This window comes from Pseudomonas sp. BAY1663 (assembly GCF_000582595.1).
GTDB classification, from domain to species: domain Bacteria; phylum Pseudomonadota; class Gammaproteobacteria; order Pseudomonadales; family Pseudomonadaceae; genus Stutzerimonas; species Stutzerimonas stutzeri_AF.
The window spans coordinates 1-56510 of the sequence record NZ_AZSV01000017.1 but is presented as its reverse complement, the minus strand read 5'-3'; the positions used below and the strand labels follow the sequence as shown (position 1 = coordinate 56510).

At 65.4% G+C, this 56510-nt stretch carries 47 protein-coding genes, 8 pseudogenes and 1 riboswitch (1 of these 56 running past the window's edge); of the genes and pseudogenes, 23 read left to right on the top strand and 32 right to left on the bottom strand.

Features of this window, described 5'->3' with window-relative positions; all coding sequences use genetic code 11:
- Positions 1-354, top strand: partial view of a helix-turn-helix transcriptional regulator gene (locus BAY1663_RS07550; protein WP_037039095.1) — the 3' end only. Its footprint begins 537 nt before the window's first position; 354 of the gene's 891 nt are visible here — the last part of the coding sequence; its start codon lies off the left edge, out of view; its stop codon occupies positions 352-354.
- Between the two features lie 52 nt (positions 355-406).
- Here the strand turns inward: BAY1663_RS07550 and BAY1663_RS07545 are convergent, their stop codons facing one another.
- The 3 genes from BAY1663_RS07545 to BAY1663_RS07535 all read right to left on the bottom strand — a co-directional run bounded on the left by BAY1663_RS07545 (position 407) and on the right by BAY1663_RS07535 (position 2431).
- Positions 407-670 carry an EexN family lipoprotein gene (locus BAY1663_RS07545; protein WP_037039094.1) on the bottom strand — a complete coding sequence of 88 codons (264 nt, stop codon included), beginning with the start codon at positions 668-670 and terminating at the stop codon, positions 407-409.
- A complete protein-coding gene (locus BAY1663_RS07540; RefSeq protein WP_037039093.1) occupies positions 667-1611 on the bottom strand; it encodes a LysR family transcriptional regulator in 945 nt (314 codons plus the stop codon). The genes BAY1663_RS07545 and BAY1663_RS07540 overlap by 4 nt, the downstream gene beginning before the upstream one ends.
- Before the next feature lie 61 nt (positions 1612-1672).
- On the bottom strand, positions 1673-2431 hold the full coding sequence (locus tag BAY1663_RS07535; RefSeq protein WP_037039090.1) for an SDR family NAD(P)-dependent oxidoreductase: 759 nt from the start codon (positions 2429-2431) through the stop codon (positions 1673-1675).
- Between the two features lie 151 nt (positions 2432-2582).
- Between BAY1663_RS07535 and BAY1663_RS07530 the strand changes: the two genes are divergently transcribed.
- A complete protein-coding gene (locus BAY1663_RS07530) occupies positions 2583-3476 on the top strand; it encodes a LysR family transcriptional regulator (protein ID WP_037039087.1) in 894 nt (297 codons plus the stop codon).
- A 17-nt stretch (positions 3477-3493) separates the two neighbouring features.
- On the opposite strand, the gene BAY1663_RS07525 is transcribed toward BAY1663_RS07530, so the two are convergent.
- The 9 genes and pseudogenes from BAY1663_RS07525 to BAY1663_RS24755 all read right to left on the bottom strand — a co-directional run bounded on the left by BAY1663_RS07525 (position 3494) and on the right by BAY1663_RS24755 (position 11014).
- The gene (locus tag BAY1663_RS07525; RefSeq protein WP_037039084.1) at positions 3494-5488 is read right to left on the bottom strand and encodes a relaxase/mobilization nuclease and DUF3363 domain-containing protein; all 1995 of its coding nucleotides are present in this window, start codon (positions 5486-5488) and stop codon (positions 3494-3496) included.
- A 451-nt stretch (positions 5489-5939) separates the two neighbouring features.
- Positions 5940-6539, bottom strand: coding sequence for a S26 family signal peptidase (locus BAY1663_RS07520; protein WP_037039081.1), 600 nt, complete (start codon positions 6537-6539; stop codon positions 5940-5942).
- Positions 6536-7093: a DUF2840 domain-containing protein gene (locus tag BAY1663_RS07515; RefSeq protein WP_037039079.1), complete on the bottom strand. Its 558-nt coding sequence runs from the start codon at positions 7091-7093 to the stop codon at positions 6536-6538. Before BAY1663_RS07515 ends, BAY1663_RS07520 begins: the two co-directional genes overlap by 4 nt.
- Complete coding sequence (locus BAY1663_RS07510) at positions 7090-7353, bottom strand: hypothetical protein (protein ID WP_037039142.1); 264 nt, start codon at positions 7351-7353, stop codon at positions 7090-7092. The genes BAY1663_RS07515 and BAY1663_RS07510 overlap by 4 nt, the downstream gene beginning before the upstream one ends.
- Positions 7350-7987 (bottom strand): annotated as a pseudogene (parA, locus tag BAY1663_RS07505) (ParA family partition ATPase). Before parA ends, BAY1663_RS07510 begins: the two are co-directional and overlap by 4 nt.
- 265 nt (positions 7988-8252) lie before the next feature.
- Positions 8253-9098 carry a replication initiator protein A gene (locus BAY1663_RS07500; protein ID WP_037039140.1) on the bottom strand — a complete coding sequence of 282 codons (846 nt, stop codon included), beginning with the start codon at positions 9096-9098 and terminating at the stop codon, positions 8253-8255.
- A gap of 26 nt (positions 9099-9124) precedes the next feature.
- On the bottom strand, positions 9125-9409 hold the full coding sequence (locus BAY1663_RS07495; protein ID WP_023083109.1) for an AlpA family transcriptional regulator: 285 nt from the start codon (positions 9407-9409) through the stop codon (positions 9125-9127).
- A 113-nt stretch (positions 9410-9522) separates the two neighbouring features.
- Positions 9523-10293 carry a DUF2285 domain-containing protein gene (locus BAY1663_RS07490; protein ID WP_037039077.1) on the bottom strand — a complete coding sequence of 257 codons (771 nt, stop codon included), beginning with the start codon at positions 10291-10293 and terminating at the stop codon, positions 9523-9525.
- A 370-nt stretch (positions 10294-10663) separates the two neighbouring features.
- Positions 10664-11014, bottom strand: a complete 351-nt coding sequence (locus BAY1663_RS24755) for a DUF2958 domain-containing protein (RefSeq protein WP_037039138.1) — start codon at positions 11012-11014, stop codon at positions 10664-10666.
- 319 nt (positions 11015-11333) lie between these two features.
- Between BAY1663_RS24755 and BAY1663_RS07480 the strand changes: the two genes are divergently transcribed.
- On the top strand, positions 11334-11627 hold the full coding sequence (locus BAY1663_RS07480; RefSeq protein WP_128576136.1) for a helix-turn-helix domain-containing protein: 294 nt from the start codon (positions 11334-11336) through the stop codon (positions 11625-11627).
- A gap of 70 nt (positions 11628-11697) precedes the next feature.
- On the opposite strand, the gene BAY1663_RS07475 is transcribed toward BAY1663_RS07480, so the two are convergent.
- The 4 genes from BAY1663_RS07475 to BAY1663_RS07460 all read right to left on the bottom strand — a co-directional run bounded on the left by BAY1663_RS07475 (position 11698) and on the right by BAY1663_RS07460 (position 15959).
- Positions 11698-12012, bottom strand: coding sequence for a DUF736 domain-containing protein (locus BAY1663_RS07475; RefSeq protein WP_014859397.1), 315 nt, complete (start codon positions 12010-12012; stop codon positions 11698-11700).
- 758 nt (positions 12013-12770) lie between these two features.
- Positions 12771-12980 carry a hypothetical protein gene (locus BAY1663_RS07470; protein WP_037039073.1) on the bottom strand — a complete coding sequence of 70 codons (210 nt, stop codon included), beginning with the start codon at positions 12978-12980 and terminating at the stop codon, positions 12771-12773.
- Between the two features lie 13 nt (positions 12981-12993).
- Positions 12994-15066 (bottom strand): ParB/Srx family N-terminal domain-containing protein, encoded by a 2073-nt coding sequence (locus BAY1663_RS07465; protein WP_256206594.1) that lies wholly within the window; start codon positions 15064-15066, stop codon positions 12994-12996.
- Between the two features lie 65 nt (positions 15067-15131).
- Positions 15132-15959: a DUF932 domain-containing protein gene (locus BAY1663_RS07460; RefSeq protein WP_037039071.1), complete on the bottom strand. Its 828-nt coding sequence runs from the start codon at positions 15957-15959 to the stop codon at positions 15132-15134.
- 541 nt (positions 15960-16500) lie between these two features.
- Between BAY1663_RS07460 and BAY1663_RS07455 the strand changes: the two genes are divergently transcribed.
- The 8 genes and pseudogenes from BAY1663_RS07455 (at position 16501) to arsH (ending at position 22266) form a co-directional block, all read left to right on the top strand.
- Positions 16501-16830 (top strand): helix-turn-helix transcriptional regulator, encoded by a 330-nt coding sequence (locus tag BAY1663_RS07455; RefSeq protein ID WP_037039069.1) that lies wholly within the window; start codon positions 16501-16503, stop codon positions 16828-16830.
- Between the two features lie 12 nt (positions 16831-16842).
- Positions 16843-17288 (top strand): annotated as a pseudogene (locus tag BAY1663_RS23440) (ArsI/CadI family heavy metal resistance metalloenzyme).
- An 11-nt stretch (positions 17289-17299) separates the two neighbouring features.
- On the top strand, positions 17300-17797 hold the full coding sequence (locus tag BAY1663_RS07445; protein WP_037039133.1) for an arsenate reductase ArsC: 498 nt from the start codon (positions 17300-17302) through the stop codon (positions 17795-17797).
- Between the two features lie 42 nt (positions 17798-17839).
- A complete protein-coding gene (gene arsD / locus BAY1663_RS07440) occupies positions 17840-18199 on the top strand; it encodes an arsenite efflux transporter metallochaperone ArsD (RefSeq protein ID WP_037039064.1) in 360 nt (119 codons plus the stop codon).
- 13 nt (positions 18200-18212) lie between these two features.
- Positions 18213-19979, top strand: a complete 1767-nt coding sequence (gene arsA, locus BAY1663_RS07435; RefSeq protein ID WP_037039062.1) for an arsenical pump-driving ATPase — start codon at positions 18213-18215, stop codon at positions 19977-19979.
- Entirely contained in the window at positions 19976-21019 is a 1044-nt protein-coding gene (arsB, locus tag BAY1663_RS07430; protein ID WP_051497092.1) for an ACR3 family arsenite efflux transporter, read from the top strand. The genes arsA and arsB overlap by 4 nt, the downstream gene beginning before the upstream one ends.
- A 109-nt stretch (positions 21020-21128) precedes the next feature.
- Complete coding sequence (arsC, locus tag BAY1663_RS07425) at positions 21129-21551, top strand: arsenate reductase (glutaredoxin) (RefSeq protein ID WP_037039059.1); 423 nt, start codon at positions 21129-21131, stop codon at positions 21549-21551.
- Positions 21544-22266, top strand: a complete 723-nt coding sequence (gene arsH / locus BAY1663_RS07420; protein WP_037039128.1) for an arsenical resistance protein ArsH — start codon at positions 21544-21546, stop codon at positions 22264-22266. Before arsC ends, arsH begins: the two co-directional genes overlap by 8 nt.
- A 41-nt stretch (positions 22267-22307) precedes the next feature.
- Here arsH and radC read toward each other — a convergent pair whose 3' ends face one another.
- From radC to BAY1663_RS07400, 4 genes are all read right to left on the bottom strand, one after another.
- Complete coding sequence (gene radC, locus BAY1663_RS07415) at positions 22308-22817, bottom strand: DNA repair protein RadC (RefSeq protein WP_037039057.1); 510 nt, start codon at positions 22815-22817, stop codon at positions 22308-22310.
- A 351-nt stretch (positions 22818-23168) separates the two neighbouring features.
- Positions 23169-24233, bottom strand: a complete 1065-nt coding sequence (locus tag BAY1663_RS07410; protein WP_037039054.1) for a YhcG family protein — start codon at positions 24231-24233, stop codon at positions 23169-23171.
- The gene (locus BAY1663_RS07405) at positions 24230-25453 is read right to left on the bottom strand and encodes a site-specific integrase (RefSeq protein ID WP_037039051.1); all 1224 of its coding nucleotides are present in this window, start codon (positions 25451-25453) and stop codon (positions 24230-24232) included. The genes BAY1663_RS07410 and BAY1663_RS07405 overlap by 4 nt, the downstream gene beginning before the upstream one ends.
- A 249-nt stretch (positions 25454-25702) precedes the next feature.
- On the bottom strand, positions 25703-26188 hold the full coding sequence (locus tag BAY1663_RS07400) for a peptidylprolyl isomerase (RefSeq protein WP_037039049.1): 486 nt from the start codon (positions 26186-26188) through the stop codon (positions 25703-25705).
- A 238-nt stretch (positions 26189-26426) separates the two neighbouring features.
- On the opposite strand from BAY1663_RS07400, the pseudogene BAY1663_RS07395 reads away from it, so the two are divergent.
- From BAY1663_RS07395 to BAY1663_RS07385, 3 genes and pseudogenes are all read left to right on the top strand, one after another.
- Positions 26427-27613: pseudogene (locus tag BAY1663_RS07395) on the top strand (acetate kinase).
- Positions 27614-27778: 165 nt separating this feature from the next.
- On the top strand, positions 27779-29875 hold the full coding sequence (gene pta, locus BAY1663_RS07390) for a phosphate acetyltransferase (RefSeq protein ID WP_037039046.1): 2097 nt from the start codon (positions 27779-27781) through the stop codon (positions 29873-29875).
- A 265-nt stretch (positions 29876-30140) separates the two neighbouring features.
- Positions 30141-31049 (top strand): acyltransferase, encoded by a 909-nt coding sequence (locus BAY1663_RS07385; RefSeq protein WP_037039043.1) that lies wholly within the window; start codon positions 30141-30143, stop codon positions 31047-31049.
- A 15-nt stretch (positions 31050-31064) separates the two neighbouring features.
- On the opposite strand, the gene BAY1663_RS07380 is transcribed toward BAY1663_RS07385, so the two are convergent.
- From BAY1663_RS07380 to BAY1663_RS07365, 4 genes and pseudogenes are all read right to left on the bottom strand, one after another.
- On the bottom strand, positions 31065-33188 hold the full coding sequence (locus BAY1663_RS07380) for an EAL domain-containing protein (RefSeq protein WP_037039040.1): 2124 nt from the start codon (positions 33186-33188) through the stop codon (positions 31065-31067).
- 113 nt (positions 33189-33301) lie between these two features.
- Positions 33302-36702 (bottom strand): annotated as a pseudogene (locus BAY1663_RS07375) (CHASE domain-containing protein).
- A gap of 151 nt (positions 36703-36853) precedes the next feature.
- Positions 36854-37507, bottom strand: coding sequence for an OmpA family protein (locus BAY1663_RS07370; RefSeq protein WP_037039038.1), 654 nt, complete (start codon positions 37505-37507; stop codon positions 36854-36856).
- A 119-nt stretch (positions 37508-37626) separates the two neighbouring features.
- Positions 37627-38259, bottom strand: a complete 633-nt coding sequence (locus BAY1663_RS07365; RefSeq protein WP_371257592.1) for an MBL fold metallo-hydrolase — start codon at positions 38257-38259, stop codon at positions 37627-37629.
- Between the two features lie 66 nt (positions 38260-38325).
- On the opposite strand from BAY1663_RS07365, the gene BAY1663_RS07360 reads away from it, so the two are divergent.
- Positions 38326-40383, top strand: coding sequence for an ATP-binding protein (locus tag BAY1663_RS07360; RefSeq protein ID WP_051497091.1), 2058 nt, complete (start codon positions 38326-38328; stop codon positions 40381-40383).
- A gap of 8 nt (positions 40384-40391) precedes the next feature.
- Here the strand turns inward: BAY1663_RS07360 and BAY1663_RS07355 are convergent.
- Both BAY1663_RS07355 and BAY1663_RS07350 read right to left on the bottom strand, forming a co-directional pair.
- Positions 40392-42072, bottom strand: a pseudogene (locus BAY1663_RS07355) (fatty acid--CoA ligase).
- A gap of 105 nt (positions 42073-42177) precedes the next feature.
- Positions 42178-42912 (bottom strand): LysE family transporter, encoded by a 735-nt coding sequence (locus BAY1663_RS07350; protein WP_256206593.1) that lies wholly within the window; start codon positions 42910-42912, stop codon positions 42178-42180.
- Between the two features lie 231 nt (positions 42913-43143).
- Here BAY1663_RS07350 and BAY1663_RS07345 point away from each other — a divergent pair.
- From BAY1663_RS07345 to BAY1663_RS07330, 4 genes and pseudogenes are all read left to right on the top strand, one after another.
- Positions 43144-44102: pseudogene (locus tag BAY1663_RS07345) on the top strand (2-hydroxyacid dehydrogenase).
- Positions 44103-44499: 397 nt separating this feature from the next.
- On the top strand, positions 44500-45498 hold the full coding sequence (locus BAY1663_RS07340; RefSeq protein WP_037039034.1) for a class I SAM-dependent methyltransferase: 999 nt from the start codon (positions 44500-44502) through the stop codon (positions 45496-45498).
- A gap of 57 nt (positions 45499-45555) precedes the next feature.
- A riboswitch (yybP-ykoY riboswitch) is annotated at positions 45556-45673 on the top strand.
- Positions 45674-45762: 89 nt separating this feature from the next.
- Complete coding sequence (locus tag BAY1663_RS07335) at positions 45763-46350, top strand: TMEM165/GDT1 family protein (RefSeq protein WP_037039032.1); 588 nt, start codon at positions 45763-45765, stop codon at positions 46348-46350.
- Between the two features lie 85 nt (positions 46351-46435).
- Positions 46436-46878: pseudogene (locus BAY1663_RS07330) on the top strand (ester cyclase).
- A gap of 24 nt (positions 46879-46902) precedes the next feature.
- Here the strand turns inward: BAY1663_RS07330 and BAY1663_RS07325 are convergent.
- Positions 46903-47721: a M48 family metallopeptidase gene (locus BAY1663_RS07325; protein WP_037039029.1), complete on the bottom strand. Its 819-nt coding sequence runs from the start codon at positions 47719-47721 to the stop codon at positions 46903-46905.
- A 293-nt stretch (positions 47722-48014) separates the two neighbouring features.
- Between BAY1663_RS07325 and BAY1663_RS07320 the strand changes: the two are divergent.
- A pseudogene (locus tag BAY1663_RS07320) lies at positions 48015-50143 on the top strand (methyl-accepting chemotaxis protein).
- A gap of 301 nt (positions 50144-50444) precedes the next feature.
- On the opposite strand, the gene BAY1663_RS07315 reads toward BAY1663_RS07320, so the two are convergent.
- Genes BAY1663_RS07315 through BAY1663_RS07305 form a run of 3 tightly spaced genes read right to left on the bottom strand, consistent with a single transcriptional unit; the run spans position 50445 to position 51516 of the window.
- Positions 50445-51062 carry an SOS response-associated peptidase gene (locus tag BAY1663_RS07315; RefSeq protein WP_037039027.1) on the bottom strand — a complete coding sequence of 206 codons (618 nt, stop codon included), beginning with the start codon at positions 51060-51062 and terminating at the stop codon, positions 50445-50447.
- A gap of 11 nt (positions 51063-51073) precedes the next feature.
- Entirely contained in the window at positions 51074-51334 is a 261-nt protein-coding gene (locus tag BAY1663_RS07310) for a DUF2007 domain-containing protein (RefSeq protein ID WP_037039024.1), read from the bottom strand.
- Positions 51334-51516: a CPXCG motif-containing cysteine-rich protein gene (locus BAY1663_RS07305; RefSeq protein WP_037039022.1), complete on the bottom strand. Its 183-nt coding sequence runs from the start codon at positions 51514-51516 to the stop codon at positions 51334-51336. Before BAY1663_RS07305 ends, BAY1663_RS07310 begins: the two co-directional genes overlap by 1 nt.
- Before the next feature lie 268 nt (positions 51517-51784).
- Between BAY1663_RS07305 and BAY1663_RS07300 the strand changes: the two genes are divergently transcribed.
- The gene (locus tag BAY1663_RS07300) at positions 51785-52951 is read left to right on the top strand and encodes a 1-acyl-sn-glycerol-3-phosphate acyltransferase (RefSeq protein WP_037039019.1); all 1167 of its coding nucleotides are present in this window, start codon (positions 51785-51787) and stop codon (positions 52949-52951) included.
- A 90-nt stretch (positions 52952-53041) separates the two neighbouring features.
- Here BAY1663_RS07300 and BAY1663_RS07295 read toward each other — a convergent pair whose 3' ends face one another.
- The gene (locus BAY1663_RS07295; RefSeq protein ID WP_256206591.1) at positions 53042-53263 is read right to left on the bottom strand and encodes a hypothetical protein; all 222 of its coding nucleotides are present in this window, start codon (positions 53261-53263) and stop codon (positions 53042-53044) included.
- 340 nt (positions 53264-53603) lie between these two features.
- Here BAY1663_RS07295 and BAY1663_RS07290 point away from each other — a divergent pair, with 340 nt between their 5' ends.
- Complete coding sequence (locus BAY1663_RS07290) at positions 53604-54965, top strand: DUF1329 domain-containing protein (protein ID WP_037039017.1); 1362 nt, start codon at positions 53604-53606, stop codon at positions 54963-54965.
- Positions 54966-55347: 382 nt separating this feature from the next.
- On the opposite strand, the gene BAY1663_RS07285 is transcribed toward BAY1663_RS07290, so the two are convergent.
- Positions 55348-55932, bottom strand: a complete 585-nt coding sequence (locus tag BAY1663_RS07285; protein WP_037039014.1) for a YajG family lipoprotein — start codon at positions 55930-55932, stop codon at positions 55348-55350.
- A gap of 171 nt (positions 55933-56103) precedes the next feature.
- Here BAY1663_RS07285 and BAY1663_RS07280 point away from each other — a divergent pair, with 171 nt between their 5' ends.
- Positions 56104-56295, top strand: coding sequence for a hypothetical protein (locus BAY1663_RS07280; RefSeq protein WP_037039012.1), 192 nt, complete (start codon positions 56104-56106; stop codon positions 56293-56295).
- Positions 56296-56510 lie beyond the last annotated feature (215 nt).

Below are 56510 nucleotides of genomic sequence, written 5' to 3'. Positions count from 1 at the left end.
TTCGTCCTGGCCCTCGCTGAACGAGGCCATGCCTTCAAGGACGCCAAGCAGAGCGGCACGGCCGGGCGCTTGCGCACATTGATTGGCGAAGCACCGGATCAGCACTGGACAGCGCACGAGGCGGGACGTGTATTGGCGATGAGCGAAGCCACACTGCGACGCCGCCTGGCAGGCGAAAGCGTGCGCTTCGAGGACTTGCTGGTCGACATCCGCATGCACCGTGCCATGATGCTGCTCCAAACGACATCCTGGAGCATTCCCCGTATTGCGCAGGCCTGCGGATACCAGTCCCGCGCGCGTTTCGCCGACCGATTCCGCGCACGCTTTGGCCACCTGCCTTCTGCCGTTCGTTGACAGAAGATCGGCCCTGTCGGCATACGCCACCAACGGTGGATGGAAACTGCGGTCAGAACTTTGGCGGCTGCTCCGGTGGCGTATAGGGCACCTTGCCATCGCCGTAAAACCGCTTGCGCGTAGCCTCAGCCACGCGGTTGCATAACACGTCGCCAAGCCCGGCGCGATCGGTCTTGCACTGCTGGCGCAGCTCCTTCAACCGTGCCGGATTGGCGGCCAGTTCCTCCACGGTTGGCACGTCGGCTTGCTTGGGCGTCTCCGATTGACCGCAAGCGGTCAATGCCACGGCCAGCAAGAGCGGAATGGACTTCTTCATGGCTCAGGTTCCTCAGGGGTGTCGGCATCAAGGCCCGATGTCGGCCTGTTGTCTTCGGGTGATTCGATGGCCTGCACGCGCTCGATCAAGCGGGCCAGCGTTTCCGAAGGCTCGCCATCCAGGCGCAGCAGATAGGTCGTGAGCAGCGGCGAGCGTCCCGCCAGCGGCCGTGCCACCACGCCTTGCTCCCGGCTGGCGGTGATGTGCGCGGCGCCAGTCAAGCTCAGGGCGAAGCCTGCGGAGACCAGCGCCATCATCAGGTCACAGGACGCCACCCGCTCGGCCACCACGGGTTCCATGTCCACCCGGCGCAGCACACGATCCACCTGCCGGGCATGCCCCTCGCACGCCTGCGGATCGCACAGCACCAGCGGGTAGCGCAGCAGTTCTTCCAGCGGGATGCGCTTGTGGGTCAGCAGTGGATGCCGCGCTGGCACAGCCACCATCAGCGGATCGCTCCAGACGGGCAAGGCGACGATGCCATCGCCGACTTCATCGGCGCGGGCGAACCCTACGTCATACAGGTCGTCGTGCAGCCCCTTGATCTGCTGTGACAACGGCACTTCGAAGAAACGAATTTCGACTTCCGGTTCCTCCTGTCGGCACAGTGCCAGCAAGGCAGGTAGCCGCGAAGGCGTGATGCCATCGGACAAAGCGATACGCAACTGGCCGTGAAAGCCATTGGCGGCCGCCTTCACGCTCTCCCGTGCCTGCTGCAAGGCGGAGAAGATGCGTGGCACATGATCCAGGAACAGCTTGCCCGCACGGGTCAATCGGGTGCTGCGCGTGGTGCGGGCGAACAGCACCACGCCCAGTTCTTCTTCCAGCTCCTTGATGGCGCGCGACAGCGGCGATTGTTCGATGTGCAGCTTCTCCGCTGCGCGGGCGAAGTGGAGTTCTTCGGCTACGGCCAGGAAACAACGCAGATGGCGCAATTCCATCACGCCACCTCTTTATGCTGGGAAGCGAAAGGGTTTCGAGACAGCCGTACCATAAGGCGTCCTAATGAGCGAAAAAGTGCATTCCTCCATCGACGGGAATCACAGCGCCGGTGATGTAACGAGCCAAAGGTGAAGCAAGAAACGCCACTAAATGGCCTATATCTTCCGGTTCACCGAAATACCCAATGGGAATATTGCGAGTAATGAAGTCCCGTCTGCTTTCCTCGGTTGGATGGAGCCTGCTCAACACTTGGGCGCTGTTGATCCGTCCAGGAGCAATCGTATTGACCGTGACTCCCTGCGCGGCCACGTCGCAGGAAAGTCCTTTGGCCCAAAGATGCAGGGCGGCTTTGGCAGCCGTGGCAGCATTCAGCGAGCGAGGCTCCATCGAGCCGCTGATACTGATGATGCGACCCCACTGACGTACACGCATCGTTGGAAGGATGGCTTGGGTCAACCGCCGCGCAGCGGTGAAGTTGAGCGCAAACGCTTCTTCCCAGTCCTCATCAGATGCTGACAATTCCGTTGGGCGTGAACCGCCAGCGCAGTTGACCAGGATGTCGATGTGACCAAGGGCTGTCGCCGCTTCGGCGGCAATGCGCGCGACATCGGCTGCGTCTGTCACATCACCGCTGACGACAATGGGAACTTGCTCACTGGACGCTTCGATTTGTGAAGCAACCCGTTCCAACTGATCGTCCCTGCGCGCGGTGACGGCTATGCGGGTGCCTTCATCGGCGAGCAGGCGTGCAACACCCGCACCTATGCCACTGCTTGCGCCGGTGATAAGCGCCGTTCGTCCTCTTAAGTTCAATTCCACCGTGTCCTCCTATGAAATGGCAGGAGTCCGGCCTACGGGATGTGGCTGTGTGCCTTGCAACCTGCGCGCCGAACTGTTCCATGTATTTTATTGAGAACCATTGCTTGATAAACTACCTTTAAGTTTCATAACTTAAAACTGTGGGTTCACAATGGATCTGTTGGACAGCATGAAGGTGTACGTCCTTACGGTGGAGAAAGGCAGTCTGAGCGGGGCTGCCGCTACGTTGGGCGTCTCCGCAACAATGGCAGGCAAGCATCTGCGGTCACTGGAAGCGCGCCTGGGAATGCAGTTGCTTAACCGAACGACGCGGCGGCAGCATCTAACCTCGTTCGGTGAGGACTACTACACGAGATGCAAAGAGATTCTGCGCTTGGTAGCGGAGACGGATGCGCAGGCCCAGCACCAGAAATTAGCACCTGCTGGCAAGCTGCGCATCACGGCGCCCGTTATCTTCGGGACACACGCATTGATGCCTGCCTTGGCGATCTATATGGCGCGTTATCCAGAAATCGCACTCGATGTAGTCCTTTCTGATCGCGTGGTGGATTTAGCCGAAGAGGGGTTCGAGGCCGCCATTCGCATTGGAGAGTTACCGGAGAATGCGCCTCTGGTCGCAAGGCCGCTTACTCCATACAGCCTGACGATGTGCGCTTCCCCGGGATACTTGGCGCATCAGGGCATACCGGAAACAGTGGAAGACCTGCCGCATCACGAATGCCTATCGTTCAGCCCGACAGCCTTGTCCTATTGGCTTGGCACTGGTGAGGACGTGCGTCGTCGATCAGTGTCGGGAAGATTGCAGATAAACAACGGCCAGGCACTCCGCATTGCTGCACTCAATGGCATGGGCATCGTCTTGCAATCCACCCTTCTGTTGGAAGAGGACATTCAAGCTGGCCGTTTGATTCAATTGTTTCCCGAGCAAGGTCTGCCGAGCCGACCGATGAGCGTTGTTTACCTTCCTGACCGCTACCATTCGACCAAGCTACGTAGTTTTGTGGCGTTTCTCATGGAGCACTTCCCGCCAATGGCCCGCGTGTAGTGCCTGCACCTAACAACTCAGCTTATTGAGAGATTGCGCTGCCGCCCGATTTCCCATGACACTCCACCGCCGCGCACCGTCGCTGCAAGCTGCTGCCCCAGCCGCTGTTCAATCACCGGACGCCACGGCACAAGCGAGAAGCCCATGCCGTCGTCCAGCATCGCGTACCGCCCGCTGGCGAGCATGACCGAGCGCCGGTAGATGCCGGCTACGCGCTGTCCGTCCGCCACTGGGCGATGTGACAGTCCGGTTTCGGCGGCAATGTTCTTTCCAACTTGCGCCAGCTCCCGGTTGCGCAGCGTCGCCAGCAGGTTGCGGGCGAGGATCACGCGCTGGCCGCGCCGCTCGGCCAGCCCCTGTTCTTCGAGGAAGTCGGCGCGCTGCTGCATGGCCTGCTTCGCATCGCCGCCAAAGCCCAGCTCGCCCAGCCCCCTGCCGCCACCGATCAATTGCTGGTCAAGCCAGGTCGCGCCGATCACCCGCGCCTGCCGCTCGATGGGCAGGTGCGATTTCAGTTCCACCGCCACGCCGCCCAGGCGCTGGGCGTCGTACTGGCGGCCACGCTCGGCCAGGTCGTCCGGCACCTTCCATAGTCCATCCGCCACACGTTCCACGATGCCGGCCCGGCGCAGGGCTTCCAGCCGGCGGATATGGGCCGCGACAACTTCTTGCGGGTCGCGGCCGGGCTTGGCCCGGCCCTGCTCGATCGCCAGGTGGTGATCGGTGCGGTACAGGCCATCGCTCGCCAGCGTGGCGATGTTCTTGTCGGCCGCCCGCACCTCGGCGGAACCGCGTACCTCCACCACGGCTCCGGTGGGATAGTTCGCCAGCTCGTCGCGGGCGTTCAAGGCAACGTAGTGGGCCTTGCCGTCCACGCCGTCGATGACCAGATAGCCGCGGTCGTGCAGCTCGTCGGCCAGCCCCTTGGCAGCCACGCGGCCGACGATTGTGCGGTCGTCGTCGCCCGGCTCGAACACCGCCAACTCGCGCGGCTGCCCGCTCATGGCCCGCTGCATGGTGCGGATGATGTCGCCACGCTCGCCCAGGGCGCGCAAGGTCTTCTCGGTATCGGCGTGAACCGCCCAGGTGCCGGGCTGCGTCTCGTCGGCCAGGCCCAGGCGCTGCAAGTGTTGCAGGCGACCGATCAGCAGCAGGCGCTGGCGTTGCAGCCGGGGTTCGTTGAAGCGTTCGATCTGCACCCGGCCATCCTCGCCGTCCTCGCGTTGCAGGGTACGGTCGAGGCTCGTCCACCGCTCTTGCTCCACCTCGCGCTGCAAAGTCTGCTGGATCTCCAGTTCGGTGTGCGGCCCCAGCCATTCCGTTGCCAGTTCGGCGGCCCGATGCCGGAAGCCGTGGGCGATGTAGTCGCCCGCGATGATGAGGTCTTTGCCGGCATCGTCGCGTCCGCGCACGATCAGGTGGGTGTGCGGGTTGTCGGTGTTCCAGTGATCGACCGCCACCCAATCCAGCCGCGTGCCCAAGTCGGCTTCCATTCGGTTCACCAGATGCCGTGTGTAGGTACGCAGGTCGTCCAGTTCCGCGCCGTCCTCGGGCGAGACGATGAAGCGGAAATGGTGCCGGTCGTCGGCGCTACGCGCCTTGAACGCATCGAGGTCAGCTTCGTCGGTCTGCGGCCCGTAGGCCCGCCCAGACTCGCCATCGCGGCCCGAGCCGTCGCGCTCGATATAGCGCAGGTGCTTAGCGAGCGACTGCGGACTGGCCCGCTGCTGGTTGACCAACAAGGTCTTGATGGTCACGCGCCGCGACATGGGCGTCAGCTTCTCCCCGGCGAAGCGCGCCGCCGTATGGCCGCGCCCGAGCCGTGAGCCGGGTCGCTGGCCGACGCGTGCGCCGTTTCCACTGCCTGCGGAATGGCGCATGGAGGACTTGCCGCCGCTGGCCTTGCCGGCCTGCTTGAGCACCTTGGAAACGAAGCTCTGGCCTTGGCCTTTGCCCCGGTTCCTCGGGGCATTGGGACGCACCCGGAAATCGTCGTCGCGGCGGTCGGTCATGGCCGCGCTCCCTGCAAGCTACGGCGTGTCCTGTCGTGCGAAGCACGCGGACATGCCAGCATTGGCGCGGGCTTCGCGCCCCACGCGGCACGGCGGCGAAGCCGCTCCGTGCCGCGCCACCCCCATGTGCAGACAGGCTTTCGACGCGGCCCGGTGCCGCGTCCTTTTGTCTTGCCTTCCGCCTTTGCCCTTCGCTGTCGCTCCGGGCGTCGGCGGCCCGGCGGCGCTGTGCTGCTTGCAGCCAGCCCGCCAGCGAACGCGCCAATGGCCATAGGCCGGGTGCATTCGAGGCAAGACGCCTGCACGTTGGACGGCTGTGACGGATGTTGCGCGAGGCGAGGCGCGGATGCGCCCGCACTGCACGCGCGACGACACGGCGGCAGCAGCAGCCGGAACGACATGCCCGATGGCACGATGAGATGCACGGCAACGTGCAGCGAATCGGCAGCCATCATGGGTGTGTCTCCAGCCAGACCGGATGCGCGATGCCGATCACGGCGGATGCGCTGACCGGCCCGAAATACCGGCTGTCGAACGATGCCGGATTGGTCACGCTCAACAGGAACAGCTCGCCCTCGACCAGCGGGCGGCAATGCTGCCAGGGTGGCAGCGGGCGGCCCAGCCGATCGACAGGCAGCGCGGCAGCCGCAGGCACGCCGTCGATGCGAACCTGACGGGCGACGATGCAGATGTGTTGCGGTGCGACCGCGCCCACACGTTTGAGCAGCGGAACGTGCGCCGGCAGGTAGCCGCGCTGCGCAGCGAGCGCGGAAGCGTCGGCAGGCAATCGGGTCAGGACGATGCTGCCCACGGACAAGGGACGTGACAGCGAGGTGGCCCGATGCTCAAGCGGCTGCACGCGATACCAGCCGACCGGAACGCTGTCGGACGGGTTGTAGATCAGGCGCGGCAGCGGCTGCACGAAAGCCGCCCAGGCCAGCGCAGCGAGGCCGACGGCGGCGAAGCCCGCCTGCACGATGCGAGCGCGCAGGCGCGAGCGAGGATGCGGCGCAGCTTCTGACGTGCGTGCGGTGGTGGAATCAGCGGTCATGGCAGCACCCTCCCGGCCATCCAGGCGGCATGCCGCTCGGCGGTGTATTCGGGCAGCGCCAGGCGGGCCGCCAGACGGTTGCCCAGCGTGCGCCAGTACGCGGGCGACACGTCGATAGCGGCGATGCCCAGCGCGTCGATGCCGTCGATGCGTTCCAGCACGACACGCACCGCGTTTTCGCCTTCGGCGTGCAGCAGCAGGCGTGCGCCGGGCCGCACTCCGGGGATGCGCTGCACGTCGTCCAGCGGCGTGCCAGCCTGCATCACCATGAGCTGCCAACGCACGGTGCCGTAGTCGTTGGCCTGCCAGCGGATGCGGCAGAACATTGCTCCGGGCAGGAACACCGCGCAGCGCCGCCAGCGGTCGAGCCGCAGCGTGTGCGCCGGTTCGCCGAAGCGCAGGTAGAGCTTGAAGCGCGGCTCGATGTAGGCGAGCGATACGCGCGTCAGCGGCACGTTGCCGGCCTGGCCAGCGAGTATCGCGAGCGACGGCGCAGCCGGAGGCGATGCGGCAGCCGTGGCCGCGTTCGCGGCAGTCGCGAGGGATGCGTTCATGGCGTGTTCTCCATGCGGTTCTCGGGAAACTCCCGCTCCAGCAGGCCGCGCAGCAGTTCGGCCACGGTCACGTCCTGGCCGAAGGCGGCGATCTTGATGCGTGCGCGAAGCGCGGGCGTCACGTCGAGGGTCAGGCGGGCCGTGTAGAGGTCGCCCTTGTTGAGTGCATCGGCATCGCCCTGGCGAATCCACGCCTCGGCGTGTGGATTCGTGGGCGGACGTGCGCCGATGCCGACGCGCTTGCTGCGCGGGCTATTCATGTCGGCCACCGCAGCAGTTCATCGACCAGCGCGATGATTTCACGTGCGGCGGCGCTGTCGGGCGCCGTCTCACGTGCAAGCCGGCCAGCGGCCACGCTGTCGGCGAAGACGATGCGCTGGCGCACCTCGCGCGCAGCGCCGGCAGCGGCTGTTCGGCCAGCGACTGTCGAGCCTCGCGACCGATGATCGTGGTGCTGACGCGCCGGTTGATGACGAAGGCCGCGCGCAGCTCTGGCCTGAATACCTGGGCTTCGCGGATCAGCGCGACCATCTCGGCGCTGGCCCACAGGTCGTAGGGGCTGGGCTGCACGGGGATCAGCACGCGCTCGGCCGCCAGCAGCGCGGAACGCGCCAGGGCGGCGATGCGCGGCGGGCCGTCGATGATGACGTGATCGGCGCGGCGGGCCAGTTCCGGCGCTTCCTGGTGCAGCGTCTCGCGGGCGAGGCCCACGGCGCTGAACAACCGGGGCAAGCCCTGCTGGCTTCTGCGCTGCGTCCAGTCCAGCGAGGAACCCTGCGGGTCGGCGTCCAGCAAGACGACCGATTGCCCGCGCATCGCCAGTTCGCCAGCGATATGGGTGGCGAGCGTGGTCTTGCCAACGCCGCCTTTCTGATTCAACAGCGCGACGATCATGATGCGGCCTCCGATGCTGGAAAGCCGGGCTTTGCCTGCCATGAAAAACGCTGTTCGCCGTGCCGTTTGGCGGTTGTCCACCGAAACGGCGCGCTTCTACTAAAAGTTAGAGATTTACAGTTAGGTAAGTTAGAGGGGCCGAAAACCCGCGCCGTTACTGGCTTTGCGGCGTTTTCGTACTCCTGATAGCACGATAGGCGTACTCCCGATAGCACGATACCCCGTACTCCTGATAGCACGAGGCCGTTCACAGGTTTTCCCGCAGTTATCCCCGTGCCGTGAACGGCACGGGCCGGAAGGTCAGCAGTTCCAGCCTTTCGTCCGGCATCGACTCGATACCCAAGACGTAGCCGGGCAGCGACTGCCGAGCGACCAGTACGCGCAGGTCGTAGGCGAAGTCCGAGAAGCGCGCCGCGCTGCCGGATTTGCGGTGCAGGTGCCGGAAGTCGAATTGCCAGCCGTGTTCCTGCCGCCCGCCGTGCTTGCGCACCAGGCGGTACAGCCAGCGTTCGATGCCGCCCTTCAAGCGGAAATAAGCTGGGTCGATGGTCAGCACCAAGGCGGCGTCGAGCACGCCGGCATAGAACCAGTCCGGCAGGATCAGCTCGATGCCCAGCGGCGTGCCGCTGGCATCGGCCAGTTCGCGCCACTCGTTGATCCACGAAAAGCGATGCAAGCGCCTGCTCGTGGTTTCGCGGATGGACGTGGCCACACTGGTCGATTGCAGCCGGTCGAGCGCCGCTTTCAGGCGCAGGTAGTCGTTGAGCGATGTACCGCGCCCGATGAAGCGCAGGATTTCGTAGGGCGTGGCGCGTATCCAGCGCGACGGGCGAATGCCCGCGTCGCGAGCCTCCACGATCTGCGAGGCCGCCCAAATCAAAACGTCGGCATCCCATATCGTGGCGATGCCGTGCTCGACCGTGCCTTCCACGCGGATGGTGATGTTCCCGCTGCGGAAGTCGATCGGCGCGACACGCCGCGACTTCGCCAGCGAGAAGAACGGAAAGGCCATCAAGTCCTGACTGTCGCGCGGCGCCATATCGCCCGGCAGCGCGCGGAACAGGTCGAGCTGTTCGCACTGCGGCAAGGCTTGCCCTGGTGGGCCGGACATGGCGAAGGCCACCCACGCGCCGACGATCAGCGGCCATCACGGTAGTCGCCCGCGTGGCGTTCGGCGTATTCCGGGTCGGATGTGGCCTCGTAGCTGCGCTGGTCGGCCCAGGCATCGAGGTCGCTCACCGCGTACATGACGCGGCGACCGAACTTGCGGAACTTCGGGCCGCCGCCGATCACGCGCTGCTTCTCCAGCGTGCGAGGGCTGAGGCGCAGATACTCGGCGGCTTCGTCGTTGGTCAGGTAGCGTTGGGGCTGCGAGGGCGCAGCGACAGTAGCGGCGGCAGGCCGCAAGGGAGAGGGTCGCATGGGATGTACCTCCATCAAGCCCGGCCACACCACGCGACCGGATAGAGGCACTTTCAAGAAAGCAAGGCTTCTTGCTAAGGGACGATTTGCAGGGGGCGTGAAACGTCCCCTCCCTAATGCGACGGGAACGGCGGAAGCTGTGCCAGGCGGCAGTAGCCGCCGCGCATCAGCGCATCGCCCCGGCGCACCAGCCGACGCACGCGGGCACGCAAGGCGCTGTCTTTGTGCCAATCGACCGCGACGGTATCAACGCCGAACAGTCCCTCGGCAACCTCGCGCAAAGACGCGCCCGCCAGGGTCGCGTCGAGTGCCTGCAAGGTGTGCAGTTCCAACACTGCGGCGTGCGTGGGCCGCGAGCGAGTCGCCGCCGCAGACGCGGTCCCAGTTGTAGTGGACAACGCATCCAGCCCAGCCGCCAGTGCGCGATACCGTGCGCAAGGCGTAGTGCAGCCTCGGATGGCGTAGAGGTAGGCCATGCCGTCGGCCATGCTCGGCGTGAGCGCGAGCCGCACGCAGCAGCCGGGCCATTGCGTCGTCAGTATCAGGCGCTTGCCATCATGGATCAGGTGCTTGCGTCCTGGGACGTTCCAGAACTCGAAGGCATAGGCATCGGGTGGCGGATCGGCATCGGGGTAAAGCTGCACCACGGCATCGTGGTCGGGGAACCAGGCTGGATGCGCGTCGCGCGCATCCAGGGCCGGGTCTTCCAGCAGGCGCAGGCCCCAAGCCTGCGCCGCGTCCGGCCTGCGGCGACGGCGCAGCCAGTCGCGCCGGTAGTCGGGATTCCGGCGCAGGTACTCCCAGGCCAGCGCGGGGCCATCGAGATGCAGCGTGTAGAGATACGCGGCGGTCGGATACCAGTGTGCGGCGCTCGAATCAGCCATGACGCAACCTCCTGTCGATCAGCAGGAACGTCGCTATGGATTTCGGCTTGCGGGAGCTACCGTTTCAACATCAAACTGCCATCAATATCGGGGTAAGCTGTAACTTGTGGTGTCAAGACCGATTCGCTCCGGTGCATTGCCAAAATCGTCTGAACGCGACGGCTGCACCGCCGGAAAATGGTGCGCAGCACTGGACACCGTGCCGCAGCCCGCGCCAAAGATCGTGACTGTTTCCAGCAGAGTTGCACCGCTTCGGTGCAAGAGTGCGGAATCAGACCCGCACGGTCTCGACTAAGACCGAAATAGTCACAATGCGCCCCGGCTGGACGGGCTGCGCCGGCCTGTCGCAGCAGGCTGCGCACGGTTCCGGTCAGTCCGTGATCGAGCCGTTCTCCTGGGCCAGCCGGACGTATTCCGACAGCGGGCGTGCTGCCTGGAAATACCGATCCCGCCGCACCGGCAGCTTGCGCGGGCCGACGATGCCGGCCAGGTCGGACAGTTTGACCGTGCCCAGCGCCGGCATCCCGATGCCGAGGTCTATCAGCCCCGAAGCGGTATCGCAGTCAGCGGGATCGAGCGCGGCCAGCAGCCAGGTCGCGTGCGCGTCCGGCGTGAACAGCCGCACCACGGGCAGCGGATCGAGGTGCTGGCCGGCAGCGCGTGCCGCGCCGTGGGCCAGCAGCCGGGCGCGTTCATCGGCGGTGACAAGCGGCAGGGTCATGGTCGGAATCCCCACGAAACCGAGGATGCGCGGATGCGCTTTTGTGCCGAAGCGCAGAACCGCCGAACCGTATCCGTGCATCCGTGCGCAAGCACCGATACGCAATCCATCGCATCCGTAGAAGAACGGAAGCGCACAAGCGGAATTGTAGAAAGCCGGAAAGACACGGATGCGATTCCCCGGTTCTGTCGGAATCCGCATTTGCGGATTTCCGTAAAAGCACGAAAGCGGGCCTTTCAGCCATGAATGAACACTTTAGATTGTAGTCCTATTGGGTGCAATGGGCTGTCATCTTGGTTTTTACGGGGAAACCAAGTTGGTGGCAGTGAAACACTCATTGGCGATGGCCATACGGACGGTCAGGAAAGCGCGCGGCTTGAGCCAGGAAGCGTTCTCCGACGTGTCCAGCCGCACCTATATGAGTTCGCTGGAGCGCGACTTGAAAAGCCCGACCATGCACAAGCTGACCGAGCTGTGCGAGGTCATGGACGTGCATCCGCTCACGCTGCTGACGCTGGCCTATGCCGGCGACAGCACGCGCAAGACCGATCAGCTTCTGGCGCAGGTGCGGCAGGAGCTGGAGGCGGTGTTGAAGGAGCGCGACACGCCGTAGGCGCGTGCGTGACGTGCTGCGCCAGCAGCACGGCGCCCCGCCGCAATGGGCGGGGCGCGGTGGGCGACCGTCAGGCCGCCTTGGGCTTGCTGCGCGACCAGATCAGGTCGTGCGTGCCGTCCTCGTTCTCGATCAGGCGGGCATAGACCGTCGCCGGGAACGAAGGGTCATCGAGCGAAACCGACAGGTACGGACGATCGGCCTGGCTGGTCTTCTTCCACGCCGCGCCGATCTCGTGGCCGGCCGCCTGAAGGTGGAAGTCGGGGGCGTTCTCGGTGTCGCCCTTGTCGTTGGGAACCAGCTTGACCTTGACGTTGAGCGTCAGGGTGCGAAGCGTGCCGGTGAAGCCGTCTTTCTCTGCGGTGAAGGTGCCGATGTTAGCCATGATGTTTCTCCTTTCGGGTTGAACAAGGTCGCGCCAGTGCGTCCTTGTTGTGATCCGGCCAGCGGGGGATGGGCTGGCCGCACCGCGCAGCGGTCGCAACACCGTGGAGAACCTGGAAGCGAAAAGAATTTGTCCCGCGAGGAAGCCGCGCAGCGGCGGGGAAATTGTTTTCGCTGAAAGGTTGCGGCCATGAAGCCCAAGGCGCAGCCGTTCCCTCGCCAGGATTCACGACAAGCCAAGGACGCACGGGCCGCCCGCTCCCGAATGGAGACGTGGCCGACTCGGCATCCCCGCGTGACGGCTTCACCGGCTTGCGCCCTGACGCGGGCAAGGCCAACACCCCAACGACAAGCGAGAACGCCTCTTGCCGCAGATTGCGGCGACGGGCTTGAGGCGTGGCGTGGATGCTCCATAGCGAAGCCGGGTGGCGTGTCGGTGAACCGTCCTTCGTGACGTACAAGCGCGAACCGCCAGCGTCGAGGACGGCGCGCTTTGGCACAACCTGCCGCAGCAAGCCGGGGCGTAGCCCCACAAGCCCCGCCCATTGCGGCGGGGCGCCATCGAAACCTTGCCCGCGTCAGCGGGCGCCGATCGCCGTACCGCGTGCAAGGCACTTGCACGTCCGCCACGTCGCCGCCTGGCCGAAGGCGGCGACGTGGCGATTTTGCTTTGGACGCTGGAACCGGGCGCGGCCACCGCCGCGCCCGGATTTTCGACCACCGGCCCCAAGGCGGAACGGCTTGGGCCGGTGCTGCTCGTTATTCCTTGGTTTCGATGATCCACCACACGGCACGCGGCAAGGCGTGGCCTGTGATGGGATGCAAGTCGGTCAGGTCGGCGCAGGCTGTCCAGCCGGGGGGCGGACGGTAGCCGCGCACGTCGCCTTCGCCGTGCCAGCGGCGAGCGCGTACCGTGCCGGGCGCATAGGTCGCCGCCATGCGCGGGCGGCTGGTGGTGGTGCGGGTCATGGGGGCTTCTCCTTCAAGCGAAGCTCCCCGGTCGAGGCCGGGGCGCTTGCCTTCGGCGCGGGTCAAGCGGCCAGTGCCTCGGCGGTTCATCCGCCATTGCCTCGGCATCCTCCGGGGCATCCTGCGCCTGCGTTTCCTGCGGCGCAGCTTCCGGGCTTTCGGTCTTGAAGATGGCAGGCATCCAGCCGGTGCCGTCCGCCAGCCGTTCGGCTTCGCTGGCAATGTCCGCCTTCTTCAACTTCGCCAGTCGAGTAGCGTGCGACGGTGCGAACTCGCCCACGGCTTCCAGAATCGCGGCCTTCGGCACATGCTGGAAATAGCCGTCTGCGGTGGGCTGCCACCATGCCGCCATGTCGAGGCCTACGGCCTGCGCCAGTTCCGCGCCCGGCTGGTGCGTCGTGGCGCGAGGCGTCACCACGTCCACGGTCGCCGCCACGCATACCGCCAGCAGCCGCACCAGCTCGCCTTGCTCCATCGCCAGCAGCGCGGCGAACAGTTCGGCGCTGTCCTGCGGCAGCGCTTCGCCCGCGACCTGCTGCAACTCGCGCAGGGCCACGGCGGCGGGCGACTCGGGCCAGTCGGGGGCCATGCCTTCCAGCCGGTCTTGCACTTTCAGGCTCACGCCCAGCGGCAGGTCGTGGCCGTAGTGGCTGCCCTGCAAGATGGTCTGCACCATGCCATGCACCACGGCAGCCAGCGCGGCTTGCGGATGCCGGGCGAGTTCGATTTGCAGCGCGGCGGTGCGGTGGGCGCTCAACCGCTGCGCTAGCCGGTCAGATATGGCGGTGATCCTGGGCTGCTCGTCGTCCTCGCCTTCGTCGCTGGAACCCTGCCGCAAGCGTTCCAGCGTGCGCAGCGCCTTGGCTTCGGCTTCGCGCATCAGGCCGCGATGAATCACGGTTTCGCCGTTGCGGTCGATGGTGACGATGGCCCCGGCTGCGGCCTTCACGTTCGGACTGTAGTCCTGCAAGCCATCTTCCAGCGCCTGCAATTGCTCGCCCACGGCTTCGCCTTCCTCTTGCAGCGCGTCGGCCTTGTCCTCGTCCTCGGCGTTCAGCGCGGCATCCACAGCTTCGGCCAGTTCGTGCAGCTTGGCTTGCAGCTTCTCGATGCGTTGGGCCTCGCGCTTGGTCGGCTCGCGTCGCTCCCTGGACGCACGCTGGAAGGCGTGCAGGTCGGAATGGGTCACTCCCGGCGTGGTATCCACCCATGCCCAACCCTCGGCGCGAACATTGGCGGCAATGCCTGCCAGCCGGTCTTGCGCCAGCCGTTCCAGTAACGCGGCATCGGTCAGATACACGCCCGCGTCACCTTCCGCGAACAGGTCACGGCGAATCCCGCCGCCTGCGACCTCGTAGGCGTCCAACCCGACGAAACGCACCAGCGGATGCCGGTAGGCGTCGATTTCGCGCTCGGTCAAGCGTTCGCGCAGGTTGGACGGGTGACGTTGCCACGTCGGCGCGTCGTAGAACGCGCTTTCCTGCGCAACGTGGTCATCGGTGATGGCAAGGGCCATCAACTGGTCAAGGCTCACGCCGTCGGCCCGATAGTCGGCCATCAGGCGCGGGGAGACATTCGCCAGCTTCAAGCGGCGCTGCACCACCAGCGGCGTGACGCTGAAATCCGCTGCAATGTCCTCGATGGGTCGGCCTTCGGCCACCAGCGCCGCGAAGGCTTCAAACTGGTCTGCCGGGTGCATGGCTTCGCGTTGCACGTTCTCGGTGAGGCTGGCGGTGCGGGCCGTGCCATCAGCCACCAGCAGGCAAGGCACCTCCCATTCCTTCGGGATGCGGCGCTTCTTCGCCAGCAGCTTCAACGCGGCCAGCCTGCGGCCACCGGCGACGACTTCGTAACGTTCGCCATCGGCGGCGGCAATGACAATCAGGTTTTGCAGCAGACCCACACGCTGGATGGATGCAGCCAGTTCGGGAATGGACATGCGCGGAGCCTTGCGCACGTTGCGGCCCGTGGGGCGCAGCACCAGCCGCGACAGAGGAACCAGAATCAGGTTCTTGGTGGGGTCGGCGGCTTCCAGCACGGCGGCATGGGTAACGGCGCGGGCTTCGGTTTGGGTGATGGCGTTCATGATGTATCTCCAATCAAGTGAAACAAGGGAATGGAGGGGAAACCGCCCCTCCGGCGGGGAAACGGTCAGGCTTTGAGCTGGCGCAGGCCATCGGCCAGCAGCCACAGGGCGCGGTTCAGGCGCACATCGGAATCAATGCCCTGCACCGGGCGGGTGCGCTGGCGGCGTCCGTTGGCGCTGCGGCCATGCAAGCCGCCCTTGGTCAAGTTCTCCTGCGTGCGGTTGAACACGCTCCACAGGTCGGGGCGGCGGTCATCGAAGCGGCGCGGCATCAGGATTTGCGATTCCGTGATGGGTGCGGGCTTGTCCGGGTCGTCGTACTTGAGGGCCAGCGCGGCGCGGGCAAACGCTTCGGCTTCGCCATCGTCCAGCGTGATGCCGCGCATCAGGTCGCGGGATTCCTTCACCCGCTCGAAGCCACTCAGCACCTCAAACGCGCCTTCGATGACATGCCCGGCCACGTCGCCCTTGTGGGGCACGCGCACATCGGCCACGGTGTCGCCGCAGACAAGGCCATTGCTGCAAACGAAGCGGAACATGCCGGCCAGCATCTGATAGCTGCTGGTACCGTCGTGCGAGTTCAGCAGCACGATTTCATTGGCTTCCGCGCCATTGATCTGGCTGGCATGGCGCAGGCGAATCATGTGTTTGGTGTGCTCGCGCTTGCCTTCATCGCGCACGCGGGTCTGCGTCACCATGAAGGGCTGGAAACCTTCCTTGCGCAGTTCGGTCAGCACGGCGGCGGTGGGGATGTAGCTGTACCGCTCGGAGCGGCTCTCATGCGGCGCGTCCGCGAAGATGGACGGGGCCACCCTGCGGATTTGGTCGTCGGACAGGGGGTGGTCGCTGCGCAGCGCCGGGGAATGGGAGGCGAAACGGGATGCGAGTTGCATGGTCTTTCTCCTGACAAAAAGAGGTTTGCTGTTCACACCGCACACCGGATTCCAAGATTCGGAGCCCAGCCTTTCGGCTGTTTGGTGCGGTCGGCACGAGGAACCCGGTTGGCCCTGTTGCCACCGTCTTTCCTGAGTTCATCGCCCGCGACGAAAGGGAGCGCGCGGACGGAGGCCATCAAGGAGACAAGCGCGGGGTTGGTGCGGCCCGCAGGCGCAGCCGAGGACACGGCCCTGCGCGCCTTGAAGGCATACGGTCGCGGGCTACAGTCGCGGACAAGGTGATGAAGTCAGGGGAGACGGCTGGACAGGCAACGGTCGCCCATCTGTGCCGACCGCACGGCAAGCGAAGCGCGCAGGCCCGAAGCTGGAAGCCGGGCCGGAGGCGTCAGCCGAGCGGAGCGAGGGAACGATGGAAGCCCGTCAGGGGCGAGACGCCGCAGGCGGCTCGATGCGCAGCACGACAGCGCGCCGGGACGCCATGAGGTTCTACGCGCTTACCACTTGCGCGACTATTCAATAAATGTTGTATTATCGAACCATGAACGAAAATCAAGCTGTTTCCGCCCTCGGCGCCTTGGCCCATACCCAGCGGCTGCGTGTGTTCCGCGCCCTAGTTGTCGCCGGCCCCGAGGGGATGACGCCCAGCGTGCTGGCCGATCTGCTCGACGTGGCACGCAATTCCCTGTCCTTCCACTTGAAGGAATTGGCCCACGCTGGCCTCGTCACCATCGAGCAGCAAGGCCGCAACCTGATCTATCGCGCCGACTTCGCGCAGATGAACAACCTGCTCGGCTACATGACCGAACACTGCTGCCAGGGCGGCACATGCGAAGTCACGGAATCCTCTGCCACCTGTGCCTCCTGCTGAAAGGAACTATCCATGAAGCGCTTCCATGTCCATCTGCATGTCAATGACCTGCCCCGCAGCATCGGCTTTTATTCCCAACTCTTCGCCGCGCAACCCACGCGCGTCGAAAGCGATTACGCGAAGTGGATGCTCGAAGACCCGCCGGTGAACTTCGCCATTTCCACGCGCGGCAACAGGCCAGGCATCGACCACCTGGGTATCCAGACCGACGACGCTGAGGAACTGGCCGCCCTCAAGGCACGCGCGCAGGCCGCCGACATGGCGCTGCTCGACGAAGGCACTACGACCTGCTGTTACGCACGCAGCGAGAAGCACTGGATCACCGACCGCAAGGTGTGGCATGGGAGCACTTCCACACGCTGGGCAGCATCCCAGTCTTCCATGAGGCAGCCTCAGTCACGACACCGATCACCGCACCGGCTTGCTGTACAGCAAGCCCCCGTTCTTCCTGCTGTTGAGAAAGCACGCCATGACCACGGAGAGCACATACAACGCACTGTTCATCTGCACGGGCAATTCCGCACGTTCCATTCTCGCTGAAGGCATCCTCAACAAGCTGGGCCAAGGGCGCTTTCGGGCCTACTCGGCGGGCAGCCAGCCGAAGGGCGAAGTGCATCCGCTGGCGCTCGCCACGCTGGAGCGGCTGCACATGCCGACGACCGGCTACCGCAGCAAAAGCTGGGACGAGTTCGTGGCGCCGGATGCACCGGTGTTCGATTTCATCTTCACCGTCTGCGACAACGCCGCCGGTGAGGCGTGCCCGCTGTGGCCGGGCAAGCCGGTATCGGCCCATTGGGGCGTACCCGATCCGGCAGCCGTCGAAGGCAGCGAAGAACAACGGCTCAAGGCGTTCAAGGATGCCGCGCTGACCCTGCGTCGCCGCATCGAGCTGTTTCTCTCGCTGCCGCTGCAACGCCTGGACGCCATGTCGCTGCAACGCGAGTTGCGAAATATCGGCCAAGAGTGAAGAGCGTCACTTCATCAACAACCAGATTTGAAAGGACACCCCATGCCAAACATCCAGATTTTCGACCCGGCGCTGTGTTGCAGCACAGGCGTATGCGGCGTTGAAGTAGATCAAAACTTGGTGAACTTTGCCGCCGACGTGGATTGGGCCAAACAAAACGGTGCTCAGATCGAACGCTTCAACCTGGCACAACAGCCCCTTACTTTCGCCGAAAACCCGACTGTGAAAGGCTTTCTGGAACGCTCGGGCCAAGAGGCGCTGCCCCTGGTTCTGGTCGATGGCGAGGTGGCCTTGGCCGGTCGCTATCCCAACCGCAGCGAATTGACCCGCTGGGCTGACATCGAGGCGCCCGAAACCTCCCCAACCCAAGGCGCTTGCTGCTCTGGCAACCGCTGCTGCTGAACGAGGAGATTTCATGCACTTTCTGACCCAGCCGCCTCGATTCCTTTTCTTCACCGGCAAAGGGGGCGTCGGCAAGACCTCCATCGCCTGCGCAACGGCCGTGCAACTGGCGGCCCAGGGCAAGCGCGTGCTCCTCGTCAGCACCGACCCAGCTTCCAACGTGGGGCAGGTTTTCGGCGAGCGCATCGGCAACCGCATCACGGCGATTGCCGCCGTGGCGAACCTGTGGGCACTGGAAATCGACCCGCAGGCAGCGGCGCAAGCGTACCGTGACCGCATCGCTGGGCCTGTGCGGGGCGTGCTGCCCGACGAGGTGGTGCGCGGCATCGAAGAATCTCTGTCGGGCGCCTGCACCACGGAAATCGCCGCCTTCGACGAGTTCACGGCCTTGCTGACCGATACGGCGCTGACGCAGGATTACGAACACATCATTTTTGACACTGCCCCCACCGGCCACACCATCCGCCTGCTGCAACTGCCGGGCGCATGGAGCGGCTTCCTGGAAGAGGGCAAGGGCGATGCGTCGTGTCTGGGCCCTTTGGCGGGCCTGGAAAAACAACGCGCCCAATACAAGGACGCGGTCGCCGCCCTGGCCGACCCGCTGCTTACCCGCCTGGTGCTGGTGGCCCGCGCGCAGCGCCCCACACTGCGCGAGGCGGCACGCACCCATGAAGAACTGGCCGCCATTGGGCTGACACGCCAGCATCTGGTCATCAACGGCGTCTTCCCTGCTGGCGAGGCCGAAAACGATACGCTTGCCGCTGCCATCTACGAAAGAGAGCAGGCCACGCTGGCCGCCATTCCGCCGGCACTCCAGGCGTTGCCTCGGGATCAGATCGCGCTCAAGCCGTTCAACCTCGTCGGCCTCGATGCCCTGCGCCACCTGCTGGTCGATACCGACGCCAAGCATGACGCCGATGCCATCGAACTGCCCGACCAGATCAATGCGCCAGACTTGTCCGCCCTGGTCGATGAGATCGCCGTCGATGGGCACGGGCTGGTCATGGTGATGGGCAAGGGTGGCGTGGGCAAGACCACGCTGGCCGCCGCCATCGCCGTGGAGCTGGCGGGCCGGGGACTACCCGTGCATCTGACCACCTCCGACCCGGCTGCGCACCTGGCCGATACGCTGGAAGGTTCGGTGCCCAATCTGGCACTCAGCCGCATCGACCCCCAGGAAGCCACGGCGCGCTACCGCCAGCATGTGATGGACACCAAGGGGGCGCAGCTCGATGCCGAAGGCCGCGCTCTGCTGGAAGAAGACCTGCGCTCGCCCTGCACCGAGGAAATCGCGGTGTTCCAGGCGTTCTCCCGCGCCATCCGCGAAGGGAGCAGGAAGTTCGTAGTGATGGACACCGCGCCCACGGGTCACACCTTGCTGCTGCTCGACGCCACTGGCGCATACCATCGCGACATCGCCCGGCAGATGGGCGAGACGGGCGTTCACTTCACGACGCCGATGATGCAGTTGCAAGACCCCAGGCAGACCAAGGTGCTCATCGTCACCCTGGCCGAAACCACGCCCGTGCTGGAAGCGGCCAATCTGCAAGACGACCTGCGCCGCGCGGGCATAGAACCGTGGGCCTGGGTCATCAACAACAGCGTGGCGGCCGCGCACCCACACTCCCCGCTGCTACGCCAGCGTGCACGCAACGAATTGCGGGAAATCGACGCCGTGGCCACACAACACGCCCGGCGCCATGCCGTGGTGCCGCTTCTGACCGAGGAACCGGTGGGGGTGGAGCATCTGCGGGCTTTGGCAAAAAGGAAAGCGTCATGAACCGCGCGCCCTCGCCCATAGGCGTGTTCGAGCGCTACCTGACGCTCTGGGTCGCGCTGTGCATTCTGGCCGGCTTGGCTCTGGGAAACCTGATGCCAGAACTGTTCAGTGCATTGGCGGCCATCGAATACGCCTCGGTCAACCTCATCGTCGCCATACTCATTTGGGCCATGGTGTACCCGATGATGATCGCCATCGACCTAGGCTCGCTCAAAGCCGTGGGTCGGCGACCGAAGGGGCTGGTGATCACGCTGGCAATCAACTGGCTGATCAAACCCTTCACCATGGCCGTGTTGGCGGTGCTGTTCTTTGAGTATCTGTTGGCTGACCTGATCAACCCGGACGATGCTCAGCAATACATCGCCGGTCTGATCCTGCTGGGCGCCGCGCCATGCACTGCCATGGTCTTCGTCTGGTCGCAGATGACCAAGGGCGACCCAAACTACACGTTGGTGCAGGTCTCAGTGAACGATCTGGTGATGGTGGTCGCATTCGCCCCGATCGTCGCCTTGCTGCTGGGCGTGACCGAGATCGCCATCCCTTGGGAGACTTTGATGCTGTCGGTGGTGCTCTACATCGTGCTACCGCTGATCGCCGGCTGGTGGACGCGCAAGCGCCTAACTGCCCAGGGTGGTGAGGTGGCAGTCTCGGACTTCACCGCACGCATCAAGCCTATATCCATGCTCGGTCTGCTGCTTACCGTGGTGCTGCTGTTCGGTTTTCAAGGCCCGGTGATCCTGGCCCAGCCCACGCTGATTGCGCTGATTGCCTTGCCCATCCTCATCCAGTCCTACGCCATCTTCGCCCTGGGCTATGCCTGGGCCTGGGCGTGGCGCCTGCCGCACCCGATTGCCGCACCCTGCGCGCTGATCGGAACGTCCAACTTCTTCGAGCTGGCTGTGGCTGTGGCCATTGGCCTGTTTGGCCTGAACTCGGGCGCGGCGCTGGCCACCGTGGTCGGCGTACTGGTCGAGGTGCCGGTGATGCTGTCGCTGGTGGCCTTTGCCAACCGCACGCGCTCACGCTTCCCAGCGTCGTGATGGACTCCGCCGGCCTGGCATCGCTACTGCGGCTGGGCCGCCGATCGCGGCTCACACGAACCAGCACGTATTCCACCAGCTCCACCAACTCCTGAACCGAGGCAATGGCATGAGCCAGATCACCATCTATCACAACCCCGCTTGCGGCACATCGCGCAATGTTCTTGGCCTGATCCGCAACAGCGGCGAGGAGCCCGTGGTCATCGAATATCTGAAGACGCCACCCGACCGCGAAACGCTGCAACGCCTGATTGCCGCGATGGGCGTACCAGTGCGCGCGGTGCTGCGCGAGAAGGGCACGCCCTACGCCGAACTCGGCCTGGATGATTCCAAGTGGAACGACGAGCAATTGATCGGCTTCATGCTCCAGCACCCCATCCTCATCAACCGCCCCATCGTGGTCACGCCGCTGGGCATACTGCTGTGCCGACCTTCGGAAACAGTGCTGGACATCCTGCCCCAGCCGCAGCGCGGTGCGTTCTGTAAGGAAGACGGCGAAGCCGTCGTGAATGCGGAAGGTCATCGTGTCTGAATCCAGAATCGACCTACCCAATATCGACACCGCGCTGTTCCAGCAACCCGATGCCCAGCGGCTGATGGCGCCCGAGCGTGCCACCCACGCACCGCGCTTTCTGTTGCTCTACGGCTCGCTACGCGAGCGCTCGTTCAGCCGCCTGGCTGCCGAAGAAGCGGCACGCATTCTGAGCGCGCTCGGCGGTGAGACACGGATGTTCAACCCCTCGGGTCTGCCGTTGGTGGACGATGCGCCTCACGATCACCCGAAGGTCAGGGAACTGCACGAGCTGGTGCAATGGGCCGAAAGCATGGTGTGGAGTTCGCCCGAGCGCCACGGCGCAATGACCGGCCTGATGAAGACCCAGATCGACTGGATTCCGCTATCGGTCGGCGCCGTGCGCCCAACCCAGGGCAAGACGCTGGCGGTTATGCAGGTTTCGGGGGGCTCGCAGTCCTTCAATGCCGTCAACCAGATGCGCGTGTTGGGTCGCTGGATGCGGATGCTGACCGTCCCTAACCAGTCTTCGGTCGCCAAGGCATACCAGGAGTTCGATGAAGCGGGACGCATGAAGCCCTCGGCCTATTACGACCGCATCGTGGATGTGATGGAAGAGCTGATGAAGTTCACGCTGCTCACGCGCGACGTGATGCCATATCTAGTAGATCGCTATAGCGAGCGCAAGGAAAGCGCCGACGCCCTGAGCCGGCGCGTCAATCAAACAGCGATCTGAGAACCGCCATCGCAGCAAAAAGGGGGCCGAAGCCCCCTCGGTCAAATCAGACCGCGTTCGGCGAAGGATATGGTGCTGCCGCCTGCCACGATGACGTGATCCAGCGTGCGGACATCCACCAGCGCCAGTGCCTCCCTGAGCCGCTGAGTCAGCACCTTGTCGGCACCGCTCGGCTCGGGATTGCCGCTCGGGTGGTTGTGCGAAACGATGACCGCTGCCGCATTGAGCCGCAGCGCCTCCTTGACCAGCTCGCGCGGATACACCGATGCACTGTCGATGGTGCCTCGAAAAAGCTCGCTGTATTCGATCAGGCGATGCTGCGTATCCAGGAACAGCACTGCGAAGACTTCGTGCTCGAAGCCGGCCAGCTTGGCGCGCAGGTACTCCTTGACCGCCGCTGGCGAACTGAACGAGGCACCACGCTGCATCTTCTGCTCGATGGCCTGGCGCGCGGCCTCCAGAATCTGGTCGGTCGTCGCCAGCAGGTAGCGGCCTTGTGCATCGCGCACCATCAGCGAGGTATCGAACGAGGAAAAGGATAGTTGCGACATGATCGTGCTCCGGTTGCTCGGGCGGAATTGCCCGGAACCGTCGCCAGCACGGCGCAGCGCAAGCCGTCAGGGGTCGCAGACGGCCGCCAGGACGCAAGCGCGCACAAGCGCGCGCCGCCCTTGACGGCGAGAACGCCGTGATACGGTGAAGGAAACAGCAAGACCGCCTACACCCCGCCCACTGCACACAGTCGGCCTTTGGGGCAAGCGGAGCGCGCAGGCCCGGCAGGCCCGGCAGGGCCGGAGGCGGCAGGGGCCAAAGCCGGATGGCCGCGATTCGGCACGAAGCGCGGGGCGCAGCCCGCGAACCCGACGGCGGCACGCCGGGACGCCCGAATGCTTGGGACAGAACTACCCGTTGTCTGTCTTGCGCTGCTCGATCTGCAACTGCGCCCGCTGCGTTGCCTGTTGCAGCCGCTCCACCAGCACGCCCCTCGGAGGCAAGGCGGTCAGGTATTCGGCAACGTGGATGCCCGACTTGTCCAGCTCCAGCAACTCGATCTGCTCACGCTTCTTGCCGGTGCAAAGGATGATCCCTAATGGCGAGGCTTCCTCCGGCTCGCGTTCATGCTTGTCGAGCCAGCGAAGATAAAGCTCCATCTGTCCCTTGTAGGCCGCCTTGAAGTCACCGACCTTCAACTCCACCGCCACCAGCCGTCGCAGCTTGCGGTTGTAGAACAGCAGGTCGAGGTGGAAATCCTCGTCGTCAATCGGGATGCGCTTCTGTCGGGCCACGAAGCTGAACCCCGCGCCTAGCTCCAGCAAGAACGACTCCATTTCGCGGATGATCGCCGCCTCCAAGTCGCCTTCCTGCCAAGTGTCCCGCAGCCCCAGGAAGTCGAGGATGTATGGGTCGCGCATGACCAAGGCGGGCGACATGCGCTGCGCGTCGCGCATCGTCGCCAGCTCCTGCGCAATCGTCTCGCCCGGCTTCTTGGACAGCGCTGTGCGCTCGTACAGCATCGAGTTGATGCGCTCGCGCAACGTCCGCACGCTCCAGCGTTCGGCGCTGGCCATCTGCGCGTAGTAGTCCCGCTGGAGCGGATCTTTCAGCGGGATCAGAGCAATGAAGTGCGTCCAACTCAATTGTCGTATCAGTGATACGACAATCTGCTCCTCGGGGAAGGTGGCGGCAAACTGCACCATGCGGCGCAGGTTCTTGACCGCAAAACTGCTGCCGTACTCCTTCACCAACTGCGCCGCCAGGGTAGGCAATACTTCCTCGCCGTAGTCGGCTCGCCGGCCCTCCAGGACTTGCGTGCGGATACGCTGGCCGATACGCCAGTAGAGCATCGTCAGCTCGCTATTCACCGCCGAGGCGGCGCGTTGCCGCGCCGCCTCAATCAGTACCCGAATGTCGCCCAGCAGCGCCGACGGCGCTGCGGGCGATGCCACGGATGACCGGCGCGTGTTCATACTGCCGCCTCCGCAAGCTGGCGCGCGCCCGTGATGGCCTGACGCCGGCTGGCCACCAGCTCGGCCGCATCGCGTACCGGCTTGTCCTCGGTGTGGACGTAGTGCATGAACATCGCCACGGTCTTGTGGCCCGTCAGCTTCATGCCTACCTTGGTCGGCACGCCCGAATTGGCAATGTCAGTGGTCGAGCGATGGCGGATGCCGTGCGTGCCGACGTGCGGGACGCTGGCGGCCTTGAGCACCCGGCACCAGCCGCCATAGTGCTCGCCAAAGGTCAGGTGCTTGGCCGGGTCGTTCGGCGACGGCAGGACATAGGGGCAGTCCTCCCTGCGCGGTGTCGTCGAAAGCAGCCGATACGCTTCCTCGCTCATGGGCTTTGAAATGCCACCGACCTTGCTGTCGGGCCACACCACACGCCGGTTCTCGAAGTCCAGCCAGCTCCATTCGAGCGGGCAGATTTCGGAGCGCCGGGCGGCAAACTCGAATTGCAGCCGGATCGCCAGCGGAATGACGTAGTTCTCCAGCCCTTCCGCCTCCAGCTTCTCCAACTGGCGAAAGATCCTCACCATTTCCTCGTCCACGATGAGCCGGGTTTCCTTGCCCGGCGGATACATTGGGACGTGGCGGCACGGATTCGTGCCATCCGGGCGGTAGCCCCACACTTCGGCCATGTTGAACATCTTGCGCAGCACACCGAAGGTCTTGTTCGCCTCGGTCGGCTTGTAGGCCAGCTTTTCCATCAGCCCGGCAATATCGGGCCGCTTCACCTCATGCACCTTCTTGCGGCCCAGCAGCGGGACGATGCAGCGGTCGATGACGGCCTGATAGCCACGCTGCGTGCTGGGCTTGTTGCGCTTCTTGGAGTAGTCCTCCATGAACTTCTTGCACAACGCTTCGACCGTGGGCGCCTTGCGCGCTTCGGCCTTGGCACCGCCGGGGTCGCCGCCCCGGCGAACCTCGGCCAGCCAGTCCTGCGCCATGACGCGGGCCTGCTCCACGGTCAGTTCCCCGAACAGGCCCAGCGAAGGCTTGCGAGGCTGCCCGGAGTTTGTGCGGTACTGGAGCATGAACACCCGGCGGCCCTTCGGGGTAATCTTGCACAGGAAGCCCGGCACCACGGTATCCCGTAGTTCGATGTCCTTGGCCTGGGGTTGCGCTGACTCTACGGCGGTCTTGGTGAGCTTGATCTTAGCATGATGACTCCTTGGAACGACCCGAATTCCAAGAGCCAGATAGGAGCGGCGCGAAGGAAAACCGGGTCAAGTTTCAGAAAGCACCGGCATATGATGGACGCGCGTAAGTTCTTGATAAACCTGCTGTATCGAGCTATGGCGCAGTCCAGCGAAGTACCGGGCTGGAGTCATGCTGAAACAAAAAAACGCCCCGGCAACGACCGGAGCGCTCTCTATGCAGCCAGCACAGCAGCCACGCGGGCCACTGCATCACCGGAGGCCTGAACGGCCCCCGTATCAGTGGTGGTGGCCACCCTCGCCGTGAATGTGACCATGGGCCACTTCCTCTTCGCTGGCGTCACGCACGTTGACGACCTTGACGTCGAAGTTCAGGCGCTGGCCGGCCAGCGGATGGTTGCCGTCGACGATCACGTCGTCGCCTTCCACATCGCGAATGGTGACGATCTGCATGCCGCCATCAGGGCCGGAGGCGTGGAACTGCATGCCGACTTCCAGCTCGTCGACGCCTTCGAACATGGCGCGGTTCAGCGTCGCGACGAGCTCCGCGCTGTACTCGCCGTAGGCATCCTGGGGCTCGATGGTGACCTGGATCTGGTCGCCGCCCTGCTTGCCTTCGAGGGCTTTTTCCAGACCGGAAATGATGTTGCCTGCACCGTGCAGGTAGACCAGCGGCGCGCCGCCGGCCGAACTGTCGATCACCTCACCGGCGTCGTTGGTGAGGGTGTAGTCGATGGAGACAGCCTTGTTAGCGGCAATCAGCATGGGGCAAAACCTTTGCTTGAGAGGATGGATGCCAAAGTTTAACCGCCCATAGCGACGAATGCGAACCGAGGCCGGATAAACGGGGCGCTCTCGCCACTTGACAGCCCCCACATGTAGTGCCTTGGAGAGCCGGACTACAACCTTTGGATGGCATCCCTTTCGCGGCGTATGTGCAAGAATCCGCGCAGATTTCTTTGGCAGCCCATTTCAATAACATTCAGCAAACCAAGGAGCACCGATGTCGGCTCGTAACATCCTGGTGATTAACTGCGGCAGCTCGTCGATCAAGTTCGCACTGGTCAACGAAGCGCAAGCGACTTTCCCCCTGCAAGGCCTGGCCGAATGCATCGGCAGCCCGGAGCTGTCATCCACTTCGAGAGCGCCGCCGGCAAGGAAAGCGTCAAGGTGCCGAATGCCGATCACCAGGCTGCCCTCGCCCAGATCCTGCCACGCGTGGAAGATGCCGCTGGCGGCCACCTGGACGGCATCGGTCACCGCGTGGTGCATGGTGGTGAAAAGTTCTTCGCCTCGTCGCTGCTGAACGACGAAACCCTGGCCGGCATCGAAGCCAACATTCAACTGGCTCCACTGCACAACCCGGCCAACCTCAGCGGCATCCACGCCGCCATCAACCTGTTCCCGAAACTGCCTCAGGTCGGCGTGTTCGACACCGCCTTCCACCAGAGCATGCCGGAACACGCTTACCGCTACGCCGTGCCTGACGTGCTTTACAAGGAACATGGCGTGCGCCGCTACGGTTTTCACGGCACCAGCCATCGCTATGTCAGCAAACGCGCCGCCGAACTGGTCGGCGTGCCGGTGGAGAACAGCAGCTGGCTGGTCGCCCACCTGGGCAATGGCTGTTCCACCTGCGCCGTGGTCAATGGCGAGAGCCGCGACACCAGCATGGGCCTGACGCCGCTCGAAGGCCTGGTGATGGGTACCCGCAGCGGTGACGTCGACCCGAGCCTGCACAACTTCCTGAACAAGACCCTGGGCTGGGACCTGGCCAAGATCGACAACATGCTCAACAAGGAAAGCGGTATGAAGGGGCTTTCCGGCCTGTCCAACGACATGCGCACCCTGACCGAGGCCCGCCTGGCTGGCCACCCGGGCGCCGTGCTGGCCTTCGAGGTGTTCTGCTACCGCCTGGCCAAGTCGCTGGCCGCCATGTCCTGCGCCCTGCCGCAACTGGACGGCCTGCTCTTCACCGGCGGCATCGGCGAGAATTCCGCGGCGGTGCGCGAGCGCACGCTGGAGCACCTCAAACTGTTCGGCTTCAAGCTCGACGCCGAGGCCAACGCCCGCTGCACCCGCGGCGTCGCCGGCGAGATCCAGGCCGAGGGCAGCCCGCGCGTGATGGTGGTGCCGACCAACGAGGAGCGCCAGATCGCCCTCGATACGCTGGCGCTGCTGGACGCCTGAGCGTTCGAGGCACGTTGAGAATGATCGAGACCCGACCGCGCAAGCCGTCGGGTCTCTGCCCATACGGCCCGCGGCAAACAGGCAGTTCCCGCCCTCGCGCAACTCGCCTAGCCTAGCCGGCGCCCAGCCCCGTTACCCCGAGCACCTGCTTCCCAAGGAGATGCCATGCACACACTCTTCCTCGCCCCTACCGGCTTCGGTGGCGGTCTCAACTCCATCAGCCTCGGCCTGATCCGCGCCCTTGAAAAAGCCGGCCTGAAGGTCGGCTTCTTCAAACCCATCGCCCAGCCCTTCCCGGTCGACCAGGGCCGCGAGCGTTCCTGCATCCTGGTCGAGCGCACGCTGCAGCTGTCCTCGCCCGAGCCGCTGCCGCTGGAGCGGGTCGAGCGCCAACTGGCCGACGGCGAGATCGACCTGTTGCTCGAGGACGTGGTGAGCCGCTACCAGCAAGTCGCGGCCGGCAAGGACGTGGTCATCGTCGAAGGCATGGTGCCGACCCGCGAATCCAACTACACCCAGCGCATCAACACCCACCTGGCCAAGAGCCTGGATGCCGAAGTCATCCTGATCGCCGCCCAGGGCAGCGACAGCCTCAAGCGCCTGGCCGAGCGCATCGAGATCCAGGCGCAGCTGTACGGCGGCGCCAAGGATCCCAAGGTGCTCGGCGTGATCCTCAACAAGGTCAAGAGCGAGGAAGGCATCCCGGCCTTCGTCGACAGCCTCAAGCAGCACCTGCCGCTGCTGGGCAGCGCGGACTTCCAGCTGCTCGGCGCGATCCCCTTCGCCGAAGAACTCAACGCCCTGCGCACCCGCGACATCGCCGAGCTGCTCGGCGCCCAGGTGCTCAACGCCGGCGAAGCCGAGCAGCGCCGCGTCAGCAAGATCGTGCTCTGCGCCCGTGCCGTACCGAACACCGTGCAGCTGCTGCGTTCCGGCGTGCTGGTGGTGACCCCGGGCGACCGCGACGACATCATCCTCGCCGCCAGCCTGGCCTCGCTCAACGGCGAGAAGCTCGCCGGCCTGTTGCTGTGCAGCGACTTCGCGCCGGACCCGCGCATCCTCGAGCTGTGCAAGGCCGCGTTGGACGGCGGCCTGCCGGTGATGACCGTCGAGACCAATTCCTACGACACGGCCAACAACCTGTTCGGCCTGAACAAGGAAACCCCGTCGGACGACATCGAGCGCGCCACCCGCGTGACCGACTTCATCGCCCAGCACCTGCATCCGGAGTTCCTCCACACCCGCTGCAGCGTGCCGCGCGGCGAGCTGCGCATGTCCCCGGCGGCGTTCCGCTACCAGTTGGTCAAGCGCGCCCAGGATGCCAACAAGCGCATCGTTCTGCCGGAAGGCAACGAGCCGCGCACCATCCGCGCCGCCGCCATCTGCCAGGAGCGCGGCATCGCCCGCTGCGTGCTGCTGGCCAAGCCGGAGGAAGTCCAGCAGGTCGCCCACGAGCAGGGCATCAGCCTGCCGGCCAGCCTGGAGATCCTCGATCCGGACGCCATCGCCAACCGCTACGTCGAGCCGATGTGCGAGATGCGCAAGGCCAAGGGCCTGACGGCGGACGATGCCCGCGAGCAGTTGAAGGACACCGTGGTGCTCGGCACCATGATGCTCGCCCTGGACGAAGTGGACGGCCTGGTTTCCGGCGCCGTGCACACCACCGCCAACACCATCCGCCCGGCCCTGCAGTTGATCAAGACCGCGCCGGGCTACAGCCTGGTGTCTTCGGTGTTCTTCATGCTGCTGCCGGACCAGGTGCTGGTCTACGGCGACTGTGCGGTGAACCCCAACCCGAACGCCACCGAGCTGGCCGAGATCGCCCTGCAGAGCGCCGAGTCCGCCGTGGCCCTGGGCGTCAACCCGCGCGTGGCGATGATCAGCTACTCCACCGGCAGCTCCGGCAGCGGTGCGGAAGTCGAGAAGGTCGCCGAAGCCACCCGCATCGCCCAGGAGCGCGCCCCCGAACTGCCGATCGACGGCCCGCTGCAGTACGACGCCGCCTCCGTGCTCAGCGTCGGCCGGCAGAAGGCACCGAACAGCAAGGTCGCCGGTCAGGCCACGGTGTTCATCTTCCCCGACCTGAACACCGGCAACACCACCTACAAGGCGGTCCAGCGCAACGCCAACTGCCTCAGCGTCGGCCCGATGCTGCAGGGCCTGGCCAAGCCGGTGAACGACCTGTCCCGTGGCGCCCTGGTCGACGACATCGTCTTCACCATCGCCCTGACCGCGCTGCAGGCCGCCAACCAGAAGGCCTGACCGCGGAAGCGCGCGTTTTCCACCCTACGCCACGCGCACCATGCGGGCGTAGGGTGGATGGCCGAAGCCATCCACGCGAACGCATCGCCACCCAACCCTGTGCGCGAGGCATGCCGGGCGCGCTCCGCGTGGGAAAGCGCGGCGCGCGTTTCCCACCCTACGCCAGACCTGTTGCATTGCCCGTCGGGCTTCGCCCGACAGTTGCAGTTCGGCGCACAATCGCTACCCTTGGCGCCTCGAATCAGTCGTATCGACGAGACGCCCCATGCTGAGCTTCCTTCCCTCGCCCCTGCGAGGCACCCTCGCCGCGCTGACCCTGGCGCTCAACACGCTGTTCTGGTGCTGGCCGCTGTTCGCGCTTTCGCTGCTCAAGCTCGTGTTGCCCATCCCCGCGATCCAGCGCGGCCTGCGCTTCGGCATGCACTGGATCGCCGAGTCCTGGATGGCGGTCAACAGCTTCTGGATGGACCTGGTGCAACCCATCCGCTGGGACGTGCAGGGCCTCGAACGGGTCGACATGCGGCACTCCTACCTGGTCACCAGCAACCACCAGAGCTGGGCGGACATCCTCGTGCTGCAGTACCAGCTCAACCGACGCATGCCGATCCTCAAGTTCTTCCTCAAACAGGAGCTGATCTGGGTCCCGGTGATCGGGCTGTGCTGGTGGGCGCTGGAATTTCCCTTCATGAAACGCTTCAGCAAGGAATACCTGGCCAGGTACCCGGAGAAACGCGGCCAGGACCTGATCACCACACGCAAGGCCTGCGAGCGCTACCGGACCAACCCGGTGTCGGTGTTCAACTTCCTCGAAGGCACGCGCTTCACACCGGCCAAGCATGACCAGCAGCAGTCGCCATTCGTCCATCTGCTCAAACCCAGGGCCGGCGGCATCGCCTTCGTCATCGACGCCATGGGCGAGCAGTTGAGCGCGCTGATCAACATCACCATCCACTACCCCGACGGCCGCCCGAGCTTCTGGGACCTGCTCGCCGGGCACATTCGCCAGGTGGTGCTGCGGATCGAATCGCAGCCGATCCCCGCCGAGTTCCTCGGCCGGAACTACGACCAGGACGAGGCCTACCGGCTGGCCTTCCAGCAATGGGTCAACCAGCTCTGGAGCGCCAAGGATGCGCAGCTGGCGCAGTTGCACCAGGCGTTTCCACCGCGTTCCTGAAACCGCCGGCGCCGCTCAGCGGCCCTCCCAGTCCACCTGCCTGGGAAAAAGGCTGGCCTGCGCCGCCGGCACCGCCGGCGAAACCAGGAAGCCCTGCATCACGTCGCAGCCGTTGGCGACCAGCCAGTCGCGCTGCGCCAGGGTCTCCACGCCCTCGGCCACCACTTCCAGACCGAGGTTGCGTCCCAGATCGATGATGGTGCTGACCACCGCCGCATCGCGCGGCGAATCCAGCATGTTGGCGATGAACAACTGGTCGATCTTCAGCGTATCCAGCTCGAAATGGCGCAGGTAGGCCAGGGACGAATAGCCGGTGCCGAAATCGTCGATGGCCACCCGCACGCCCAGCTTGCGCAACTGCCTGAGCTTATCGCAGCTCTGCTCGAGATCCTGCATCAGCGTCCCTTCGGTGACCTCCAGCTCCAGCTGTGCCGGATCGAGCTGGTACTCGTCGAGCAACCGACGCAGCGAGTCGAGCAACCCGGCGCGGCTGAACTGTATCGGGCTGACGTTCAGGCTGAGGATCAGGTCGCCACCGAACGACGGCAGCCACTGGCAGTGCTGGTTCATCCCCTCGCGCAGCACCCATTCGCCCACCCGTTCGATCAGCCGGGTTTCCTCCAGCAGCGGGATGAACACGCCGGGATGGTTCTCGCCGATGGCACCGCACGGCCAGCGCAACAGGCCTTCGAAGCCCCTGAGCTTGCCGCTGGCGAGCATCACCTGCGGCTGGTAGAGCAGCTCGAAATCGTTACGCTCGGTGGCGCTGCGCAGGTTCTCCTCCATCATCAGCCGGGCGTGCGCCCGTTCGTTCATGTCGCTGGAGAAGAAGCGGTACTGCCTGCGCCCGGCGCGCTTGGCCTCGTACATCGCCATGTCCGCCGAGCGCAGCAACTGGTCGACGCTCACCCCGCAGTCGGGGAAATGCGCGATGCCGATGCTGGCGCCGAGGGTCACCTCGGTGCCGTCGACCTTGTGCCGCACCGAGATCAGCTCGATCAGCTTCTCGGCCACCCGCGCGGCGTCTTCCGGATGGTCCAGGGAGTCCAGCAGCGCGGTGAACTCGTCGCCCCCCATGCGCGCGATGATGTCGTAGGGGCGCATGCAGGTTTCCAGCAGGCGCGCCACCTTGCAGAGAATCTCGTCGCCGGCATCATGGCCGAGCGAATCGTTGATGCGCTTGAAGCCGTCGAGGTCGATGTAGAGGATCGCCATGCGCTTGCCGTTGCGGTCGACCCGCGCCAGCGACGACTCCAGCGCCTGGTGGAAGCCGCGCCGGTTCAGCAGGCCGGTCAGCGAATCGGTGACCGCCTGGGTTTCCAGCTGCACGTGCAGGTTGCGCACCACCGACATGTCCAGCGCGATCACCACCATCGAGCGCTGCTGGCGCGGCAGCGGCGAACTGGACAGCGCCACCGGCAGCGTCGCGCCGGTGGCCGTGTGCAGCTGCGCCTCGTGCAGGCGGTAGGTCGCACCGCTGCGCCAGTGCTGGTAGAAGTCCGATTCGCGCCAGTTGGCCGGCATCTCCGGGGCCGCCAGGTGCGACAGCAGCGGCGTGCCCTGCAGATCATCGACGCGGGTGTGCAGCATGCCGGCGATGGCCGGATTGGCGAAGCTGATGTAGCCGTCCTCGCCGACCACCAGGATGCCTTCGGCGGCGTTGCTCAGCACCGAGGCGTTGAACGCGCGGGCGCTGTCCAGCTGCTGAGTGAGCAGTTGCAGGTCGCGGCGGTTGTGCTCATGCGCCAGCAGGGTATTGATCTTGTGCTTGAGCACCTGCGGATCGAAGGGCTTGAGGATGAAATCCACCGCGCCGGTGGCGTAGCCACGCAGCACCGAATCGCGGGTATGCGCGATGGCCGAGACGAAGATGATCGGCGTGTAGCGCGTGTGCGGGCTGCCGCGCATCAGGCGCGCCACCTCGAAGCCGTCCATGCCGGGCATCTGCACGTCCAGCAGCACCAGCTCGACGTCCAGTTCGAGTAGCGCCTTGAGCGCCGCTTCGCCGGAATTGACGCTGTGCACCTGCCAGTCGCCATCGCCGAGCAGCGCCTCCATGGCCACCAGGTTCGCCTCGCGGTCGTCGACCACCAGCAACGTGCGACTGCGCGGCTTGGATTTGAGCTGCGTCTGTGCCATGAGCGGTCTCCCTGTCAACGGTATCCGACCACGGGTGAGCTGTGCGGGATGCATCCGGCGCACAGTCGGGCGCCCGTTGCGGCGCCTATCGGATGTTCAGCATGCACTTCTCGCTACTCCTCTTCGCTGCCGATCGAGTCCATCTCCAGCCCCAGCCAGTGCCGCAATACGTCACGCAGCGGCGCGGTTTCGACAGGCTTGACCAGCACATCGTCCGCCCCGGCGGCAGCACAACGCTCGCGCTCCTCGGCATCGGCGTCGGCCACCAGCGCAATGATCGGCGCCTCGAAGCCGTGCTCGTCCTTGAGCCGTCGCGCCAATTCCGGACCTTCCACACCGGGCCGGCTCATGTCCAGCACTACCAGATCGAAGGCATCCTCTTCGAAACGCTGCAGCGCCTCGTCGGCACTGGTCGCCGGCACCACCTGCAATCCCAGGTCATCGAGCCGGGCAGTCAGCGAATAGATCAGTCGCACGTCTTCATCGACCAGCAAGACCCGCTGCCCCGGGCTCGACAGCTGCAGCGCGGCAGCAGGGTCCTGCACCGTGACCGGCGGTTCCGTGCGCGGCGGTGTCGCCATGCGCGCCTCCCCTTCCTGCTCGAGCAATGGCGCGCGGTGCTCATGGCGCGCCAGTTCGATGAAGACGAGTTCCAGCTCCGACTGCGCCACCGGCTTGAGCAGGTAGCGCGCATGCTCGTCGTGCCAGTCGTGGGGCTGCGGCACGCAGGAAATGATGATCACTGGCGTGCCCTGGTTGGCGGCGCGCAGCTCGCGATAGACCTGCCAGCCGCTGATGTCGGGCAGCAGGATGTCGAGTATCACCGCGGCGAAGCGTTCGTGCTGCAGGGCTTCGAGCGCCTGCTCGCCGGTATCGCGGATCACGCTGGCGAAGCCGTGCTGCTGTCCCACTTCGGCGACCCTCGCGGCGAACCCGGCATCGTCCTGGACGATCAGCAGGCCCGGCTTGGGGCCGTTCAATTGCGGCGGTACCGCGACCGCTGCCGTCGCCGCGATGGGCAGCTCGACGGTGAAGATCGACCCGCGCCCCGGATCGCTGTCCACGGTGACCTGGCCGCCCAGGACCTCGGCGAGCTGGCGGGTGATCGCCAAGCCGAGACCGGTGCCGCCATATTGCCGGCTGATGGAGCCGTCGATCTGCTGGAACGCCTGGAATATCCGCTCCTGCTGGTCACGGGCGATGCCGATGCCGCTGTCGCGTACCTGGAGCTGCAAGGTCCGGCAGGCCTCGCCCTCGCCATCGGGCAGGCAGCGGGCCGACAGCTCGACCCCGCCCCGCTCGGTGAATTTCAGTGCATTGGTCAGCAGGTTCCGGAGAATCTGCTGTAGGCGCGCGCGGTCGGAGTCCAGCGTCGCCGGCACCCCCGGCTCGATGCTCAGCGTCAGGCTCAAGCCCTTCTGCTCGGCCATGGGCCCGAGCGCATCCTCGAGCTCGGCCAGCAGCTCTGCCAGATTCAATGGTTCCAGCTTGAGCTGCATGCGCCCGGCCTCGATCTTGGCGAGGTCCAGAACGTCGTTGATCAGCTGCAACAGCTCGTGCCCGGCATGGTGGATGATGTCGGCATGGCGCACCTGCTTGTCGCTGAGGTTGCCGGTGCCGTTCTGCCGCAACTGGTCGCTGAGGATCAGGATGCTGTTGAGCGGCGTGCGCAGCTCATGGGACATGTTGGCGAGGAATTCCGACTTGTAGCGGTTGGCCATTGCCAGCTGGTCCGCCTGATCGCGCAGGCGGCGCTCGGCCTCCTTGCGATGGCTGATATCGATGATCACCGCCTGGACCAGCTGCTCGTCACCGCTGCGCAACGGCGACAGCCCGATCTCCACCGGCAGCGCCCGGCCATCGCGGTGGCGGCCGAAGAGTTCACGATTGCCGCCCATGCGCCGCGGCTCCGGGTGCTCGATATAGCCCTGGCGCAACTCGCGGTGCGCTTCGCGCATCGCCTCGGGCAGCAGCAGCTCCACCGGCTGGCCGAGCAGTTCCTCGCGGCTGTAGCCGAACAGCAGTTCGGTCTGGCGATTGACCATGACCATGCGGCCTTCGACATCGACCAGCACGAAGGCATTGGGCGAGGCCTCGACGACATTGCGAAAGCGCTCTTCGTCGCGCTTGCGCGGCTGCAGGTCGAGCAGGTTGAGCACGTAGTACAGCGCCGCGTCATGCTTGAAGCTGGTCAGGCTGGCGGCGACCGGGATCGGCCGGCCGTCCTCGCGCTGCGCCTGGAGTTCCAGCTGGCTGGTCTCGCGCAACTGCTGCAGGGTCTGCTCGCCGAGCACGCCCGGCACGTAGCGACTGACCCGTTCGCCGGCCAGCAGCTCGGTGCTGCTGGCGAGCAGTTGGCCGGCACGCTGGTTGGCCAGTTCGATGCGCCCGCCGGCGTTGCACAACAAGGTGGCCACCGGCAGTTGCTCGATCAACTGGCGGAAGCGCGCCTCGCGCTCCTGCAACTGCAGGCTGAGCGCCTGGCTGCTGCGCAGGGCACGTTCGCGCAGATAGAGATAGCCGCCCACCAGCAGGGAGAACAGCACCGCGGCGGTCAGCGCCGCCACCAGGCTGAAAGCGCGGCTGTTGTCGCGCAGGATCGCCTCGTACTCGGGCGTACTGGCTACCTGCAGCTGCCAGCTGCGGCCGTACATGTAGATGTTGCGCACCCGCTGGAAGGCGGCATCGGCACTGATCGGCGCGCGCCCCATCAACAATGGCGAGTCGGGGCTGGCGGCATCGAACAATTGCAACTGCAACATCCGGCTGCGCGAGCCGAGAATGCCCTCCATCAGGTCGGTCAGGCGGAAGGCGCCGTGCAGCGTGCCGGCGAAGGCGCGCTGGCGCTCCTCCTCGGTGGTCACCGGTGCCGCCGGGGCATAGAGCGGCAGGAACAGCAAGACGCCGGCCTGGATGTTCTGCTCGGTCTCCTGCTTGAGCCGCAACGGCCCGGTCAGCACCGGATTGCCGCTGTTGCGCGCGCTGATGATCGCTTCGCGACGGGTTTCCTCGCTGAACAGGTCGAAGCCCAGCACCCGGCGGTTGCGCCAGTCGGTCGGATGGATGTAATCGACGAAGACATATTCGTCGCGGTCGCCCGGGGGTACATGCGAAAGCGTTCACGGCCGGAACGGCGGATTCGCTCGATCATCGTCGGCAGGGTCGCGGAGGTGGCATGGCGCGCCAGTGCGACACCCTGGATACCCGGATAGAAGTCCTGCAGCTGCAGCTGGTCCGTGGCCCTGGTCCAATCCTCCACCTGCACGTCGTCGTTGCCCGCCACCAGTCCGGCAAGGCCGCGCAGCACCATCTCGTAGGCGCGCATCCGTTCGCGAAGGGTGTGCTCGATATCATCGACGGCGAAGGTGAAGCGCTGCTCCTGCTCGACCTTGCTGCGCACTTCCTGAACGTGCCACTGCCAGCCTATCCATCCTCCCAACCCCGCCATCAAGGCCAGTGCGACCAGCAATGGCAGCCAGGGCCTGCGGGAATGGAGAGCGGGACGATCATCCATTCAACCTCCTCTGTGCCACTACTGGCGTGCTATCGAATTTCAGATTCGCGAAGCGCAGAGAGGTTCAATTACAGCACAGCGACAACGGATGCATGACGTCGAAATCACGACGCAAGCGGAGCCATTGCAGCTCCGCTCGCTATGAAAGCGCTTACAGCGGCCGCAGATTGATCTCTACGCGGCGGTTCTGGGCACGGCCGGCAGCCGTGTCGTTGCTGGCGATCGGCTGGCTGGGGCCGGCACCGTAGGAGGAGATGCGCGAGGCGGCCACGCCGTTCGAGACCAGGTAGGAGGCGACGCTCTGGGCGCGACGGTTGGACAGATCCTGGTTCAGCTGCAGCGAACCGGTGCTGTCGGTGTGGCCGACGATGTCGACGCCGTTCTTGTTGAACTCCTTGAACACCTGCACCAGCGAATTCAGCGTCGGGTAGAAGCTGCTGGAGATATCCGCCGAGTTGCTGGCGAAGGTGATGTTGCCCGGCATGATCAGGGTCAGGTTATCGCCATTGCGCTGTACCTGAACGCCCGTGCCCTGCAGGGTCTGACGCAGCTTGGCTTCCTGGGTGTCGACGTAGTAGCCGTAGCCACCACCGGCCGCGCCGCCGACGGCCGCGCCGATCAGGGCACCCTTGGCACGGTCCTTCTTGCTCGAGGTCGCAGCGCCGATGACTGCGCCACTGACCGCACCGATGCCACCGTAGACCCCTGCCTTGCCGGCCTGCTGCTCGCCGGTGTAGGGGTTGGTGGTGCAACCGACCAGCAGGGCGACACCCGCGGCCAAGGCGGTCAAGTTCAGCATTTTCATAAGTACTTCCTTCATCTCGTCAGTTATCAGCGGCCACCGTCCTTGCGAACACGGACCTGAAAAACGCCGCTAGGTTACCATCGGCCATGGCAAAGAATGGGAACGAAACGACAGAACCATCAGGCGCGGACAAACGGATTTTCCCGCATCTCGTCGCCGAGGCGCGTGTCCGGGCCATGGCCGGTCACCACCGTGGCGTCCTCGTCCAGGCAGTACAGGCGCTGCTTGATCGAGCGCTCGATGCTGGCGTAGTCGCCGCCCCACAGGTCGGTGCGACCGATGCCCCGGCGAAACAGGGTATCGCCGGCAATCAGCAGCCTGGCCGCGGGGAACCAGAAGCTCATCGAGCCGGGCGTATGTCCGGGCGTGTGCAGCGCCACACCGCAACCGCAGGCCAGCGCCTCGTCGTCGGCCAGCCACTGGTCCGGGGCCGGCACGGGCGTATAGGGCACGCCGAACAGCCGGCACTGCATCTCCAGGTTGTCCCAGAGGAATTGATCGTCCTTGTGCAGGTGCAGCGTGGCGCCGGTCTTCTCCTTCATCTGCCCCGAGGCGAGGAAGTGATCGAGATGGGCATGGGTGTGGATGATGCTGACCACCTGCAACCCCAGGACCTCCAGGCGGGCGAGAATCCGTTCGTGATCGCCGCCCGGGTCGACCACAATGGCCTTGCGGGTCAATGGATCGCCGATGATGGTGCAGTTGCACTGCAGGGGCCCGACGGGGAAGGTTTCGCGTATCAGGGGCGGGATGGACGGCTCCAAGACGGGCTCCTCGAAAATGATAATTTCAGCGGCCAAGGGCTTGGCTGAACCAACATGAACCGCACGGGAGAACGAATCATCGTCACTCGAGATCTGCAGGCAATCATCGATGCGCTGCCAGGCATCTACCTGGTCGTGACGGCGGATCAAGCCTACACCATGGTCGCTGTCAGCGAGGAGCGCCTGCGCGTCACCATGACCCGCCGCGAGGAGATCATCGGCAAGCGCCTGTTCGAGGTCTACACCGACGATCCATCCAACCCCGATGCCCAGGGCGTCGCGGCACTGCGCGCCTCGCTGGAGCAGGTCATCGCCAGCGGTCGCACCCAGCGCATGAGCAACGTGCGCTATTCGCTGCAACGGTCCGACGAGGACGGGGGCGGCTTCGCCGAGCATTACTGGGACGTGATCAACGCACCGGTGTTCGGCCCGGACGGCAAGGTGCGCTACATCATCCACCGTGCCGAGGACGTGACCCAGCTGCTGCAGAGCCAGGAACGCACACGCAACCGCCTGCGGCAGAGCGACGAGCGGCTGAATGCGGCACTGCTCGCGTCCGGCACCGGCACCTTCTACTGGGACCTGGCCAGCAACCGGCTGGACATGGACGTGGCCATGCAGCGTCTGGTCGGCCTGCCGCAAGGCAACCTGAGCCTGGATGCGCTGCTGCAGCGGGTCCATCGCGACGACCGCCCGGGCATCGTCGCGCAATGCGAACGTTGCGCCAGGCTTGGCGAAGACTTCGAGATGCAGTTTCGCGTGCAGCTTTCCAGAACCGGCCTGCGCTGGCTATTCGTCAAGGCGCAGACCGGTCATGACACCGACGGCAGGCAGCCTTACCTGGTCGGCGCCTGCCTGGACATCACCGGCCACAAGCGCACCGAGCAGGCCCTGCATCGCCTCAACGAGACCCTGGAACAGCGCGTCAACGAGGAGGTGGCCGCACGGGCCTCGGCCGAGGCGGCGCTACGCCAGTCGCAGAAGATGGAAGCCGTCGGCCAGCTCACCGGCGGCCTGGCGCACGACTTCAACAACCTGCTGGCGGGCATCATCGGCTCGCTGGAGCTGATCGAGCTGCGGGTGCAGCAGGGCCGGACCGGCGAACTCGCACGCTATGTCGAGGCTGCGCTCGGCTCCGCCAGCCGCGCCACCGCATTGACCCATCGGCTGCTGGCGTTCGCCCGCCAGCAGACCCTCGACCCCAGTGCCACCGATGTCAATGCCCTGGTGGGCGGGATGATGGAGCTGCTGCAACGCACCACCGGCCCGCTGATCGAGTTCCGCAACGAGCACGAAGCACACCTCTGGCTGACGCTCTGCGATGCCAACCAGCTGGAAAACGCCCTGCTCAACCTCACCCTCAATGCACGCGACGCGATGCCCGATGGCGGCTGCCTGACCCTGACGACCCGCAACGAAAGCCTCGACCGGCACGCAGCCAGCCGTTTCGGCCTGACCCCCGGCGATTACGTGACGCTGAGCGTCAGCGACACCGGCAGCGGCATCGCTCCGGAAAAGCTCAGCTATGTCTTCGACCCGTTCTTCACCACCAAGCCGCTGGGCGAAGGCACCGGCCTCGGCCTGTCGATGGTCTACGGTTTCGCCAAGCAGTCCGGTGGCGGCGTGCATATCGAAAGCAGCCCCGCCGGGACCACGGCCAGGTTGTTCCTGCCCCGCCATTTCGGCGAGCCCCGCCCATCGAGCGTCAAGGACAAGAGCCCTTGCATACCGGAACGGCAGGAAGGTCGCACGGTGCTGGTGGTCGACGACGAGGACAATGTACGCATGCTCGTGGTGGAGGTCATGCAGGAGCTCGGCCACCAGGTCCTCGCCGCCGCCTGTGGCGCCAGCGCCCTGAAACAGCTGGGCGAGGCAGGCGAGGTCGATCTGCTGATTTCCGATATCGGCCTGGCCGGTGGCATGAATGGCCGCCAGCTCGCCGATCTCGCGCGCCTGGCACGCCCGGGCTTGAAGGTGCTGTTCATCACCGGCTATGCCGAGGAAACGGTGCTCGAGCGCAGCGGCCTGCACCTGGATTACGAAGTGCTGGTGAAGCCGTTCAGCATCCAGGCGCTGGAGGACAAGGTGCAGGCCATGCTCGAGGCTAGCTGAGCCCGGTCTCAGAGTGCGGAGATCGCATCGTTGCCCTCTTCCAGCCAGCGGGCGATTTCCACGCGGATGCGTTTCTTGTCCAGCTTGCCGACACTGGTCTTGGGAATCTCCTGGACCACGGCGACCTGCTGCGGGATCGCCCATTTGTTGATCTGCCCTTCGGCCACCGCGGGTTCGAGGAAATCCCGCAGCCCGCGCACATCGAGCCGCTGGCCCTCGGCGAGCACCAGCAGGGCGAACGGTCGCTCGCCCCAGCGCGCGTCCGGCACCCCGACCACGGCCACGTCGCGCACGGCCTGGTGGCGGCTGATCAGCTTCCAGCTCCAGCGACGACAACCACTCGCCGCCGGTCTTGATCACGTCCTTGATCCGGTCGCGAATCTCGATGTTGCTCATCTCGTCGATGACCGCCACGTCGCCGGTGTGCAGCCAGCCATCGGCCCAGAGTTCTTCACTCTTTTCCGGCTCGTTGCAGTAGCCCTGGGTCAGCCAGGGCGCACGCAGGACCAACTCGCCCTGCGACGCGCCGTCGGCCGGAAGGAAGCTGCCGTCCGGCGCCTGGATCGCCGCGTCCACCAGCACCACCGGCACCCCGGCCTTGAGCCGGTAGCTGCTGCGGGTTTCCTCGTCGGCGGCGAGCAGCTCGTCGTTGATGTGCGCACCGGAAATCAGCGGGCAGGTCTCGGACATACCGTAGGCGGCGATCAGCTCCATCCCGCGCGCCCGGGCGGTATCGTAGAGCCCACGGGTCAGCGCGCTGCCACCGATGGTGATCTTCCAGCCGTTGAAATCCGTACCCTGCGCCGCCTTGGCGTTGAGCAGCATCTGCACGATGGTCGGCACGCAATGGGAGAAGGTCACCTGCTCGCGGCGCCACAGCTCGATGAGGAACTCCGGATCGTAGCGCCCCGGATAGACCTGCTTCAGGCCAAGCATGGTGGCCACGTACGGCAGCCCCCAGGCATGCACGTGGAACATCGGCGTGATCGGCATGTAGACATCGCCCGAACCCATCAGCCGCGGGTTCTCCCGCGCGCTGACGGTGACCGCGGCGGCCAGGGTATGCAGCACCAGCTGGCGATGGGTGAAATAGACGCCCTTGGGATTGCCGGTGGTGCCGGTGGTGTAGAAGGTGGTCGCAACCGAGTCCTCGTCGAAGTCGGGGAAGTCGTAGCTCGGCTCGGCAGCGGCGAGCAGGCGCTCGTATTCGCCAATGCAGTCCGGCAGGCCGGCTTCCTGTTCGTCGCCATCGGTGAGCAGCAGCGTCTTCTGCACGGTGCTCAGTTGCCCGGCGATCGCCTGGTACAGCGGCACGAATTCGCTGTTGACCAGCACGAAGCGGTCCTCGGCGTGGTTCATGGTGTAGAGGATCTGTTCCGGCGACAGGCGCACGTTGATGGTGTGCACCACCGCGCCGATCATCGGGATGGCGAACATGCATTCGAGATAGCGGTGGCTGTCCCAGTCCATCACCGCCACGGTATCGCCCGGCCTGACGCCGGCCTCGGTCAGCACGTTGGCCAGCCGCGCGATGCGCTGGTTGAGGGTGCGGTAGTCGTAGCGCAGCCGGTCGCGGTAGACGATCTCGCGGCTGCGCTCATAGCGCAGCCCGGACAACAGCAGGCGTTTGATCAACAAGGGATACTGGTAGGCGTTCGCCGCCGGCTTGATCACACGGGTCTGCAACATGGTGGGCATCCTGTCTTTTCTTGGAGTTGTAAGCCCACTCTAGAGCGTCAGGAGCCCGGCAAAATCAACCCAAAGGATTATTTTCTTTCAGGACGTTTCGGCCGGCTAAGCGATCTCGCTCAGCGCCAGGCGCGCGCCTAGGCCGATCAGTACCGCGCCGGTCAGACGGTCGAACCAGTGCCCCATGCGGGCGAAGCCAGCGCGCACGCGGCCTCGGCTGAACAGCCAGGCCACCAGCAGGAACCACAGCGTGGTCGCGCAGGCCAGATAGAGGCCGTAGCCGGCCTGGATCGGCAGCGGGGTATGAGGGCTTATCACCACAGTGAATAGCGACAGGAAGAACAGCGTCGCTTTGGGATTCAGACCGTTGGTGACGAACCCGACGGCGAATGCGCGCCAGGCCGAATGCTGCGCGGGCGCCTGCGCATCGGCCTGCAGGTCCAGCGTCATCGGCCGTGCACGCAGCGCGCGCCAGCCCAGGTAGAGCAGATAACCGGCCGCCAGCCACTTGAAGAGGTTGAATAGCACAATCGACTGCGAGACGATCAGGCCGATGCCAAGCAGTGAATAGCCGACGTGCAGGAAGATCCCGCAGCCGATACCCAACGCGGTCCAGCTGCCCGCCCGCCGGCCCCGGGTGACGCTCTCGCGCACCGCCACCGCGAAATCCGGCCCCGGGCTAGGGTCTGTTCCCGTTTCATTCGTGGCCGCGCCGGAGCCTGTTTTTGCGCGAGGCAAGGCGCGAGATGCGAAGTTTGGTCGCCCAAATGAGTCATCGAGTAACGCAGCATCGCGCAAAAACAGGCCCGGCCCTTCGGGTTGCGCGGCAAATGGCGCCATGCGGCGTTGCGGGACTTGGCAAGGGATCACCATTCCCTGCGTCCCGCGCCTTGCCTGGCGTCATTTGGCGCAGCAACGCGGCTCACGATGAAACGAGAACAGACCCTAACACCGCGAGCAGATGCACCAGCGCCACGGTCGTAAATTCCAGCCAATACATAATCGATTTCTCCGCCATGCGTGCCGGGCGATATCTTCCGCCCGTCCCGGCCCTATCGAAAGGTACAGTTGATGTCCAATCGCGCCGTTTTCCTTGACCTCTCCCCGCTCGACCAGGGCGACCTCGACCTCGCCCCGCTGCAGTCGGCCTTCGATGAACTCGTCTGCCATTCCCTGAGCACAGCGGAACAGGTGAACGAGCGCCTGCGCGGCGCCCAGGTGGCCATCGTCAACAAGATCGCGCTGAACGCCGACACCCTCGCCGCCTGCCCCGAGCTGAAACTGATTCTAGTCGCCGCCACCGGCGTCAATAACATCGACCTGCAGGCCGCACGCGAGCGCGGTATCGTCGTCTGCAACTGCCAGGCCTACGGCACCGCCACGGTGGCCCAGCACACCCTGATGCTGTTGCTGGCACTGGCCACCCGCCTGCCCGACTACCAGGCGGCCGTCGCCCGGGGGCGCTGGCAGGAAAGCGGCCAGTTCTGCCTGCTGGACTTCCCCATCGTCGAGCTGGAGGGCAAGACCCTCGGCCTGCTCGGCCATGGCGAACTGGGCAGCGCGGTGGCGCGCCTGGCCGAGGCGTTCGGCATGCGCGTACTGGTCGGCAATCTGCCGGGCCGGCCGGCGCGGCCGGAGCGCCTGGACCTGGACGAACTGCTGCCGCAGGTGGACGCGCTGACCCTGCATTGCCCGCTGACCGAGCAGACCCGCAACCTCATCGGCGCGCGGGAGCTGCAGTTGATGAAGCCGACCGCCTTCCTGGTCAATGCCGCCCGTGGTGGCCTGGTTGACGAACAGGCCCTGGCCGACGCCCTGCGCCGCGGCCATCTGGCGGCGCCGCCACCGACGTGCTGACCAGCGAGCCGCCACGCGACGACAATCCGCTGCTGGCCCCCGGCCTGCCGCGGCTGATCGTCACCCCGCACAGCGCCTGGGGCAGCCGCGAGGCACGCCAGCGCATCGTCGGCCAGCTGACGGAAAACGCCAAGGCCTTCTTCGTCGGCGCGCCGACCCGCCAGGTGAACTGAACCGGCATGCGATAGCGGCTCCATCGGGCCATTCACGACGGGCCGTTCGATAGAAGCACTGGAGGCTTGAAGCCTGAAAAGCATCGCCCCGAGGTCGGGCCTCCCACAAAAAGCAGCCGGTGCACACTGCCCCCCTGTAGGCGCGCCCTCGCGGCGATGCAGGCCGAAGGACTGCCAGCTTGAAGCTAAAGAGCATCGCCCCAGGGGGAGCCTTCCACAAAAAGCAGCCGGTGCACACTGAACCTCCTGTGGGAGGCGCGACCTCGCGGCGATTGCAGGCCGAAGGACTGCCCCAGACCTGAAAGCGCTATTTCGGCTCTTTGGCGCCATGGCGCGTCACAACTTGCGGCGAAACGCCAACAGCCCCTAAGCTCCCGGACTTTTTCAGGAGACCTCCATGGACCCCCGAAGCGAAGTGCTGCTGCGCCAGGCCGAACTGTTCGGCGGCAAGCTGCTGTTGGCCGGCCTGCCCGCCGACGATCTGCTGGGCCATCTGCCTGGGGCAACCGGCTGGAGCTGGCATGCCGGCGAGCAACAGTTGCTGGAGCGGCGCTTTGCCGGACGTTGCAGTTTCGGCGTCACGCCTGCCCAAGCGGACTTCGAGGCCGCCGTGCTGTTCCTGCCGAAATCCCGAGAACTGACCGAGTATCTGCTGCAGGCGCTGGCGGCCGGGCTCGAGGGTCGTCCCCTGTACCTGGTCGGCGAGAAGCGCGCCGGGGTCGAGCGCGCCGCCAGGCAGCTGGCCAGCTACGGTGCCCCGCGCAAGCTCGACAGCGCGCGCCATTGCCAGCTCTGGCAGGTTCAGGTCGAGCGGGCACCGGCGCTGCCGGAGCTGCCGGCGCTGGCCCAGCGCTTCAGCCTGCAGCTGGCGGACGGCCCGCTCGAGGTGATCAGCCTACCCGGGGTATTCAGCCATGGCCGGCTCGATCGCGGCAGCGCCTTGCTGCTCGAACACCTCGACGGCCTGCCGAACGGGCGCCTGCTCGACTTCGGCTGCGGCGCCGGCATCCTCGGTGCCGTGCTGAAGCGGCGCTACCCGCAGAGCGAGGTGGTGCTGCTCGACGTCGACGCCTTCGCCGTCGAGAGCAGCCGCATGACGCTGGCCGCCAACGGACTGGAGGGCGAGGTGATCGCCGGCGACGGCATCCACGCCGCGCCGCGGCAGCTGGCCGCGATCGTCAGCAACCCGCCGTTCCACCAGGGCGTGCATACCAGCTACGAAGCCAGCGAGGCACTGATCGAGCATGCGGCCGAACACCTGCTCGGCGGCGGCGAGCTGCGCCTGGTGGCCAATGCCTTCCTCAAGTACCCACCGCTGATCGAGCGCCACCTCGGCCCCTGCCAGACGCTGGCCGAGCGCGATGGCTTTCGCATCTACCGGGCCCCGCGCGGCTGATGCCAGCCGCCGCAGGCGCTTGCACCCAGGGGCGGCTTGCGGCAAACTCGCCGCCGTCCTTGGGGGAGTAGTCTCCGACGAGCGCCCCGCTCGTCCGGCATGCGTCAACATACTTGGTCCGCAGACCATGGCGCATGCGACCGGCCAGGGCGTAGCCCTACGCCCGGCCCCGGTTTGACAAGACCCATGACATGTACACCTGACCCGGGCGGGCAGGTGGTGCGTGTCATGGAGAACTGTCGACCCGCCCTTAAGGAATGCCACTTGGAATCTTTCTTCGTCCCCACCCTGATCGTTGCCCTGGCCGAAATCGGCGACAAGACGCAATTGCTCGCGCTGCTGCTGGCGGCCCGCTATCGACGCCCGTGGCCGATCATCTGGGGGATCGTCGTCGCGACCCTGGCCAATCATGCGGCAGCCGGCGCGGTCGGCAGCTGGGTATCGAGCCTGTTGTCACCGGTGATGCTGAGCTGGATCCTGGCCTTCAGCTTCGCCGCCGTCGCCGCCTGGACGCTGGTCCCCGACAAGCTGGATGACGACGACACCCGCCTCGGCCGCCCCTACGGTCCCTTCGTCGCCACCATCGTGGCCTTCTTCATCGCCGAGATGGGCGACAAGACGCAGATCGCCACGGTGATGCTGGCCGCGCAGTACCCCGAATTCATCCTGGTGATCCTCGGCACCACGGCCGGCATGCTGCTGGCCAATGTCCCGGTGGTCCTGGCCAGCCATTTCGCCGCCGATCGCCTGCCGCTGGCGCTGATTCGTCGGGTCGCGGCTGCAGGGTTCGCGGCGTTGGCGCTTTATGCCGGTTACGAAGCGCTGAGCATGGGCGCGATTGTCTCAGGCTGATACCCAGCGCAAATCCGCAAGGCCGGGGAGCTGATAGAGTGCGCAGCCGCAGCGCACCATCAGCGCCCCGAGGAGACCAGGCTGCATGTCAGCGGATGGACGCAAGAAACGAGTCTGCAACCATATCGACCTGAGTTGGAACAAGGGCCGCCTGGCCCTTTCCGAACAGATGCAGAGCAAGTATTTCAGCTACAAGGCTCATTCATCAGCCAGCCGCTGAACAGTGCCGGCTTCGCCGAGCTAGTGCGCAACGTGCGCAGCGCGATGCCGGACCTGGAAGTGGTGGTGGACGAATGCATCTGCGAAGGCCACAAGGTCGTCACGTCCAGCACGGTGATGGGGACGCTGGCGATGCCACTGCTCGGCTATCCGGCCAGCGACAAGATCCTCGCCATCGCCGCGATGAGCGTCTGGACGCTGAACCCGGCCGGCGACATCGAAGAGATCACCACGCTGATCGACCTCGAGGGGGTGCGCCTGCAACTGGGCATCGACCCCCCTCTCGGCGCCTTGCTGCCACCGACCTGAACGGCCGGATGACAGCGGGCCGGATCAACGGCCGCTGCGGGCCTGCTCGTAGAGCGGCATGACTTTCGGAATATTGGCTTTCAGCGCCGCGGTACGGGTGCTGGACGACGGGTGCGTGCTCATGAACTCCGGCGGCGCCGAACCACCGGCCGAAGCCATCTTCTCCCAGAGAGTGAGCGCGGCGTTCGGGTTGTAGCCGGCACGCGCGGCCAGCTCGAGGCCGATCAGGTCCGCCTCGTTCTCGTTGCTGCGGCTGTTGGGCAGGGTCATCAGGTACTCCACGCCCATGTTCGCCAACTGCAGGCCGCCGGTCCCCACGCCCATGGCCGAGCCCAGTTGGGTGGCCATCTGCACGCCGTAGGCCTTGGACATGGCCTCGCGCCCATGCTCGCGCAGCGCATGGGCAATCTCGTGGCCCATCACCGCGGCGATCTCGTCGTCGGTGAGTTTCAGCTTCTCGATCAGCCCGGTATAGAAAATGATCTTGCCGCCCGGCCCGCAGTTGGCGTTGAGTTCGGGGCTGTCGATCACGTTGACGTCCCAGGCCCATTGCGCCGCATCCGGACGGAACACCGAGACCTTGGCGATCAAACGCTGGGCGATGGCATTGACCCGCTTGCTCACTGCGCTGTTCTGCTCCAGCACCCCCTTGCTCGAGGCTTCGCTGAGCGTCTCCTGATAGGACTGGGCATACATCTGGTTGACCTGTTCGGTCGACAGCATGCTGAACATGTACTGCTTGCGGTCGACGCCCACGGCGCCACCGCTGGTGGTATTGACGGCCTGACAGCCCGCCAGCAGCGCGGCGGCGATCAGCATGGGCAATGGTTGCGGCTTGAACATGGAGCTTCTCCGGGGAATCTGCGCCGTATGCTAGGGGCTGTTCCCGTTTCATCGCAAGCCGCGTCGCTGCAGCGAATGACGGCAAGCCGGACGGCACCTCACAAGGCACGCCACCCAGGCCACGGGCACTCGCGCAACGCCGCCCGGCGGCGTTCGGCGCAATCCGCAGCGCAGAGCCGCTCGTGCCAGACGCGCCGGCCCGGCGCCCCGGCAACCGACAGGCGCGGCTGCAGCAATGGCGAAACCTGCCGATAGCGTCAAGACCAGACGTAGCCAACAAGAGCAGCCACGCCATGTTCAGATCGATCCAGACCTCCTTCGCCGCCCTCGCCGGAGCCTGCACGCTCGCCATCATCGCGGCCCTGCTGCTCTATGCGATGGTATCCGGCATGCGTACCCAGGAACTGGTCGAGGAGCGTACCCGGGGGCTGATCGAAGACATGGCCGAACAACGCGTGACCGCCCTGGCGCAATGGCAGGTCAGCCGCCTCCAGGCGCAGCTGCAGGAGCCGCTGCAGATCGCCATCGGCCTCGCCCGGGTCAACGCCCTGCCCGGCATGACCGACGACCAGGGCATGCCCATGGCCAACCTCACCCGCGAGGAACTGATCAATCTGGCACGCGAAACCCTGCTGCAGAACCCGGCGCTGAACAGTACGTTCATCGCCTGGGAACCCAACGGCGTGGATGCCAACGACGTGATGTACCGTGGCGACGCCCCCGGCATGCTCAATGGCCGTTTCGCCAGCTGGCTGTATCGCGACAACAGCGGCAGCGTGGTGCTCGACAGGCTCACCGACATCGAAGACACCACGCTGCTCGAGACCGGGGTGCGCGCCGGCGAGTACTACCTGTGCCCGCGCGAGCACCTGAAATCCTGCGTGGGCGATCCGGCTCCCTATGAAATGAATGGTGAAAAGGCGCTACTGTCCTCGTTCAGCGCACCGATCATCATCGACGGCAAGTTTCAAGGCATCGTCGGCGCCGACATCCGGGTCGACTTCATCCAGCAGCTGCTCGGCGGCGTCAACGACCAGCTCTACGGCGGTGTCGGCAAGATCGCGCTGATCTCCGGCAACGGCCGCCTGGCCGCCTACAGCCACGACGCCGCCCTGCTCGGCAAACCGGCGGCGCAGATTCTCGCCCCCGAAGCTTGAAGAGCATCGAGCGATTGCCGGTCGGCCAGGCCCACTATCAGGTCGATGAAGCACGCGGCCTGATCGAGGTGTTGCTGCCCTTTTCCTTCACCGACACCGATGCCCGCTGGGTGCTGATGCTGGAACTGCCGCTGGCCGTGGTCATGCAGGACCTGGAACAGCTCATCACCGCCCTGGACCAGGAAAACCACAGCAGCCTCGCTGCCATGCTGCTGATCGGCCTGCTGATCGCGATGATCGGGCTCGCCGCCCTCTGGCTGATCAGCCGGCGCATCACCCGGCCCCTGCGGGACATGGTGGCCATGCTCGACGACATCGGCCAGGGCGAAGGCGACCTCACCCAGCGCCTGAACATCGACAGCCGCAATGAACTGGGGCAGATCGCCGCCGGCTTCAACGCATTCCTCGCACGCCTGCAGGGCATGATCGGCGAGGTGGTCGGCTCGGTGCAGCAGGTCAGCGATGCCTCGGAACACACCGCCGACATCGCCATCCGCACCGACAAGGGCGTGCAGACCCAGCTGGCCGAGATCGAGCAGGTCGCCACCGCGGTGCACCAGATGACCGCCACCGCGCAGGACGTGGCACGTAACGCCAGCCAGGCCGCCGAGGCGGCGAGCAACGCCGACCGCGCCGCCAACCAGGGTCGTCATATCGTCCAGGACACCGGCTCGACCATCACCGAACTGGCCGGCGAGATCGGCCGCGCGGTGGACGTGGTGCAAGCCCTGGCACGGGACAGCGAAAACATCGACGCCATCCTGGTGACCATCCGCAGCATCGCCGAGCAGACCAACCTGCTCGCCCTCAACGCGGCGATCGAGGCCGCCCGCGCCGGCGAGCAGGGCCGCGGATTCGCCGTGGTGGCCGACGAGGTGCGCAACCTGGCGCAGAAGACCCAGCAGGCCACCGGCGAGATCCAGCAGATGATCCAGCAGTTGCAGAACGGCACGCGGGACGTCGTCGCCGTGATGGAACAGAGCCAGAGCCGCACGTTGCACAGCGTCGAGCAGGCCAGCGCCGCCGCCGAAGCGCTGCAGGCGATCACCCAGGCGGTCTCGCTGATCAACGACATGAACAACCAGATCGCCAGCGCCGCCGAAGAGCAAAGCGCCGTCGCCGAGGACATCAACCGCAACGTCAGCAATATCGGCGAAGTGGCCCAGCAGGTCGCCGGCGGTGCCGAGGAGGCCAGCCAGGCCAGCGCCGGCCTGACACGCCTGGCCGAGCAACAGCGCCGGCTGATCAACCAGTTCAGGGTCTGAAGGGCCCGCAAGGCGCCGTACGGCGCCGTACGGCGCCGGTATGCAGGCAGGGGCTGAGCCCAGCGAAGCCCAACGAGCAAGGCGTCAACCATCACTTCGGCGTGGTGTTGGGCTTCGGCGCTACGCGCCTCAACCGCAACCTACGGCGTGCACTCCGTGCATATGGGCGGAGCAGCCGTAGGTTGGGTCGGGGCGCGCAGCCTGAGCGAAGCGAAGCCCAACGGGCGATGCAACAGGCGGCACATCGATGAGCGTTGGGTTGCGCCGCCGCACGCCTCGGCAGAGCGCCGCCCGCCCCAGGCTACGCCGGTGTCAGGCACTCCGGCGCATCGAGCTTCGGATCGTTCACCAGCGTCGCCAGCGGGCGCTCGCGCAACGCCGGTTGCGGCTGGCCGAGCAGCGCCTGCAAGACGTCCAGCGGGGTCGCCGGATCGAGCCAGGCGGAGCGCCCCGCCTCGTCGAGCATCAGCGGCCGGCGCAGGTTCGCCGCCGGCAGGGTCACCACCGCGGCGCTCAGGTAGGTATGCCCTTCGACCGGATAGGCCTCCCACAAGGCCGCGAACCAATTCAGCGAGCCTTCGCCGGTCATCCAGTAGGGCCGCTTGCGAGCGCTACCACGCCACTCATAGAAGCCGTTGGCCGGCAGCAGGCCGCGCCGCAGGCGGAAGGCCTCACGAAACATCGGCTGCTCGGCCAGGGTTTCGGCGCGCGCCTGCGCAGGCGTGCGGGTCAGGTCGGTGAGCCAGGCGGGCGTCAACCCCCAACGCACCCGGCTCAGTTGCAACTGCTCGTCGACCTGGCGCAGCAACAGCACCGAGGCGCCAGGCGCCAGGCTCCAGTGCGGCTGCTGGTCAGCGGGGAAACCGGGCAAGGCGGCAAAATCCTGGCTCCAGCGAAAAAGGGCGTAGCGGCCACACATAGAAAGACTCGTCAGCAGATCAATTCGCCGGGGTAACTCTCCGGTTCATCGCCCGGCAACGGCTCGGCGCCATTGTACGCGGCGATCAGCTGGCGTGCCCGCTCGGCATCCTCGTCAGCCACCATCAGCCCCAGCAGCCCCGCCGCCGGCAACTCACCCATGGCGCCCAGCAGATGGCTGCCGGCCAGAAAGGCATCGATGCCCTCGCCCATCAGCATGCCGCTGAGCATCTGCGCCTCCAGCAGGTCGCGCGGTTCGTAGATACGCTGCATCACTCGTCCTCCCTGAAGGTCCCGAGTTGCCAGTGGACACCGTCGGTGCGCAGATCGAACACGATCGGCCGGCAGCACACCGGGCAATCCTCGATGTACTGCTGATCGCCACCACTGAGATCGAGCAGGGCCTCGACCGGCTCGCCACAGTACGGGCATTGATAGAGCTGTGCTTCCAGCATCGGTCCTCCACGTGACTTGTCGCTATAATCGCCGTCTCTGAGGTCCCGGTTTCTCATCGCAAGCGCGCCGAAAACCGGCAAACCCAAGAACTGACCAAGGTGCGCCTCGCAGGAGGTGCGCCGGCCGCATGCCGGAACATGGCGGGCGATCAGGCAGAGAAAGCGGTCGCTGTGCTCCGAGTATGGGCCAGACGCCCCGCCTGTTCAGCAAATTACCCGCTGTGTTCACCGCACGAGCCCGTTTCTCGCCGTTTCCTTTACAGAGAGCATGATGGACGAATTCGAAGCCATCCGACCCTATGCCGACACCGAAGTCCCGGTCGTCATGGCCCGCCTGTTCGCCGATCGGGAATTTCTCGATATCCTGGCGCACTTCCGCTTCCCACGCCTGGCCGACACCCTGGGCTGGCTGATCAAACCCATCATCGCCCGCAGGCTGCGCCGCGAGTTCGCCAGTATTCATACGGTGGACGCGTTGCAGAACAAGATCGAAGCCTATGTCGACCGCACCATCGAACGCGCCACCGACGGGGTGACCTATTCGGGCCTGGAGCAGCTGCAGCAGGGCCGCGCCTACCTGTTCCTGGCCAACCACCGGGACATCGTGATGGACCCCGCCTTCGTCAACTACGCGGTCTATCAGGCGGGCATCCGCACGCCGCGCATCGCCATCGGCGACAATCTGCTGCAGCGGCCGTTCGTCAGCGACCTGATGCGCCTGAACAAGAGCTTCATCGTCCGCCGCTCGATCACCGGGCGCCGCGAGAAACTGGCGGCCTACCAGGTGCTCTCGGCCTACATCAACCATTCGATCCGTAACGACGGCGAATCGGTGTGGATCGCCCAGGCCGAAGGCCGCGCCAAGGACGGCGACGACCGTACCGATTCGGCGATCCTCAAGATGCTGCACATGAGTCGCAAGGACGAGTCGTTCGCCGACGCGCTCGCCGCGCTGCGGCCGATTCCGGTGGCGATCAGCTACGAATACGACCCCTGCGACCAGGCCAAGGCGCGCGAGCTGTACATCCGTGCCACCACCGGCAGCTATTGCAAGGCGCCGGGCGAGGACGACGCCAGCATCGCGCTGGGCATCACCGGTTACAAGGGACGGGTCCACGTGGCCTTCGGCACGCCGATGGACAACGTCCCCGAGGACGCCAAGCAGATGGCCGCGGCCGTCGACCGCCAGATCCTCTGCGGCTACCGCCTGTTTCCCGTGCACTACCTGGCCTATCGCCTGTGGGATGGCCGTGACCCGGAGATCGAGGTGCCCAGCGCCGCCGAACTGTTCAGCCGCGAGGAAGTGGAGCGCGCCGAGGCCGAATGGGCCAAGCGCCTGGCCGCCTGCCCCAGCGTGCAGCAGCCGTACCTGATCCAGCAGTACGCCATGCCGGTACGCAATCAGTACCGACTCAATGCCGGGTTGGAGCTCTAAGAACCGCGCCCTGCCGCCGCTCGAACAGCGGCGGCGGCCGTCAGAGCAGTTGGCCGCCCCAGGAAAATGCCAGGGCCAGCGCCAGCCCGGCTAAACCGGCCCGATAGAACAGCCGATTGAGCGAATCGTCGCCGCGTGGCCGACCTCCGCCGCCCCGGCAGCGGAATCGCCAGCCGCCAGCAAGCGCGTCGCCGCGCGCTGCTCGCGCCAGCGGGTGGCCAGCAGCAACCAGCTGCCGCACAGGGCGCAGAGCAGCGCCATGCAGTCGAGAAGAAAAACCGGGCTCATGACCAGGTGCGCCTGCAGCGACATCCAGACCTCCGCTCAGGTGTGATCGAATGTTCGACGCATCGCCGAACGCGGCCGCGCAGTCTAGCAAGCGAAACGCCGCACCTGGATTTTTCCGACGGAGCGGCGGCTCGGCCCCACCATTATCAGGCTGGCTTATGGCGCCATGTTCATCGTTCAATCTTGACTTATAGACCTCCCGACCTTCACCCTCGCCATACCTCGAAGCGGCAAGCTAGAGCGCGTGCGGGCCGACAGCCAGGCGGGGCTGCGGGCATGCATCGGCTCTACGGATACGCCGATCGACGCCCGCTCGCCGCAAGCGCCGCGGGGGAACAGCTATTCAGGAGCACAGGACCAGATAATGAAAAAAACAATACTCACAACGGGGGCCCTTACGCTGTCATTCCTGGCCAGCAGTGCCATGGCAGCCGTATCCGAATCCGAGGCGGCCAGGCTCGGCAACGCGCTGACACCCATCGGCGCCGAAATGGCCGGCAACGCCGCCGGCACCATCCCGGCCTGGACCGGCGGCCTGCCGCAGGATGCCGCCCCGATCAGCGCCGACGGCTTCGTCGGCGACCCGTACGGCGCTGACAAGCCGAAATTCACCATCACCGCGCAGAACTACGAGCAGTACAAGGACAACCTGAGCCCCGGGCAGATCGCCATGCTCAAGCGTTATCCACAGAGCTACCGCCTGCCGGTCTTCGAAACCCGCCGCAGTGCCGCCATGCCGCAGCACATCTACGATGCCGCCGCGCACAACGCGCGCCAGGCCAATCTGGTCCGTGGCGGCAACGGCCTGGAGAATTTCCAGACCGCCGTCGCCTTCCCGATCCCCAAGGATGGCCTGGAAGTCATCTGGAACCACATCACCCGTTACCGCGGTAGCTCGGCCCGGCGCCTCGTCGCCCAGGCCACGCCACAGGTCAACGGCAGCTACAGCCTGGTCAAGTTCATCGACGAGGTGGTCTACACCGACACCCTTACCGACTACAACCCGGAGAAGCACGGCAACATCCTGTTCTACTTCAAGCAGCAGGTGACCGAGCCGTCGCGCCTGGCGGGCAACGTGCTGCTGGTGCACGAAACCCTGGACCAGGTGAAGGAGCCGCGCATGGCGTGGATCTACAACGCCGGCCAGCGCCGCGTGCGCCGCGCGCCCCAGGTCGCCTATGACGGCCCGGGTACCGCCGCCGACGGCCTGCGCACCTCCGACAACCTGGACATGTTCAACGGTGCACCGGATCGCTACGACTGGAAACTGGTGGGCAAGAAGGAACTGTACATCCCCTACAACGCCTACCGCCTGGATTCGCCCGAACATAAGTACGGTGACATCCTCAAGGCCGGCCACATCAACCAGGACCTGACCCGCTACGAGCTGCACCGCGTCTGGGAAGTCGAGGCGACGCTGAAAACGGGCGAGCGCCATATCTACGCCAAGCGCCACTTCTTCATCGACGAGGACACCTGGCAGGCCGCAATCATCGACCACTACGACGGTCGCAACCAGCTCTGGCGCGTGGCCGAGGCGCACAGCACCTACATCTACAACGTGCAGGTCCCGCTGTATGCGATGGAGACGCTCTACGACCTCGTCTCCGGCCGCTACCTGGTCATGGGCATGAAGAACGAAGAGAAGAACCCCTACACCTACAACTACAAGGCCAACTCCAACCAGTACACCCCGGCGGCCTTGCGCAACTCCGGCGTACGCTGAGCCCGGCCTCACTACACCGCCAGAAGCCCCGCCCCGCGCGGGGCTTCTGCATTTCAACAGGCGATAAGCACCAGCAGTTGCTCATAAAAGGCTACGCCCCTTACGTGTCGCAGGGCCTTGCTGGACATATTCGGCCGAAGCCTTGCAACAGCCGCTGATCGGGCGCTCGCGGGTAGGTGGCGCTGAGCGCCGCGAAGCCCAACAGGCTGGCATGGGCGCGAATACGTTGGGCTTCGCCGCTATGCGCCTCAACCCAACCTACAGGCCCGAGCCAACCTGCGCCCGACGTTCGACGCCCATGCGATGCGCGAGCGGGACATGGTCATAAAAAACCCGTCTCGATGAGACGGGTTCATGGTGACGTCCGGGGAGCGGGGCGGCGCTATTCGGCCAGCAGGCGACCGATGCTCTCGTCGCGGAATACGCGGGTCAGCGCATCGCTCAGGACATCGCTGACCAGCTTGGTGTTGGTCTGCTCGTTGGGCGCCATGCCGAAGCGCTGGTTCAACGAGGCACCATAGCGACCGTTGTAGCGCTTGCCGGAATTCTGTACCTCGACCCGCAGGGTGGCGCCGATGTTGGCTTCGGTCACATACAGGCCTTCCTTGGGCGACTGGTACTTCAGTTCCGCCAGCGTCAGGGTCAGCTGCGGGGCGTTGTAGGCATTCGGTGATGGCGTGAAACCCAGCAGCCGAACGGCCGCTTCGGTCTGCGCCTGCAGTTTGGGAATGATCTTCTCGCTGGGCACGATCACCGCGCTGGTTTCCGGATACAACCCGCCGCGGGTGCCCAGCGTCGGCGAGGCACGACCGTCGACGACCCGCACCACCACGGGCTGTCCCTGGCCGACAGGATTGATGGTACCGCCGAGTTTGGGACTGGGATCGAGCTGCTGGGGGCTATGGGCACAGCCGACCAGGCTCACTCCAAGGACAGTGACAAGACCGAACAACAGGCGCCGCAGCATGCTGTTTTCTCCAAGGTTAGGGAACGACGAACGCCGGGCAGTATACCCAGCGGCGCAGCCAGCCGACAGTGATGCGATTCAGACCGGCTGCGACACCGGCACGTTCCTTCATCCGCCTGTCACGGATGTCTGCGATAAAGGCGGCGATGTCACAGCCATGAGCGCCACTCCATGCGATTGCTTCCCGCCCTGCTGCGCCGCCGCGCACTCCGTCACTATGCCCTGCTCGATGAGCAGGGCTGCTGTCGCATGCTATTCAGCAGCGCCGCCAGACCGCAGGGGCCGCGCTGGGTCGAGGTGGTGGAGGTGCGGCTGGGCTGGATCGGCCGGCAGTTGCCGGCAGACGCTACGCGCGCGGCTTGATCGGCATGTGAGGTTCTTTGCAGATTATCGTGGGCAGAGGCAGCTGATACCGGCCTGGCAAGTTTGGGTGTTGCTGCTATTTGGTTTGGGCTTGAACCTCGGCGATCAAGGCGCTTACCGAGTGTGTTGACACTTCTGGTTTCGCCCGAGTCGCCTGGAAGATCGAGAATTATTGCTTTTTGCTCGATGCACGAACTATCAGGCGACGCCAAAGG

Excerpts from the sequence above, each read along its gene's own strand:
- BAY1663_RS07545 (WP_037039094.1), bottom strand. The coding sequence starts at position 670 with ATGAAGAAGTCCATTCCGCTCTTGCTGGCCGTGGCATTGACCGCTTGC.
- BAY1663_RS07540 (WP_037039093.1), bottom strand. The coding sequence starts at position 1,611 with ATGGAATTGCGCCATCTGCGTTGTTTCCTGGCCGTAGCCGAAGAACTC.
- BAY1663_RS07530 (WP_037039087.1), top strand. The coding sequence starts at position 2,583 with ATGGATCTGTTGGACAGCATGAAGGTGTACGTCCTTACGGTGGAGAAA.
- BAY1663_RS07525 (WP_037039084.1), bottom strand. The coding sequence starts at position 5,488 with ATGACCGACCGCCGCGACGACGATTTCCGGGTGCGTCCCAATGCCCCG.
- BAY1663_RS07520 (WP_037039081.1), bottom strand. The coding sequence starts at position 6,539 with ATGACCGCTGATTCCACCACCGCACGCACGTCAGAAGCTGCGCCGCAT.
- BAY1663_RS07515 (WP_037039079.1), bottom strand. The coding sequence starts at position 7,093 with ATGAACGCATCCCTCGCGACTGCCGCGAACGCGGCCACGGCTGCCGCA.
- BAY1663_RS07510 (WP_037039142.1), bottom strand. The coding sequence starts at position 7,353 with ATGAATAGCCCGCGCAGCAAGCGCGTCGGCATCGGCGCACGTCCGCCC.
- BAY1663_RS07500 (WP_037039140.1), bottom strand. The coding sequence starts at position 9,098 with ATGTCCGGCCCACCAGGGCAAGCCTTGCCGCAGTGCGAACAGCTCGAC.
- BAY1663_RS07495 (WP_023083109.1), bottom strand. The coding sequence starts at position 9,409 with ATGCGACCCTCTCCCTTGCGGCCTGCCGCCGCTACTGTCGCTGCGCCC.
- BAY1663_RS07490 (WP_037039077.1), bottom strand. The coding sequence starts at position 10,293 with ATGGCTGATTCGAGCGCCGCACACTGGTATCCGACCGCCGCGTATCTC.
- BAY1663_RS24755 (WP_037039138.1), bottom strand. The coding sequence starts at position 11,014 with ATGACCCTGCCGCTTGTCACCGCCGATGAACGCGCCCGGCTGCTGGCC.
- BAY1663_RS07475 (WP_014859397.1), bottom strand. The coding sequence starts at position 12,012 with ATGGCTAACATCGGCACCTTCACCGCAGAGAAAGACGGCTTCACCGGC.
- BAY1663_RS07470 (WP_037039073.1), bottom strand. The coding sequence starts at position 12,980 with ATGACCCGCACCACCACCAGCCGCCCGCGCATGGCGGCGACCTATGCG.
- BAY1663_RS07465 (WP_256206594.1), bottom strand. The coding sequence starts at position 15,066 with ATGAACGCCATCACCCAAACCGAAGCCCGCGCCGTTACCCATGCCGCC.
- BAY1663_RS07460 (WP_037039071.1), bottom strand. The coding sequence starts at position 15,959 with ATGCAACTCGCATCCCGTTTCGCCTCCCATTCCCCGGCGCTGCGCAGC.
- BAY1663_RS07455 (WP_037039069.1), top strand. The coding sequence starts at position 16,501 with ATGAACGAAAATCAAGCTGTTTCCGCCCTCGGCGCCTTGGCCCATACC.
- BAY1663_RS07445 (WP_037039133.1), top strand. The coding sequence starts at position 17,300 with ATGACCACGGAGAGCACATACAACGCACTGTTCATCTGCACGGGCAAT.
- arsD (WP_037039064.1), top strand. The coding sequence starts at position 17,840 with ATGCCAAACATCCAGATTTTCGACCCGGCGCTGTGTTGCAGCACAGGC.
- arsA (WP_037039062.1), top strand. The coding sequence starts at position 18,213 with ATGCACTTTCTGACCCAGCCGCCTCGATTCCTTTTCTTCACCGGCAAA.
- arsB (WP_051497092.1), top strand. The coding sequence starts at position 19,976 with ATGAACCGCGCGCCCTCGCCCATAGGCGTGTTCGAGCGCTACCTGACG.
- arsC (WP_037039059.1), top strand. The coding sequence starts at position 21,129 with ATGAGCCAGATCACCATCTATCACAACCCCGCTTGCGGCACATCGCGC.
- radC (WP_037039057.1), bottom strand. The coding sequence starts at position 22,817 with ATGTCGCAACTATCCTTTTCCTCGTTCGATACCTCGCTGATGGTGCGC.
- BAY1663_RS07410 (WP_037039054.1), bottom strand. The coding sequence starts at position 24,233 with ATGAACACGCGCCGGTCATCCGTGGCATCGCCCGCAGCGCCGTCGGCG.
- BAY1663_RS07400 (WP_037039049.1), bottom strand. The coding sequence starts at position 26,188 with ATGCTGATTGCCGCTAACAAGGCTGTCTCCATCGACTACACCCTCACC.
- pta (WP_037039046.1), top strand. The coding sequence starts at position 27,779 with ATGCACACACTCTTCCTCGCCCCTACCGGCTTCGGTGGCGGTCTCAAC.
- BAY1663_RS07385 (WP_037039043.1), top strand. The coding sequence starts at position 30,141 with ATGCTGAGCTTCCTTCCCTCGCCCCTGCGAGGCACCCTCGCCGCGCTG.
- BAY1663_RS07380 (WP_037039040.1), bottom strand. The coding sequence starts at position 33,188 with ATGGCACAGACGCAGCTCAAATCCAAGCCGCGCAGTCGCACGTTGCTG.
- BAY1663_RS07370 (WP_037039038.1), bottom strand. The coding sequence starts at position 37,507 with ATGAAAATGCTGAACTTGACCGCCTTGGCCGCGGGTGTCGCCCTGCTG.
- BAY1663_RS07360 (WP_051497091.1), top strand. The coding sequence starts at position 38,326 with ATGAACCGCACGGGAGAACGAATCATCGTCACTCGAGATCTGCAGGCA.
- BAY1663_RS07350 (WP_256206593.1), bottom strand. The coding sequence starts at position 42,912 with ATGGCGCCATTTGCCGCGCAACCCGAAGGGCCGGGCCTGTTTTTGCGC.
- BAY1663_RS07340 (WP_037039034.1), top strand. The coding sequence starts at position 44,500 with ATGGACCCCCGAAGCGAAGTGCTGCTGCGCCAGGCCGAACTGTTCGGC.
- BAY1663_RS07325 (WP_037039029.1), bottom strand. The coding sequence starts at position 47,721 with ATGTTCAAGCCGCAACCATTGCCCATGCTGATCGCCGCCGCGCTGCTG.
- BAY1663_RS07315 (WP_037039027.1), bottom strand. The coding sequence starts at position 51,062 with ATGTGTGGCCGCTACGCCCTTTTTCGCTGGAGCCAGGATTTTGCCGCC.
- BAY1663_RS07310 (WP_037039024.1), bottom strand. The coding sequence starts at position 51,334 with ATGCAGCGTATCTACGAACCGCGCGACCTGCTGGAGGCGCAGATGCTC.
- BAY1663_RS07305 (WP_037039022.1), bottom strand. The coding sequence starts at position 51,516 with ATGCTGGAAGCACAGCTCTATCAATGCCCGTACTGTGGCGAGCCGGTC.
- BAY1663_RS07300 (WP_037039019.1), top strand. The coding sequence starts at position 51,785 with ATGATGGACGAATTCGAAGCCATCCGACCCTATGCCGACACCGAAGTC.
- BAY1663_RS07295 (WP_256206591.1), bottom strand. The coding sequence starts at position 53,263 with ATGTCGCTGCAGGCGCACCTGGTCATGAGCCCGGTTTTTCTTCTCGAC.
- BAY1663_RS07290 (WP_037039017.1), top strand. The coding sequence starts at position 53,604 with ATGAAAAAAACAATACTCACAACGGGGGCCCTTACGCTGTCATTCCTG.
- BAY1663_RS07285 (WP_037039014.1), bottom strand. The coding sequence starts at position 55,932 with ATGCTGCGGCGCCTGTTGTTCGGTCTTGTCACTGTCCTTGGAGTGAGC.
- BAY1663_RS07280 (WP_037039012.1), top strand. The coding sequence starts at position 56,104 with ATGCGATTGCTTCCCGCCCTGCTGCGCCGCCGCGCACTCCGTCACTAT.